The organism is Streptomyces novaecaesareae, from assembly GCF_000716875.1.
Lineage (GTDB): Bacteria > Actinomycetota > Actinomycetes > Streptomycetales > Streptomycetaceae > Kitasatospora > Kitasatospora novaecaesareae.
Genome location: NZ_JNWQ01000055.1, coordinates 1 through 47582 on the forward strand (window position 1 = coordinate 1; position 47582 = coordinate 47582).

The 47582-nt window shown below is 72.6% G+C and carries 45 protein-coding genes, 1 tRNA gene and 1 rRNA gene; 22 read left to right on the forward strand and 25 right to left on the reverse strand.

Annotated features, from left to right (window positions below; genetic code table 11):
* A 5S ribosomal RNA gene (gene rrf / locus OP86_RS39225) occupies window positions 1–71 on the forward strand; the annotation flags it as partial.
* A gap of 83 nt (window positions 72–154) precedes the next feature.
* On the opposite strand, the gene OP86_RS33730 is transcribed toward rrf, so the two are convergent.
* The gene (locus tag OP86_RS33730) at window positions 155–1003 is read right to left on the reverse strand and encodes a phosphotransferase family protein (protein ID WP_483414671.1); all 849 of its coding nucleotides are present in this window, start codon (window positions 1001–1003) and stop codon (window positions 155–157) included.
* On the opposite strand from OP86_RS33730, the gene OP86_RS39335 reads away from it, so the two are divergent.
* Entirely contained in the window at window positions 887–1609 is a 723-nt protein-coding gene (locus OP86_RS39335; protein ID WP_483414672.1) for an NsdA family TPR-like regulatory protein, read from the forward strand. The genes OP86_RS33730 and OP86_RS39335 overlap by 117 nt on opposite strands.
* Window positions 1610–1657: 48 nt before the next feature.
* Complete coding sequence (locus OP86_RS20970; RefSeq protein WP_030060829.1) at window positions 1658–2341, forward strand: RibD family protein; 684 nt, start codon at window positions 1658–1660, stop codon at window positions 2339–2341.
* Window positions 2342–2397: 56 nt separating this feature from the next.
* Here OP86_RS20970 and OP86_RS20975 read toward each other — a convergent pair whose 3' ends face one another.
* Window positions 2398–2598, reverse strand: a complete 201-nt coding sequence (locus tag OP86_RS20975; RefSeq protein ID WP_030060828.1) for a DUF397 domain-containing protein — start codon at window positions 2596–2598, stop codon at window positions 2398–2400.
* A gap of 10 nt (window positions 2599–2608) precedes the next feature.
* Entirely contained in the window at window positions 2609–3493 is an 885-nt protein-coding gene (locus OP86_RS20980) for a helix-turn-helix domain-containing protein (protein ID WP_030060827.1), read from the reverse strand.
* 184 nt (window positions 3494–3677) lie between these two features.
* Between OP86_RS20980 and OP86_RS20985 the strand changes: the two genes are divergently transcribed.
* The 4 genes from OP86_RS20985 to OP86_RS20995 are packed head-to-tail and all read left to right on the forward strand — an operon-like array spanning window position 3678 to window position 4697.
* The gene (locus OP86_RS20985) at window positions 3678–4046 is read left to right on the forward strand and encodes an ATP-binding protein (RefSeq protein ID WP_051830355.1); all 369 of its coding nucleotides are present in this window, start codon (window positions 3678–3680) and stop codon (window positions 4044–4046) included.
* Window positions 4043–4294: a hypothetical protein gene (locus OP86_RS20990; RefSeq protein ID WP_030060825.1), complete on the forward strand. Its 252-nt coding sequence runs from the start codon at window positions 4043–4045 to the stop codon at window positions 4292–4294. Before OP86_RS20985 ends, OP86_RS20990 begins: the two co-directional genes overlap by 4 nt.
* On the forward strand, window positions 4282–4404 hold the full coding sequence (locus tag OP86_RS38850; RefSeq protein WP_267883126.1) for a hypothetical protein: 123 nt from the start codon (window positions 4282–4284) through the stop codon (window positions 4402–4404). The genes OP86_RS20990 and OP86_RS38850 overlap by 13 nt, the downstream gene beginning before the upstream one ends.
* Window positions 4401–4697, forward strand: a complete 297-nt coding sequence (locus OP86_RS20995) for a hypothetical protein (RefSeq protein ID WP_030060824.1) — start codon at window positions 4401–4403, stop codon at window positions 4695–4697. Before OP86_RS38850 ends, OP86_RS20995 begins: the two co-directional genes overlap by 4 nt.
* A gap of 64 nt (window positions 4698–4761) precedes the next feature.
* Here OP86_RS20995 and OP86_RS21000 read toward each other — a convergent pair whose 3' ends face one another.
* Window positions 4762–5763: a hypothetical protein gene (locus tag OP86_RS21000; RefSeq protein ID WP_157849799.1), complete on the reverse strand. Its 1002-nt coding sequence runs from the start codon at window positions 5761–5763 to the stop codon at window positions 4762–4764.
* Window positions 5764–6001: 238 nt separating this feature from the next.
* Window positions 6002–6952, reverse strand: coding sequence for a hypothetical protein (locus tag OP86_RS21005; protein ID WP_157849800.1), 951 nt, complete (start codon window positions 6950–6952; stop codon window positions 6002–6004).
* A gap of 285 nt (window positions 6953–7237) precedes the next feature.
* Here OP86_RS21005 and OP86_RS38240 point away from each other — a divergent pair, with 285 nt between their 5' ends.
* Genes OP86_RS38240 through OP86_RS21020 form a run of 3 tightly spaced genes read left to right on the forward strand, consistent with a single transcriptional unit; the run spans window position 7238 to window position 8983 of the window.
* Window positions 7238–7798 carry a helix-turn-helix transcriptional regulator gene (locus OP86_RS38240; RefSeq protein WP_078589353.1) on the forward strand — a complete coding sequence of 187 codons (561 nt, stop codon included), beginning with the start codon at window positions 7238–7240 and terminating at the stop codon, window positions 7796–7798.
* A 22-nt stretch (window positions 7799–7820) separates the two neighbouring features.
* Window positions 7821–8318 carry a hypothetical protein gene (locus tag OP86_RS21015; RefSeq protein WP_051830356.1) on the forward strand — a complete coding sequence of 166 codons (498 nt, stop codon included), beginning with the start codon at window positions 7821–7823 and terminating at the stop codon, window positions 8316–8318.
* Window positions 8315–8983, forward strand: coding sequence for a hypothetical protein (locus OP86_RS21020; RefSeq protein WP_030060819.1), 669 nt, complete (start codon window positions 8315–8317; stop codon window positions 8981–8983). Before OP86_RS21015 ends, OP86_RS21020 begins: the two co-directional genes overlap by 4 nt.
* A gap of 19 nt (window positions 8984–9002) precedes the next feature.
* Here OP86_RS21020 and OP86_RS36760 read toward each other — a convergent pair whose 3' ends face one another.
* From OP86_RS36760 to OP86_RS21035, 4 genes are all read right to left on the reverse strand, one after another.
* The gene (locus OP86_RS36760) at window positions 9003–9173 is read right to left on the reverse strand and encodes a hypothetical protein (protein WP_157849801.1); all 171 of its coding nucleotides are present in this window, start codon (window positions 9171–9173) and stop codon (window positions 9003–9005) included.
* Window positions 9170–9841 carry a DsbA family oxidoreductase gene (locus tag OP86_RS33000; RefSeq protein WP_051830358.1) on the reverse strand — a complete coding sequence of 224 codons (672 nt, stop codon included), beginning with the start codon at window positions 9839–9841 and terminating at the stop codon, window positions 9170–9172. The genes OP86_RS36760 and OP86_RS33000 overlap by 4 nt, the downstream gene beginning before the upstream one ends.
* A gap of 105 nt (window positions 9842–9946) precedes the next feature.
* Window positions 9947–12664 carry an MXAN_6230/SCO0854 family RING domain-containing protein gene (locus OP86_RS21030; RefSeq protein ID WP_051830359.1) on the reverse strand — a complete coding sequence of 906 codons (2718 nt, stop codon included), beginning with the start codon at window positions 12662–12664 and terminating at the stop codon, window positions 9947–9949.
* Window positions 12665–12906: 242 nt separating this feature from the next.
* A complete protein-coding gene (locus OP86_RS21035; protein ID WP_051830360.1) occupies window positions 12907–13215 on the reverse strand; it encodes a hypothetical protein in 309 nt (102 codons plus the stop codon).
* Between the two features lie 223 nt (window positions 13216–13438).
* Here OP86_RS21035 and OP86_RS21040 point away from each other — a divergent pair, with 223 nt between their 5' ends.
* Window positions 13439–15418: a tetratricopeptide repeat protein gene (locus OP86_RS21040; RefSeq protein WP_051830361.1), complete on the forward strand. Its 1980-nt coding sequence runs from the start codon at window positions 13439–13441 to the stop codon at window positions 15416–15418.
* 8 nt (window positions 15419–15426) lie between these two features.
* Here the strand turns inward: OP86_RS21040 and OP86_RS21045 are convergent, their stop codons facing one another.
* Window positions 15427–15621, reverse strand: coding sequence for a DUF6011 domain-containing protein (locus tag OP86_RS21045; RefSeq protein WP_030060814.1), 195 nt, complete (start codon window positions 15619–15621; stop codon window positions 15427–15429).
* Between the two features lie 74 nt (window positions 15622–15695).
* Between OP86_RS21045 and OP86_RS21050 the strand changes: the two genes are divergently transcribed.
* The gene (locus OP86_RS21050) at window positions 15696–16463 is read left to right on the forward strand and encodes a TetR/AcrR family transcriptional regulator (protein ID WP_030060813.1); all 768 of its coding nucleotides are present in this window, start codon (window positions 15696–15698) and stop codon (window positions 16461–16463) included.
* Here the strand turns inward: OP86_RS21050 and OP86_RS21055 are convergent.
* A complete protein-coding gene (locus OP86_RS21055; protein WP_030060812.1) occupies window positions 16447–16845 on the reverse strand; it encodes a winged helix-turn-helix transcriptional regulator in 399 nt (132 codons plus the stop codon). The genes OP86_RS21050 and OP86_RS21055 overlap by 17 nt on opposite strands.
* A gap of 95 nt (window positions 16846–16940) precedes the next feature.
* Here OP86_RS21055 and OP86_RS21060 point away from each other — a divergent pair, with 95 nt between their 5' ends.
* Both OP86_RS21060 and rarD read left to right on the forward strand, forming a co-directional pair.
* Complete coding sequence (locus OP86_RS21060) at window positions 16941–17795, forward strand: SDR family oxidoreductase (RefSeq protein ID WP_030060811.1); 855 nt, start codon at window positions 16941–16943, stop codon at window positions 17793–17795.
* A gap of 133 nt (window positions 17796–17928) precedes the next feature.
* A complete protein-coding gene (rarD, locus tag OP86_RS21065) occupies window positions 17929–18906 on the forward strand; it encodes an EamA family transporter RarD (protein WP_030260048.1) in 978 nt (325 codons plus the stop codon).
* Between the two features lie 59 nt (window positions 18907–18965).
* Here rarD and OP86_RS21070 read toward each other — a convergent pair whose 3' ends face one another.
* From OP86_RS21070 to OP86_RS21080, 3 genes are read right to left on the reverse strand one after another with little or no spacing between them, the layout of a single operon-like run.
* The gene (locus tag OP86_RS21070) at window positions 18966–19886 is read right to left on the reverse strand and encodes an ABC transporter permease (protein ID WP_030060809.1); all 921 of its coding nucleotides are present in this window, start codon (window positions 19884–19886) and stop codon (window positions 18966–18968) included.
* Entirely contained in the window at window positions 19873–20970 is a 1098-nt protein-coding gene (locus OP86_RS21075; protein WP_078589351.1) for an ABC transporter ATP-binding protein, read from the reverse strand. The genes OP86_RS21070 and OP86_RS21075 overlap by 14 nt, the downstream gene beginning before the upstream one ends.
* 3 nt (window positions 20971–20973) lie before the next feature.
* Complete coding sequence (locus tag OP86_RS21080; RefSeq protein WP_051830362.1) at window positions 20974–22206, reverse strand: LolA family protein; 1233 nt, start codon at window positions 22204–22206, stop codon at window positions 20974–20976.
* Window positions 22207–22402: 196 nt separating this feature from the next.
* Between OP86_RS21080 and OP86_RS21085 the strand changes: the two genes are divergently transcribed.
* Together OP86_RS21085 and OP86_RS21090 are read left to right on the forward strand one after the other, a co-directional pair.
* Entirely contained in the window at window positions 22403–24976 is a 2574-nt protein-coding gene (locus OP86_RS21085; protein ID WP_106973471.1) for a bifunctional FO biosynthesis protein CofGH, read from the forward strand.
* Window positions 24977–25115: 139 nt separating this feature from the next.
* Window positions 25116–26231, forward strand: a complete 1116-nt coding sequence (locus OP86_RS21090) for an ADP-ribosylglycohydrolase family protein (protein ID WP_030060805.1) — start codon at window positions 25116–25118, stop codon at window positions 26229–26231.
* A 101-nt stretch (window positions 26232–26332) separates the two neighbouring features.
* Here OP86_RS21090 and OP86_RS21095 read toward each other — a convergent pair whose 3' ends face one another.
* The 3 genes from OP86_RS21095 to OP86_RS21105 all read right to left on the reverse strand — a co-directional run bounded on the left by OP86_RS21095 (window position 26333) and on the right by OP86_RS21105 (window position 28641).
* Window positions 26333–26542: a DUF397 domain-containing protein gene (locus tag OP86_RS21095; RefSeq protein WP_030060804.1), complete on the reverse strand. Its 210-nt coding sequence runs from the start codon at window positions 26540–26542 to the stop codon at window positions 26333–26335.
* Window positions 26542–27405: a helix-turn-helix domain-containing protein gene (locus tag OP86_RS21100; protein WP_030060803.1), complete on the reverse strand. Its 864-nt coding sequence runs from the start codon at window positions 27403–27405 to the stop codon at window positions 26542–26544. The genes OP86_RS21095 and OP86_RS21100 overlap by 1 nt, the downstream gene beginning before the upstream one ends.
* A 495-nt stretch (window positions 27406–27900) precedes the next feature.
* A complete protein-coding gene (locus OP86_RS21105) occupies window positions 27901–28641 on the reverse strand; it encodes a GOLPH3/VPS74 family protein (protein ID WP_030260041.1) in 741 nt (246 codons plus the stop codon).
* Window positions 28642–30262: 1621 nt separating this feature from the next.
* Here OP86_RS21105 and OP86_RS39230 point away from each other — a divergent pair.
* Window positions 30263–31372, forward strand: coding sequence for a D-alanyl-D-alanine carboxypeptidase family protein (locus tag OP86_RS39230; protein ID WP_425337764.1), 1110 nt, complete (start codon window positions 30263–30265; stop codon window positions 31370–31372).
* Between the two features lie 125 nt (window positions 31373–31497).
* Here OP86_RS39230 and OP86_RS33005 read toward each other — a convergent pair whose 3' ends face one another.
* On the reverse strand, window positions 31498–33033 hold the full coding sequence (locus tag OP86_RS33005; protein WP_078589349.1) for a glycosyltransferase family 39 protein: 1536 nt from the start codon (window positions 33031–33033) through the stop codon (window positions 31498–31500).
* Window positions 33034–33220: 187 nt separating this feature from the next.
* Here OP86_RS33005 and OP86_RS21120 point away from each other — a divergent pair.
* Window positions 33221–33293: transfer RNA gene (locus tag OP86_RS21120), tRNA-Arg, on the forward strand.
* A 312-nt stretch (window positions 33294–33605) separates the two neighbouring features.
* Window positions 33606–36074 carry an FtsX-like permease family protein gene (locus tag OP86_RS21125; RefSeq protein WP_030260034.1) on the forward strand — a complete coding sequence of 823 codons (2469 nt, stop codon included), beginning with the start codon at window positions 33606–33608 and terminating at the stop codon, window positions 36072–36074.
* Window positions 36075–36125: 51 nt separating this feature from the next.
* Here OP86_RS21125 and OP86_RS21130 read toward each other — a convergent pair whose 3' ends face one another.
* Together OP86_RS21130 and OP86_RS21135 are read right to left on the reverse strand one after the other, a co-directional pair.
* Window positions 36126–37013 carry a carbon-nitrogen hydrolase family protein gene (locus tag OP86_RS21130; RefSeq protein ID WP_199815232.1) on the reverse strand — a complete coding sequence of 296 codons (888 nt, stop codon included), beginning with the start codon at window positions 37011–37013 and terminating at the stop codon, window positions 36126–36128.
* A gap of 42 nt (window positions 37014–37055) precedes the next feature.
* On the reverse strand, window positions 37056–37958 hold the full coding sequence (locus tag OP86_RS21135; protein ID WP_078589346.1) for a phosphatase PAP2 family protein: 903 nt from the start codon (window positions 37956–37958) through the stop codon (window positions 37056–37058).
* Window positions 37959–38379: 421 nt separating this feature from the next.
* Between OP86_RS21135 and OP86_RS21140 the strand changes: the two genes are divergently transcribed.
* A complete protein-coding gene (locus OP86_RS21140) occupies window positions 38380–39351 on the forward strand; it encodes a sigma-70 family RNA polymerase sigma factor (protein ID WP_030060793.1) in 972 nt (323 codons plus the stop codon).
* Between the two features lie 130 nt (window positions 39352–39481).
* Complete coding sequence (locus OP86_RS21145) at window positions 39482–39724, forward strand: hypothetical protein (RefSeq protein ID WP_030060792.1); 243 nt, start codon at window positions 39482–39484, stop codon at window positions 39722–39724.
* Between the two features lie 51 nt (window positions 39725–39775).
* Here the strand turns inward: OP86_RS21145 and mscL are convergent, their stop codons facing one another.
* The 5 genes from mscL to OP86_RS21170 form a co-directional block, all read right to left on the reverse strand.
* Entirely contained in the window at window positions 39776–40195 is a 420-nt protein-coding gene (mscL, locus tag OP86_RS21150; RefSeq protein ID WP_030060791.1) for a large conductance mechanosensitive channel protein MscL, read from the reverse strand.
* Between the two features lie 30 nt (window positions 40196–40225).
* A complete protein-coding gene (locus tag OP86_RS21155) occupies window positions 40226–40498 on the reverse strand; it encodes a hypothetical protein (protein ID WP_030260027.1) in 273 nt (90 codons plus the stop codon).
* 310 nt (window positions 40499–40808) lie between these two features.
* Window positions 40809–41105, reverse strand: a complete 297-nt coding sequence (locus OP86_RS21160; RefSeq protein ID WP_030260024.1) for an FmdB family zinc ribbon protein — start codon at window positions 41103–41105, stop codon at window positions 40809–40811.
* A gap of 171 nt (window positions 41106–41276) precedes the next feature.
* Window positions 41277–42680: an MFS transporter gene (locus tag OP86_RS21165; RefSeq protein WP_234435070.1), complete on the reverse strand. Its 1404-nt coding sequence runs from the start codon at window positions 42678–42680 to the stop codon at window positions 41277–41279.
* 303 nt (window positions 42681–42983) lie between these two features.
* Window positions 42984–44468: a potassium/proton antiporter gene (locus OP86_RS21170; RefSeq protein ID WP_030260020.1), complete on the reverse strand. Its 1485-nt coding sequence runs from the start codon at window positions 44466–44468 to the stop codon at window positions 42984–42986.
* Between the two features lie 239 nt (window positions 44469–44707).
* Here OP86_RS21170 and OP86_RS21175 point away from each other — a divergent pair, with 239 nt between their 5' ends.
* Complete coding sequence (locus OP86_RS21175) at window positions 44708–47425, forward strand: penicillin acylase family protein (protein WP_030060788.1); 2718 nt, start codon at window positions 44708–44710, stop codon at window positions 47423–47425.
* The last annotated feature ends 157 nt before the right edge of the window (window positions 47426–47582 follow it).

Below are 47582 nucleotides of genomic sequence, written 5' to 3' on the forward strand. Positions count from 1 at the left end.
CGGAAGCTAAGCCTCACAGCGCCGATGGTACTGCAGGGGGGACCCTGTGGGAGAGTAGGACGCCGCCGAACAATTCTTCTGAAGAACCCCCATCCGGATTCCGGATGGGGGTTCTTCGCATTTCCGGACCTGAACGAACAGCTCAGGCGTTGCGTCAGTGCCAGCCGGTTCGAAATTCGATCCACGTCCGGCCGATGGCGGCCATGGAGGCCTGATAGCCGCGCAGGTACGGCACCCCCGGCGGGGCCGGAAGCCGGGAGTTGCGCTCCCAGTAGCCGGCCTGGGCCACCGCGAACGAGGTGATCGCGTGCGGTGGGGCGGCGGCCCACGAGGCCACGTCCACGATCAGGTCTTCAGCCTGGGCCGGGGTGTGGCCGGCGCGGATCAGCTGCGGAACGAGGAAGGCCGGGTCGATCCAGTCAGCGCCCTGGTGGAGGTAGGCCCAGTCGATGACGAGGGCGTCGTCGCCACGCATGAGCACGTTGTCGGCACGCAGGTCCACGTGGAGGAGACAGACGCCGGCGGATTCGGCGAGCCAGTCGCGCTCGATGGCCGCGAGCTGCTCGATGTGACGCGTGGACCACGGATCGAGCTCGGCCTGCTGGTCGGCGAGAGCACGCCAGCCATGGAAGCCGCCTTCGAGGACGGAAGCGACAGACGGGGCGTCGGGGATCGGTGACGGGCTCACGGTCTTGGGGAGTTGGTCGAGCAGACGGATGACGGCGGGGAGGTCGACCGACCCAGGGCTGAGATCGGGGTGGCCACCGTCGCGGCCGCCGCCGGCGATCTCGGCGTACAGCCGACCGTCGGGGAGTTGCACGTCGACCTCGAAGGAGACGCCGGTGTAGTACTCGTGGGAGCGGACGACGCCGAGGTCGATGACGGTGTGGATGCCGACGTCGAGGAGACTGGTCCGCGGCTGTACCAGGACAGCGGAGACTTCCGAGCGGCCCAGTACTGGGCTGACCGAGCCATCGAGTGGTCGACCGTAGCCGGTGCCCACGACCTGACGATCTACACCATGGCCCGCAAGGCGCAGCTCGCCGGCGACATGCGCGACCCCCTCGACACCGTCGACCTGGCCGAAGCCGCCCAGCGGATAGCACCACCACGAAGCCGTCTCAGCGCGATGGGCGCCGTCTACGGAGCTCATGGCCATGCTCTCCGCGGTGACGAACGAGCCAGCCGGAACGCCTACGACCAGGCGATGGAGGTCGTCACGAGCCCCGACAACGACGGGACCACCCGTGGCCGCTGGTTGGACGCCGCCTACGTGGAGGCACAGCGAGCCCGCTCGTTCCTGGCCCTCGGCAATCACCGGGATGCTGTCGCCGGTTTCGAGCGCGCCATCCGCGTACTGCCCGCGGCATACCGTCGTGACCGCGGGGTCTACCTGGCCCGCGCAGCAGTTGCCCAACTCCACGTCGACGGACCGGAGACTGCTGCTGCCAGCGGCTCGGCGGCACTGGTCATCGCCACGGCGACCGGCTCGGCCCGGATCTTCACCGAGCTCGCTGTGCTCGACGGGAAGTTGCAGCGCTGGGCGTCGGTGACCGAGGTCGCGGAGTTCCGGGCATCCCTCGACAACGTCATGCTCCATGACGTCTGATCGCATCAGGTAGACGTCCCACCGCCCCACCACGAGAAGGAACCCGAGATGGCCGAGCGCCCGTACGTCCTCCTGAGTGTCGCCACCTCTGTGGACGGCCACATCGACGACACGTCACCCCAGCGCCTGTTGCTGTCGAACGCCGAGGACTTCGACCGCGTCGACCAGGTCCGGGCGGAGTCCGACGCCATTCTGATCGGCGGCAACACGCTCCGCAGCGACAACCCAAGGCTCCTCGTCAACAGCGAGAAGCGCCGTGCCGACCGTGTCGCCGTCGGCAAGTCGGAGTACCCGCTCAAGGTGACGATCACTGCCAGTGGCGACCTCGGCCGGGACCTCAAGTTCTGGCACTTCGGAGACCAGAAGGTCGTCTACACGACCGATGGCGCTGTCACGAAGCTTCGTGAGGAACTCGCCGGCCTGGCCGACGTGGTCAGCACCGGCTCGACCGTGGACTTCGAGGCCGTACTGGACGACCTCGGCCGCCGTGGCGTCAAGCGCCTCATGGTCGAGGGCGGCGGACAGATCCACACGCAGTTCCTGTCCCAGAACCTTGCTGACGAGGTGCACCTCGCCATCGCCCCGCTCCTGGTCGGCCAGGCCGGGGCTCCGCGCTTCATCCACCCTGCCGAGTACCCCGGCGGCAGCGCCAGCAGGATGAAGCTGCTCGACGCCACGACCATCGGCGACGTCGTCCTCCTGCGGTACGCGCCCAAGCAGCGCACCGCCTGAACGGGCAACCAGCGAACACCGCCCGCTCGTTGGCGGCCAACGAGCGGGCGGGAGCTTCAGATGAGCTGGTCGAACTCGCCGGCCTGGGCGCCGAGGACGAAGGCACGGAGTCTTGAGGTCGATGTGGTGAGGATGACGGAAGGGTCATCGGATTCACGGAGGTGGCGCACGTCCTCAGCTCCGGCTGCGAGTTCAACGCAGTTGCCGCCCTCGTTCGATCCACTGAACGATGACTTTTGCCAACGGAGTTCGGACATCGGGCGCCTTTCAAGCTTGCAACAAGTAGAGAAGATGTCGAATGAGTCCCCACGAGTCGCGTGAGGAAAGCGTCGTCAAGGACTGATCGATAGCTGGCAAGGCCAGCTCGCTCAGCTGGTTGAAGGTCCTTCGGTAGGTCTCGGTCGAATGCTGGTCGCCAAGATACTCGGTGTGACTTGGGTGATCCACGACGACGGTGGAGAGCCCTGGCGCCCCGGGGTCGAAGAGCACGAACGGGCCGGTGGAAGGCGGCTTCTTTGTCGCAGTGAAGGGCAAGACTTGAATGCTGATGTTCGGCAGCTCTGAGATTTCCAGCAGATGCACGAGCTGTTCCCTCATGACTGCATCACCGGGGAATCGCATTCGCAACGCTGTCTCGTGGATGACGAATCGGAACTCTCGGCGTGGCAAGTCTGTGAGAATGCGCTGTCGTTGCTTCCGGAACTCGATCTCGGCTTCGACGTCCAACTGGCGGTGCTGGCTGGCATCTTCGTAGATCGCCTCGATGTAGGCGGGCACCTGGAGAAGCCCAGGGACGTAGAACGTCTCGAAGTTGTCCATCGAGGCCGCGCTGTGGTCTGCCTCTGCGAGATCAAGTAGCAGGGTCGGAACGCGGTCCGCGAAGTCGGTCCACCAGCCCTTCCCGCTGCTCCGCCCCATCTCGGCGAGCTTCGCACGGAAAACCGGGTCGGTGCAGCCGTACGCGTCGAGCCATGTCTCAAGGCGTTCGGAGTTGAGGGTGATCCGACCGGCCTCGGTGTGGCTCACCGCTGGACCCTTCATCCCCACAAGTGCGCCGGCTTCTGGCGCTGACAACCCTGCTGCTGTACGCAGGCGTTGCAGTTCCTCACCGAAGCGTCGCTGCCGCTGGCTGATCGGCCCCTTGTATGCCACGGGCGGTCCCTCCTTGTCGGTGCAGTGTTGCGCATGGGGCGAGCTGCTCGCCACCGCCGAGCGTATGCATCATTGCTAGTTCGATTGCACGGATGGCATCTCTTCCCCTACCGTCAGTGTTGCACCGATCACACGGTGAAGCCTCGCCTTTGTCGATTCCCCTTCTCTCCCCCTGGGGTCTCTCATGCGTGCCTGCAACCCTCCCGACTGGTCCACCGCTCGGACCGAGCTCTCGGACCTCCTCGCCTCCGCCGGGTGGCCGCCCTCCACCATCTCCGACGCCGAACTCGCCCTCCACGAGCTGTTCGTCAATGCGTGGCGTCACGGGGGCAGTCCCGCGCCCCTGGTGGTGGTCTGTCTCTCCTCCACCCGTCTCCGAGTCTGCGTGTGCGACGACAGCCCGGTGCTGCCCGGCGAGCCCCGCATCCCCTCGGACCCGTTGGCCCTCTCGGGCAGGGGCCTGCACCTCGTCCGTTCCCTCACCCACCGTTTCGGCGCCGACGCCCGCAAGCAGGGCAAGGTCGTCTGGTTCGAGCTGGAGGCCGCCGCATGAAGCGCTACCCGATGAAGCCGGCCGACCCCCGGGCCCAGGCCTGCACCGACGCCCACGTTCGTGCGCTGCTGGCCGAACTCCACGAGCGCGGCAAGGCGTTCGGGCTGGTCTGGCCCTCCGCCACCACGGACAGGACCCTCGACGGCCGCGTCCTCGTCCGGTTCAACACCGCGCCCGTGTCGACCCTCCTGAACCTCATCACGCTCCTCTTCGACGCCGACCGGAGCGACGACCCGTGCGGTTCCTGATCGCCGCCGCCTTCCTGCTCCTCCTCGCCCTGGCGATGGCCACCGTCGTCCTGGGCGTCATCACCGCGCTCAATGTTGCAAAGACCGACGAAGAGGAGCCCTCACGATGACGACCGACGCCGCTCCCGACCCGATCGCCAACGCCGTCGCTGCCGCCCAGTACGCCGTCGCCGCCGCCTTCAACACCTTCTCCGCCGCCCCGGTCACCCCGCCCGTCCCCGACGACTTCGACTGGCCCGATCTCGAAACCTTCATCCACCACCTGGGCTTCGCCGCCGACGACTCCGACACGGCCCTCAACCTCTACCGGCTGCTCTTCGCCGTCCAGCGCATCGCCTACCGCGAGGCCGCCGGCCGTAACTCGCCCTGGCACGCCGCCCGTCTCAACCCCCGCCCCCGGTAGGCAGATGCAACAGAACGCAGCCCCGGGCGGGAAGCCCGGGGCTGCGTTCCGATCGTGCGGGAGCTCAGGAGCAGGTGTAGCTGCTGGGGTAGCCGGCGTCGTTCCCGGTGATCTTCTTCTCGTCGGTGCTGATCGCCGTGATCTGGAAGTACTGCGAGGTCGTGGACAGCGGGTCCGAGACCACGCCGTTGCTCCACAGGACGGACCGGGAGACCGAGTTGACGAAGGCGAGGCCGCCCACGGTGCCGTTGCCGCCGATGGCCCGCGCCTCGATGGCACCGTTGGTGATCGTCCTGACCAGCGCGCCCTGGGCGTCCCATTCGGCCTCGGAGTAGGACGTGTCGCTGTTGATGCTGCCGACGATGCGCCCGTCCCGGATCGCGTTCGGAGAGCCCTTGCCGTTGGTGCCCTGCGCGGCGAGCGTGTGCCACTGGCCGTTGAGGTCGGTGACGAAGCCGCCGGAGTCGGTCTCCCCGACGATTCGGCCCTGCTCGTCGATGTCGGTGACGGTGAGGTTGTTGGTCGCGGGCAGGGGCAGCTCGCGGTACGTTCCCGGTGCGCTCGCCGGCCACACCACCAGGATGTTCTTCGTGCCGATCCCGGCGATCCCGGCGATGTCACCGGCGTTGTTGATCACCTTGGCCGTGGCGCTGTTCCACGTCGAGTGGGACGGCAGCGCAGTGGTCGTCCCGGTGGCGGTCACCTTCACGGCCTTGCCGTTGGTGGTGGTGCCGCCCACCATCAGGCCGGCCGAGTTGACGTCCGACACGTTGGTGCCCGAAGGAAGTCGCAGCACGACCTTCCCGTTGTCCCACAGCGTCCCGAGCCCGTTCTTGATGCCGTACGGGAAGCTGGTGGACATCGTTCCGGTGAGGCCGACTCCGTACCGGCTGCCGTCGGTTCCGTACAGGACACCGTCGTTCGTGCCGGTGGGCAGCTGCCACGCCGTCTTCTGCCACACGCAGGCCGCCTGGGTCGCCGCCTGAGCGGTGCCGACCGGCACGAGGCCGAGAGCCGTCGTGACCGCCGCCACGGCGAGCACGGATGCGTTTCGTCGGTTGAACAAGGGGTCAGCCCTTCTTCGTAAGGAATGAACCTTCTGCCGACCGACCCTGACGGGTGCGTCGTGCCGCGTGAAGAAGTTTGCGTGAGGAGGAAACAACTCAGGTGCAGCAAGCGGAAGTTGGGGTTCACCTTCGGCGGGTGGGGTCCGGGTGCAGGTGCGTGGTGCAGGCCGCGGGGGAGAGCGGCGGAACGCCGCCCCGGGTGGGAAACCCGGGGCGGCGTTCCGATCGTGCGGGAGCTCAGGAGCAGGTGTAGTTCGCTGGCCGACCGAGCTCGTTCCCGATGAGGGTCTTCTCGTCGGTGCTGATCGCCTTGATCTGGAACGAATCCGGGATCGTGGGCAGCGAGTCCACCAGCACGCCGTCGCGCCACAGGACGGTCCGCGCAGTCGTCGACGGTGCGACGAAGGAGTCGCCGGCAACGGTTCCGTTACCGCCGATGGCCTTTGCCTCGATGGCGTGAGGGCTGATGGTGCGGACCAGCGAACCCTGGTCGGTCCACTCGGCCTCGGCGTAGCCCGTGCTGTCGTCGAGGCCGCCGACGACCCGTCCGTCCCGGATCGCGAACGGGGTGCCCTTGCCGCTGGTGCCCGACGTGGCGAGCGTGTGCCCCTGACCGTTGAGGTCGGTGACGAAGCCGAGCGAGGCGGTGTACCCGACGATCCGGCCCTGTTCGTCGATGTCGGTGGGGGTGAGGAGGTCCCCGGAGAGGGGCAGTTCGCGGTACGTCCCCGGTGCGCCGGCCGGCCACACCACCAGGACGTTCTTCGTTCCGACTCCTGCGACTCCGGCGATGTCACCGGCGTTGTTGATCACATAGGCCGAGGAGCTGCTCCAGGCCGGGTTGAACGGCAGCGCGGTCGTCGTCCCGGTGGGGCTCACCTTCACGGCCGTGTACTTGCCGTTGATGCGGGCATCGCCCACGACCAGGCCGGCCGAGTTGACGTCCGACACGCGGGTGCCCGCGGGAAGTCGCAGGACGACCTTCCCGTTGTCCCACAGCGTCCCGAGGCCATTGAGGATGGGGTAGGGCCACCTGGTGGACATCGTTCCGGTGATGCCGATTCCGTACCGGGCGCCGTCGGTTCCGTACAGGAAGCCGTCGTTCGTGCCGGCCGGCAGCTCCCACGCCGTCTTCTTCCACTGGCAGGCCGTCGCCTGGGTCGCCGCCTGGGCGGTGCTCACCGGCACGAGGCCGAGTGTCGTCGTGAGCGCCGCCGCCGCGAGCACGGATGCGTTTCGTCGGTTGAACAAGGGGTCCGCCCTTCGTCGCAAGGAGTGCACCTTCCGTCGACCGACCCTGACAGGGGGTGCCTGCCGGGTGAAGAAGTTTGCATGAGGAGGAAACAACTCAGGTGCAGCAAACGGAAGTTGGGGTTCATCTTCGGCGGGCGGGGCCCGCGTGCGCGGGTGTGGCGCAGGTCACGTGGAAAGGGTGACAGCACGCTGTCGCGGACGGCTGCCAATCTCGTCGGCATGACGATCACCGATGAGGACTGCCTCCCCGAAACCCTCGCGTTCAACGAGCAGTTCGAGCGCGCCGCCGCGAGCCGACCGGCCCGCGGGCGGGCCCTCGACGCGGCCACCCTGGCGTTCCTGCGGCGCAACCGGCTCGCCGGCGACACGCCGCCGCTGCGGCTGCCGCACGGCCGGGACCGCACCGTCGAGGGCGGGGTGAAGGTGCGGGTCTTCGTGCCGGAGCGCGTCGAGGGCGTGTACTCCGCGATCCGTACCGCGGTGGAACGGGCCCTCGCCGACGGCACGGTGCTGCGGCTGTCCTACACCGACGCGGCAGGCCGCGAGAGCGACCGGGCCGTGGAACCGGCCGGACTGCTCACCGCCGACGGCCGCTGGTACCTCATCGCCTGGTGCCGCACCCGCCGGGCCGGCCGGGGCTTCCGGCTGGACCGGATCACGGCAGCGGCCCCGACCGGTGAACGGGCGCAACCCCACGACCTGACCGAACTGCTCCTCGGCTCGGCCGCCGCCGGCGCCGTACCGCCTACGGCCCTGGCCCCGCTCGTACGTTCGCGGTGATCACGGCGCTAGCGTGACCCGCATGGACGCCTTCGAGACCCGCCTGCGCAGCGCCTGGCAGTGGTGGGACGCCGCCATTGAGGACGCGCAGGAGGGCCGGTGGACCCGGACGTCCCTCGAACGCCGGGCGATGGACGACATCGCCGCCGCGACCCCGGCGTACGTGGACCCGTCCGCCGACATCCCCTGGCACGCCCGGCTCGACCGGCTCGCCTCGTGGGCGGGCACGATCCGGCGCGCGGCCCGGTCCGGCGGCTGGCCGCTGGTGGCCGTCGACGGGGTGACCCCGCCCCGGCCGGCGGGCATGGCCGAACTGCTCTCCGCCGTCCACGCGGTCGGCGAGCAGGGGGAGACCTGGCTGCGGCGGCTGCCCGTCGACGGCCCGCCGCCCGTGCGGGAGGTGGTCAGGGTCGAGGCCTTCCTCACCGGGCCGGGCTCGGTCGAGGACCTCGGGCAGTTCTTCTACGACTGGGAATCCGACGGACTGCCGACCCGGGAATCAGGTACGACAGTCCGGTGAGACTGAGAACGAAGATCCACCGGGTGCGCCTCGGGCGGGACGAGTACCGGGTGATCACCCCGGCGCGGCGGACCGCCGGCGTCACGCTGTCCACGGACCCCTACGCCTGGTGGATGGAGCTGCACCTCGACCGCCAGGGCGCCGAGGACCTCGCCACCGCCTGGGCCCTGGCCGCCCGCTCCCGGCGCTCCCTGATCCACCTGCCGCTGCGCGCCAACACCGGCCCGGCCGGCCAGCCCGACGTCCCGCCCGACCAGCGCCTGGACCTCCTGCTCGTCCACCACAGCCTCGGCTTCCCGCCGTCCCGCTGGAAGGAGGTCCGGGCCCGCCTGGGCGCCGGCATCCCGCACACCGTCGACCTCCCGGCCACCGACTTCCCGCCCGATGAGGCCATCGACTACGAGCGCCACCACTTCGCGGGCTGGCGCGACGAACTCCGCTTCGCGGGCGCCGCCCACACCCTCGTGGTCACCGGCAGCCCCACCGCCTTCCGCTGGACGGGATCCTGGCTCCACGGGCTCAGCCGCGAGGCGCCCGGCCTGAGCCCCGGCACCCACCACTGCATCACCCTGCGCCACGAGGGCAGCCGCCGCTCCACCCGCGCGGCCAACGGCGTCCCGAGCAGCCTGCACGTCACCTACGACCACGGCCGGCAGGCCGATTGACCCGCGCCCCCGCGGCCGGTCAGCGCGCCATGAAGGGGGCCGGCGCATCGGCCCGCTCGCGCAGCCGGCTCGCCCGGGCGGCCCCGTCCTCGTGCGCGGCAGTCGTCATGGGGAGGGAGCCGCCCGGGTCCGGCAGGGCCCGGAGCAGGAAGTCGGCCCGGCCGACTTCCTGCTCCGCGGCCTCCCTCACTGCTGGCGCGTGAGCGGCGTCAGCGGCACCGTGACCCGGCTCTCCCAGGCCTGCTCCAGTGCGCGGGTGAACGTTTCCGCAGGCTGCGCGCCCGAGACGCCGAGCCGACGGTCCAGGACGAAGAACGGCACGCCCGTCGCCCCCATCGCGCTCGCCGTGGTCTCGTCCTCGCGCACCGCCTCCGCGTACGCGTCCGGGTCGGCCAGGACGGCGGCCGCCGCCTCGCCGTCCAGCCCGGCCTCGACGGCCAGCTCGACCAGCCGCCCCTCCTCGAACGCCGAGCGCTCCTCGGCGAAGTTCGCCCGGTACAGGGCGTCGAGCAGCTGCCCCTGCCGGCCGTGCTCCTTGGCGAAGTGCAGCAGGCGGTGCATGTCGAAGGAGTTCGCCGCGTCGCGCCCGCCGCTCAGGTACGGCAGGCCCTCCCCGTGCGCGTTCTCGGCGATCCGCGCCTCCGCCGCCTCGGCCTCCGCCAGGCTCATCCGGTACTTGGCGGCGAGCAGCGGTACGACCGGACGGGCCTCGCGCGGTGCGCGCGGGTCCAGCTCGAAGGAGCGGTGGACGACCTCGACCTCCTCGCGGTGCGGGAACGCCTCCAGGGCCCGCTCGAACCGCGCCTTGCCGATGTAGCACCACGGGCAGTTGATGTCACTCCACACTTCGACGCGCACGGTGCTGCTCTCCTTCCGTCGCGCAGGCCCTTCCCGCGTCGACAGCCGGAACAACGCGCTCCGGAACCTGAATATTTCTCGTCATGAAATATTCAGGCTCGGGCCCTACGGCCGAGGCGCCAGCCCCGCCACCAGGTCCCCCGCCGTGAGCCGCTCCAGCTCCTGGCCCCCGGCGTCCACCGGTCCGGGGTAGAGCCGGTACAGCGCCCCGGACAGCCGCTCCGGCGCCGGCACGTCCCCGTCCACCAGCGCGACGAACGCCCGCTGCCCGTCCGGCAGTTCGGCCACCGCGGGGCCGTCCTCCGCCCGCAACGCCCGCAGTCTCGCCGCGAACGCCCCGACGGCCTCCCCGTCCCGCCTGCGCCACCGCCGTACGGCGCCGCCGTCCCGCCCGCGCACGAGCACCTCGTCCGTGCAGGCCGCCGCCCGGGCGCAGGCGACGTCCCACAGGGTGGCCCGGTTCTCCGGGGCGAAGTGGGCGAGCACGTCGCGGCTGAGCGCGCCGACCTCCGCCTGGTGCCGGTACACGCTGTGGAAGCCGCCGTCGGCGCCCGTGTTGAGGTCCGTCCAGGTGTACTGCCGCTCGGCCAGGTCGACGATCATCGGGACGGACACCTTGGCGTCCCCGGCCAGGTCCAGCCGCTGCCGCACCGCCCTCGGGTGGTAGTGCCGACCGCCGGAGGGCGTTCCGCCGAGGTCCATGAAGCCGGCGAAGGCCTCCGTCAACTGCTCGAAGGCGACGTCGTTGTAGCTGAACACGATCACCACGGCGTACCGGGCGCCGCCCGCCGCCAGCCGGGCGAGGTCCAGGTCGACGAACTCCGTCGCCCCGTCCGGCGGCGGCGCGGACACGTAGTCCCCCGAGTGCACGGCCGCCCGGTCGCCCTGCACCAGGTTGGTGTAGTCGCACAGCCCGCTGAACCGCCACTGCCCGTCGTACAGCGCCACCGACAGGTCGAGGTCCACCCGCAGGTGCTCCGGCTGCATCCAGTGCACGAACAGCCGCAGCCGCTCGCCGCGCGGCAGCCGCTGCCGACTGCCGCGCGGCACACAGACCAGGGTCTTGGCGGCGGCCCGGTCGGCGAACGGCGCGACCAGGTCGACCAGCCCCTCGTCGAGCAGCGCGAGGTCGTACCGCTGCCCGTCGGCGCCGCCCCGTCGCAGCAGCTCCGCCTCGATCAACCCGCAGACAGGGGAGCTGAGTTCGACGGGCACCACGGTGCCGTGGTCCTCCCGCGCGTGCGCCAGCGAGACCGTGCCCCGGGGGAAGTACAGCCGCCGCTCGCCCGTCGTACGGGCCCCGCGCAGCCGCCCGTACGCGCCCAGCAGCGGCCCGGGAGCGACCCGTCCGAGCGCGCCCGCGACGGCCTCCAGCAGCTCCGGGGGCAGCGGTGCGCCCGGCGCGGCGGTGGCGTGCACCCGCAGCACGTGGTGCAGCCGGCGGACCAACTCGCCGGGGCGCCCGGCCAGTACGCGCACCGCGCCGACGGCGTCTCCGGCGGCCAGCAGGGTCTCGACCCGCCCGGCGAAACCGGTGAACGCCAGCCGGGTGCGCTCGCCGCCCGGCTCGCCGCCCGGCTCCCCGCCCGGCTCCCTGCCCGGCTTCGCGTCGGTGGCCACCCGCAGCGGCGCCGGCGGCCGGGCGAACTCCCGCCCCACCTCGTGGGTGCGCAGGTCCGTCTCCCGCAGCAGCACGAACGCGGCCGTCACGTTCGGGAAGCGCCGCCGGTGCTCGTACGGGTGCAGCAGCTCGCCCGCGCGCAGCCAGGCCGAGCGGTGGCGGCGCAGGTCCTCGGCCAGCGCGGTGAGGGACAGGCCCTCCAGGACCTCCAGCAGGCCGCGGCGCAGCGGCCGGGGCAGGTTGCGCAGCCGCAGGCGGCGCGCGGTGGCGGGCAGCAGGTCGGGCTCGGCGCCGGACCACGCCCAGAGCAGCCGCAGCACGTCGGTCGCGGTGTCGATCCGCTCGGCCAGGACGGGCAGGGCGGCCGCGCCCCCGCGCCGCAGCAGGGCGGCGAGCACGGCGGCCTTGGTCTCGCGCAGCGGGATCCGCTCGGGCAGCCGCTGTGGCAGGTCCTCCGGCGCGTGGGCGAGCAGCGCGGCGAGGTCGTCGCGGTCCTGCGGGGAGAGCGGGGTGCGGCGGGCCAGCAGCCGGTGGAACTCCGCCATGGCGGCGGTGACCTGGTCGGTGGTGATCAGCCGCAGCGGGCGCAGGGCCTGCTCGCCGCCGAAGTCCTCGGCCGCCTTGCGCCCGGCCGTACTGTCCGCGCCGAGGTAGGTGCCGGTGTCCAGCGAGGTGCCGCACACCGGGCACCGCTCGCCCCGGCCCTGCGCGGCCAGGCCGTCGTGGCAGGGCGAGCAGAGCAGGTGCGCGCAGGGCGCGAGTGCGGCGATGCCGACCTCGGCGCCGCGTCGGCCGCAGTGGGCGCAGGGCTGGTTGGGCTGGTTGAGCAGGAAGGCCCGCACCTGCCGGCTGTAGAAGACGTGCGCGTGGTCGGGCACGGCGTCCGGGAAGCGGCGGAACAGCGGGGTGTGCTCGCGGTCCGCGCCGAGCAGGTGGTCGATCCTGGCGAGCAGCCCGTCGCCGAGCTCGGCGAGCCGGACGGGCGCCAACCGGGCCAGCGCGGTGCGCAGTTGGCTGGTGAGGACGTAGCCGCGTCGGACCAGATCGGCGTCCAGGGCCACCAGGCCCCGGGCGCTCCACGGGTCCGCGGAGGGCAGCAGCTCGCCGGGGGCCACACAGACGGCGCCGCGCCGGCGGAGCAGGAAGGAACCGAGATCGAGATCGACGTCGACGTCGAAGGGAGCCGCGATGGCTCGGGGCATGCGGAGAGATCCCCCCACGGAGGCGGAACGAGGAAGGGGGCGGAGAGGGGGCGCGCTACAGGTGTCGAGGAAGGAGGAGAAGGAAGCGCGTCGCGGAGCCGCCGATGTCGTCACCGTAGCCGAGCGCCGCCGGGCTGCCCACCGATTATTTCCGGCCGCTCCGGAGCAGGGAGTCGGCCCGGCCGACTTCCCGCTCCAGGGGGCGGGTCCGGTTCTTCAGGAGCCGTCCTGTGGGGGTGGCTCTACGGTGCCGGGATCCAGCCGGGGAGGGTGGGCAGGATCGTTTCGGCGAGCCGGTTGAGGGTCGCGTCGTCGAGGGAGTGGCCGTCCTGGTGGAAGACGGCGAACTCGTAGGCCCGGCCGCCGGGCGCCTTGGGGTCCTGCGCGACCACGAGGTTCCGGGTGGCGGGGCCGACCTTCGCGTCGGGGGCGGGGATGAGCGGCATCGCGTTGGACGAGTAGGTCACGGCGGGGTGGCCGAGGACGGTGGCCGGCTTGGCGAAGAACTGCGGCATGCCGATCATGTCGTCGACCGAGGTGTTGCTGTCCATGAGGTTCACCACGGTGTGCTGGAGGCGCCGTGGTGCGCGGACTGCCCGGCCGGACAGCCGTACGGCTGCGAAGCGTCGCACCCCTTCGGAGATCTCAACCACCCGGAAGAGTCGTATCCGGTCCGGAAGTTGGGCGCGACCCGCCGTCGGGGTGATCGCGAGACTCCCGCCCGCACCGGATAGCCTCCTCCGGAGCGGGGGACGCGACCGGGGGAGCGGAGACATGAGCGGCAGTCACACGGACGGGGACGACGAGCGGCTGGCGGCCGAGGGGGAGGTCGCGGTCGCCCGGCTGGCGATCGACTCCGGGGACCTCGCGCACGCCGCCGACCACCTCGCCGACGCGATCCTCAACGACCCGCAACTGCCCGAACTGCACGAGGCCCTGGCCGAGTTGTCCGCCGCGGCCGGCGGCCCCGCGGCCGCGCGCGAACTGTTCCCGCTGGACGGCGAGGTGTACCTCGGCACCGTCGCCTGCCGGGCCCACGTGGAGGCCGCCGCCGGGGACTGGGACACCGCCGTCGGCCTGTTGGCCTCCGCCATCCAGTACGAGCCGGCCCGCCCCTGGGCGCACGCCGCCTGGCTCGCCCGCGAGGACCTGCCCGGCCTGGTCGACCCGGACGCCGTCGCCCAGGCCGTGGCCCGCGCGGCCGGCGCGCTGCCCGACCCGCTCCCCGCCGAACTGGCCGAAGCCGTACGGCCCTTCGACGCCTTCGTGCAGGCCGTGCTGGACCGCCACGGCGACCACGCGCTGCTGCCGGCGATGGCCTCCGGCCTGACCCGCCGCCTCGGCGCCACCGCCCGAGCCGTCGAACTCGCCGAACGGGCCCACCGGTTGGCCCCCGGCTACCTGCCCGCCGTGATGCTCGGCAACGCCCTGCGCTCGGACGGCCGGCCGGAACAGGCGCTCGCCGTCTGGGAGGCCGAGTTGGCGCGGTCCGCGCCCGGCGGCGACAACTCCAGCAGCTACCTCGCCGTCGACGTCGCCGAACTGTACGGCGCCCTCGGCCGCGCCGCCGAGGGCCTGCCCTGGCTGGACCGGGTGCTCGCCACCGAACCCGACCACCCCAAGGCCGCCCCGGCCCGCTACGGGCTGCGCCACGCGCTCGACGGCGACCCGGCCCACCTGCTCGGCCTGGCCGACCACCACCGCGCCCACCCCGACCACGAGTACGCCCAGGACCTCCTGGCCCGGCTGAGCCACCGGGAGCCGTGGCTCGGCATGGTCCCGGGCACCTCCGAAGCCACCGTCAACCTGCTGCACCAGGTGCTCGCGGCGTCCGACACCGACCGCGACACCGAGATCGACTGCACCGTCTCCACCCTCGAACCGCCCAGCTCACAGCTGGCCGTCCACCTCGCGCTGCCGCGCTGCACCGTCGTCTACCAGTCCGTCGGCAGCCCCGACCCCCGGCTGCCGCTGACCGCGACCGGCACCCGGATCTGGACCTGGGACGGCGCCGACCCGAGGCCCGCCGTCGCCCCGCCCGCACCGGAGAGCGCCGAACTCGTCCGCGTCACCACCGGGATCGTCTGGCCGAGCATCCCCGCGGCCTACGACGAGGCCGTCCGCTTCGCCGGGCTGCCGCTCGCCGACCTGCTCGGCGTCCTCGCCCACCCGCCGCTGCCGCGCGAGGACGAGCTCGGCCGGGCCCTGCTCGCCCACCAGCCCGAACTGTGGGTGCGCGCCGTCCAGGCCTTCGCCTGCCTCGGCATCGCCCACCACCGCACCGACCAGCCCTGGCGGGGCTCCGACCGCCGCCGCGTCCTGCGCGACCTGCTGCTCGGGCCCGAGGACTGGGTCGCGGAGGCGGCCGGCTTCGCACTCGTCGCGATCGGCTGGACCCACCCGGAGACCCGCGCCGACATCGCCGCCCAGCTCCGGACGCTGCTGAACCACTGCGTCGACGCCCGGCACACCCGGGTGGTGACGGTCCTGCGCTCGGTCTGCCGCCTGGTGCTCGCCGCGCCCTGGCTGCCGCTCGCCGACCTCGACCTCGCCCGGGCGGCCATCCGCGCCGAGGACGCCGTCGACTCCGAACCGGCCCACGAGCCCGAGCCCGAGCCCGAGGCCGAGGCCGAGCCCGAACCGGCCTCCGCAGCCGAGCCCGAGCCGGAAGCACAGCCGGAAGCCGAGCCGGCACCGGCCCGGGCACCGCAGCGCCCGGGCCTCCTCGGCCGGATCCTCGGCCGCCGCGGCTGATGCCCCCGCTATCCGACGCCCGGCAGCGGCTCCTGGTCGACGTCGAACCGCGCGACCCGCTCCGCCGGGTCGCGGCACTCCGGCCCCAGCCGCAGCATCCGCGACTCCGGGTCGTGCAGCGGCCGGTGGCAGCGCCGGCAGGTCACCCGGGAGCGGAGGGTCCGCTCGGTGTCCGTGCCGGGGAGCGGGTCGGGGCTCGTCATACCGGAGACGGTAACGGCCCGGCGCCGTGAAGGGCCCCGGGTGGTGGCCCGTCGGTGCGTGAAACCATGGCCCCATGGCCACCGACCGCAGCAGCGCAGGAGATCCGGCGCGCACCCTCGCCCTGCTCTGGGGGCTCACCGCCGAGGAGAAGCCCGGTCGGCGCGGGCCCCGGCAGGCGCGTTCGACCGGCGAGATCGCCGCCGCCGCCGTCGCCCTCGCCGACACCGAGGGCGTGGACGCCGTCACCATGCGCCGGGTCGCGCAGGAGCTCGGCGTCTCCGCGATGGCGCTCTACACCTACGTGCCCGGCAAGGCCGAGCTGCTCGACCTGATGCTGGACACCGTCTACGCCACGATGCCCCGCAGCGCCCCCGCCGACGAGGGCTGGCGGGCCCGGGTCACCGCCGTCGCGGACGACAACCGCGCGCTCCACGACGCCCACCCGTGGGTCGCGACCGTCTCCACCAGCCGCCCGCCGCTGGGGCCCGGCCTGATGGCCAAGTACGAGTACGAGCTGCGCGCCTTCGAGGGCACCGGCCTGCCCGACGTCGAACTGGACGCCGCGCTCACCCACCTGCTCGGCTTCGTGCAGACCTGCGCCCGGATGGCCGCCGACGAGCGCGGCGCCCGGCAGGACAGCGCGATGACCGACGAGCAGTGGTGGGCCGCCAACGCCGAACTGCTCGCCCGGGTCTTCGACCCCGAGCGCTACCCGGTGGCCGCCCGCGTCGGCGCCGCGGCCGGCGAGGCGCACGGCGGCGCGTACGACCCGGACCACGCGTACGCCTTCGGCCTGGCCCGCGTCCTGGACGGGCTCGAAGCCCTCATCGGGCGTCGGTAGCCCGTCCGTCGTACTCGTCCCGCGCCCCCATGACCTCGGGCACCCGCCGCTCGGACCAGTGCGCCAGCGCCGCGACCAGCTCGGCCGCCTCCCGCCCGAGCGGGGTGAGGCTGTAGTCGACGCGCGGCGGGATCACCGGGTGCGCCTCGCGCAGCACGAAGCCGTCCCGTTCCAGCGTCTGCAGGGTCTGGGCGAGCATCTTCTCGCTGACCCCCGAGACCTGGCGCCGCAGCTCGCTGAACCGGTAGCCCCGCTCGTGCAGCGCGCCGAGGACGAGGACGCCCCAGCGGCTGGTGACGTGCTCCAGCACGCCCCGGGACGGGCACATCCGGTCGAAGACGTTGGCCGGAGGGAGCTCGCGCAGCTGCTCGCTTACCTTCATATCAGTACCCTACTTTGAAGTGCGTACTTTCGAAAGGTTAGTGCTGTCCCTAGGGTGAGTTCCGAGGTCAGAACCCATCCCAAGGAGCCATCACCATGTACGTCGTCACCGGTGCCACCGGCCAGCTCGGCCGTCTCGTCGTCGAGGGTCTGCTGGCGAAGGTCCCCGCGAGCGAGGTGGCGGTCGCCGTCCGCTCCGCCGAGAAGGCCGCCGACCTGGCCGCGCGCGGCGTGGCCGTCCGCGTGGTCGACTACGACGAGCCGGAGACCCTGGCCGGCGCCTTCGCCGCCGGCGACCGGGTGCTGCTGATCTCGGGCAGCGAGGTCGGCCGCCGGATCCCGCAGCACCGCGCCGTCGTGGACGCCGCGAAGGCCGCCGGGGTGGCGCTGCTCGCGTACACCAGCATCCTGGGCGCGGCGACCTTCCGGCTGGCCGACGAGCACAAGGCGACCGAGGAGCTGATCCTCGCCTCCGGCCTGCCGTACGCGTTCCTGCGCAACGGCTGGTACACCGAGAACTACCTGGGCGACGCGGCCGGCACGGTGGCCCGTGGCGTGGTGCTCGGCAGCGCCGGGGACGGCCGGATCGCCACCGCCCCGCGCGGGGACTACGCCGACGCCGCGGTCGCGGTCCTCACCGGCGAGGGCGCGGGCCACGAGAACGCGGTCTACGAGCTGAGCGGCGACGCCGCCTGGAGCCTGTCCGAGCTGGCCGCCGAGCTGGCCCAGGCCTCCGGCAAGCCGGTCGCGCACCGGGACGTCGCCCCGGCCGAGCACCTGGCCGCGCTGGTCGGCGCGGGCCTGCCGGAGGGCTTCGCCGAGGTCCTGGTCGACGTGGACGCCGGCATCGCGCGCGGCGAGCTGGCCGGCACCCCGGGCGACCTCGCCCGGCTGATCGGCCGCCCGACCGTGCCGCTCGCCGAGTCCGTCCGCACGGCGCTGAGCTCCTGAAACACCCGGGCCGGGCGGCCCGGAGTCCAGCCCTCGGGCACTGTCATGACCAAAATGCGGAAACGGAGATGACAGCTCGCCCTCCCGCCAGCTACGGTCGCTGCACCACACGCGCGCGGGAGGGCACTCGGCCATGCCACAGACAGACCAGCAGGACAACGGCCGAGGCCTCTGGTACGGCTTCGCGGCCTACGGCATCTGGGGGCTCTTCCCCCTGTTCTGGCCGCTGCTGGAGCCCGGCGCCGCCGACGACATCCTGGCCAACCGGATGGTCTGGTCCCTCGTCGCGGTGGTCCTGCTGCTCGTCGCCCAGCGGCACTGGGGCTGGATACGCCCGCTGCTGCGCCAGCCCCGCCGGCTCGCCATGCTGGCCGGCGCGGCCGCCGTCATCTCGGTCAACTGGGGCGTCTACATCTGGGCCGTCAACGCCGGGCACGTCGTCGAGACCAGCCTCGGCTACTTCATCAACCCCCTGGTCACCATCGCCTTCGGCGTCCTGGTGCTCAAGGAGCGGCTGCGCGTCGCGCAGTGGACGGCGGTGGGCGTCGGCGCCCTCGCCGTCGCCGTGCTGACCGTCGCCTACGGGCGGCTGCCGTGGATCGCGCTCACCCTCGCGCTCTCCTTCGCCACCTACGGCCTGCTGAAGAAGAAGGTCGGGCTGAGCGGGCTGGAGAGCCTGGCGGCGGAGAGCGCCTTCATGTTCCCGTTCGCCCTCGGCTACCTGGTCTACCTGGAGGTCAGCGGACGCGGCACCCTCGGGCACACGGTGGCCGGCTCGTACGGCTGGGGGCACTCCGGGCTGCTGATGCTCAGCGGGGTGATCACCGCGATCCCGCTGCTGCTCTTCGGCGCGTCGGCCGTACGGGTGCCGCTGACCGTGCTCGGGCTGCTGCAGTACCTGGCGCCGGTGTTCCAGTTCCTGATCGGCGTCGCCGTCTTCCACGAGTCGATGCCGCCCGCCCGCTGGGCCGGCTTCGGCCTGGTCTGGGCCGCGCTCGCGGTGCTCACCTGGGACGCGCTGCGCCAGGTGCGGGCCGACCGCGCGGCGCGGGCCGCGGCGCTGCCGCAGCCCGCACCGGCGGAGCCGGCCACGGCGGCCGTCACGCGCTGAGGGCCCTCACCGGCCGACGACCCCCCGCGTGCTGAGACCTCGTCACGCGCCGACGACCCTCACGCGCTGATGTCCCGGCTGGTGAAGCGCGCCCAGGCCGCCGAGCCGAACACGGCGACGTAGGCGGCCTGCAGGCCGAGGTCCTTCAGCACGCCGTCCCAGTACATCGGCTCCCGCAGCAGGTCCGAGAAGCTGAGCCAGTAGTGCGTGAACAGGAACGGCCTGATCGCGTCCAGCTGCGGGAAGGCGTCCAGGATCTGGACGGTGATCACCAGCCCGACGGTGGCGGCCATCGCCGCGATCCCGCTGCCGGTGAGGGTGGAGACGAACAGCCCGATCGCCACCAGCCCGGCCAGTGAGACCGCGACCACCCCGGCGACCAGCACCGCGCGCAGCAGCGCGTCGGCGAGGCCGATGGTGTCCCCGGAGAGCAGCGTGACCTCGCCGAGCGGGAAGAGCGCGGCGCCGGTGGCCAGGGCCGCCACCGCGACCGCCGCCGTCGCGGCCAGGCAGAACACCAGCCCGGCGGTGAACTTGGCGGCCAGCAGCCGGGTCCGCCCGGCCGGGGCGACCAGCAGGTAGCGCAGCGTCCCGGTGGCCGCCTCGCCCGCCACCGAGTCCCCGGCGACCACGCCGACCGTCATCGGCAGGAACACCGGCAGCGCGACGGCCAGCGCCGTGAAGACCAGGAACAGCCCGTTCTGGGTGGTCTGCGCGATGAAGCTCGGGCCGCCGCCGCCCTCGTGCGGGCTGTCCGTGTTGAGTTTGACGACCACCCCGATCAGGACCGGCAGCACCGCCAGGATCCCCAGCAGCACCTTGGTGCGCAGCCGGCGGAAGGTCAGGTGCAGCTCGTTGCGGAACAGCGCCAGGAACCCGGCCGCGGTCTGCGGCCGCCGGCCCGTGCGCAGCACCGTCGCCTCGGCCCGCGAGGTCTCGGCCCGCGAGGCCGCAGCGTGCGAGGTCTCAGCCCGCGACATCGAAGCCCTCCCCGGTCAGCGCCACGAAGGCGTCCTCCAACGTGCCCCGCTCCAGCCCGAAGCCGTGCACCCGTACCCCGGCCGCGACCAGCGCCGCGCACAGCTCGGGCAGCGCCTCGTCGCCGGGGCCGCCCAACTCGCCGTCCACCCGCTCCTCACCGGGCACCAGGCCGGTGACCCGGTGGGCCGCCAGCACCTCGGCGGCCCGGGCCACGTCCGGGGTGCGGACCACCAGCCGGCCCTGCGCCCGGGCGGCCAGCTCGGCGACGGTGCCCTGCACCACCAGCCGGCCCCGGGACATCACCGCCGCGTGGGTGCAGACCTGCTCGATCTCGTCCAGCAGGTGCGAGGAGAGGAACACCGTGGTGCCCTCCGCCGCGACCTCCCGGACCAGCGCCCGGATCTCCCGCATGCCCTGCGGGTCCAGCCCGTTGGTCGGCTCGTCCAGCACCAGCAGCTCGCGCGGCTGCAGCAGCGCGGAGGCCAGGCCCAGGCGCTGCTTCATGCCCAGCGAGTACGCGCGGGCCTTCTTGCCCGCCGCCGCGCCCAGGCCGACCCGCTCCAGTGCGGTCTCGACCCGCTGCCGGCGGGTGCGCGGATCGGCGGTCGGGTCGGCGGCGTCGAAGCGGACCAGGTTGTCCCGGCCGGAGAGGAAGCCGTACAGCGCCGGGCCCTCGATCAGCGCGCCCACCCGGGGCAGCACGGTGGCGACGGACTGCGGCATCGACTCGCCGAGGACGGTGGCCGTGCCCGAGGTGGGGGCGATCAGGCCCATCAGCATCCGGATGGTGGTGGTCTTGCCGGAGCCGTTGGGGCCGAGGAAGCCGAAGACGGAGCCGCGCGGCACGGACAGGTCCAGGCCGTCCACGGCGAGCTGGCCGCCCCGGAAGCGCTTGGTCAGGCCGCGGGTCCTGATCACGTCCCCGGAAGCGGAAGCGGAGGCGGAAGCGGAAGCGGAAGCGGAGGGGGGAGAGGTAGGGGAGACGGGAGAGGCGGAGGGAACGGGAACGGGGGCCGGGCGCGGCTCGGCGCCCGGACCCCCGGCCGACTCCGTAACGTCCCCCGTTACGGGAGCCTTGGTCATCCGTCAGTTCACCCCGGCGGCGTGCTGCAGGACCGGCAGGGTCACCGCGCCGGCGAAGACCCGGCCGTCGTCGGTGAGCAGGACGTTGACGACCTTGGTGCCGATCAGGGTGCCGCCGTCGACCGGCTTGCCGAGCGACTTGATCATCCCCTGCGGGTTCACCGAGCCGCGGCCGCCGTGCTTGCCGTCGCCCTTCGGCACCTCGACCTGGCCGCCGGGCAGCTGCGCCGTGACCACGGCCGTCCAGCCCTCGCCGATCACGTTCACGTTCTCGTTCCCGTGCGCCTTGGCGTCATCCGCCGCCGCCGCGCCGTCCTTGGCAGCACTGTCCTTGGCCACCTCGTCCGCCTTCTTCTCCGTCACCTTGGCGCCCTTGGGCACGGTGAAGTCGAAGGTCTTGGCGGCCGGCGCGGCGAAGGAGACGTCGGTGAAGCGGACGTCCAGGACGGTGCTGCCGTCGGTGGACTTCACCGCCACCGCGAGCGGCACGCCGTTGTCGGCGGCCACCGCGATCCGGACCTCGGCGACGGTCGAGCCGGACTGGGTCGGCTTGACGCTCAGCTGGTACGCCTTCTGCCCGGCCACGTTGGCCGTCCCGGCGACGGTGACCGAGGTGGTGCCGGCGCTCGCGGCCAGGAACTGCCGGGCGGCCTCCTGCGGGGTGGTGGGCAGCTCGGACAGCGGCGCCTTCGGGTGCCGGTCACCGGCCGCGCCGGTCAGGTGCACGGCGCTGTTGGTCGAGCTGTCCCAGGCCCAGGACTGGTCGCCGTTGCGGACCACGGTGTAGCCGGCCATGTTCTCCATGATGTCCACCCGCTGGCGCAGCGGGCCGTCCACCGCGACCCGCAGCGTCCGGTCGCCGCCGAGCAGGCCGAGCAGCTTGGTCTGCGGGTCCGCCGAGGAACCGGCGTCCTGCCCGCCGTGCCCGGCCGCCGCGCCGATCCCGCCGGCCGCCCCGCTCAGCAGCTGGGTGGGCAGGCCGAGGTCGGTGGTGACCGAGACCGTTCCGGACAGGGCCTGCGTCTGGGAGCCGAGCGCCTTGGCGACCAGCTGCTCCGCCGTCAGCGACGGCAGGTCGGGCGGGGAGTCGGCGGCCAGCGCGGGCACCAGCCCCACCCCGGCGGCGATCACCGCGGCCACCGCCAGCGGCACCCCGGCGCGCACCAGGACGCGGCGTCGCGGGCGGTACGGCACGCCGCCGTCCAGGCCGTCACCCGTCACCGTCTCATTGGTCATGGCGTCCTCAACTCCTCTGCGAACACGTGCGATTGCTCCTGCACCTCCATTAGAGGCCGCCGTGCCCCCGCCGACATCGCCCTGTGGGGCCAGATCGGGTTGGCCTTCTCGGGTATGTCGACCCTGAGACGGCCTCAGGGTTGCTCCTCCCGAGGTACCACCGCTGGCGTAGGGTCGCGCCATGGACGGAACCGCCATGGACGCAAGCAACCCCCCGACCGCGAACGCGATGCGCCGTGCCCTGCGCCGCGCCCGGGACGGCGTCGCCCTCGACCTGACCGAGGCCGCCGTACTGCTGCAAGCCCGAGGCGAGGACCTGCGCGACCTCTGTTCGAGTGCCGCCCGGCTGCGCGACGCCGGCCTCGAAGCGGCCGGCCGCCCCGGCGTCATCACCTACTCCAAGAGCGTCTTCATCCCGCTCACCCGGCTGTGCCGCGACAAGTGCCACTACTGCACCTTCGCCACCGTCCCCGGCAAGCTGCGCCGCGAGGGCCACGGGCTGTACATGTCCCCGGACGAGGTGCTGGAGGTCGCCCGGCGCGGGGCCGAACTCGGCTGCAAGGAAGCCCTGATCACGCTCGGGGACAAGCCCGAGGACCGCTGGCCCGAGGCCCGCGAGTGGCTGGACGCGCACGGCTACGACGACACCATCGCCTACGTGCGGGCGATGTCGATCCGCATCCTGGAGGAGACCGGCCTGCTGCCGCACCTCAACCCCGGGGTGCTGGGCTGGACGGACTTCCAGCGGCTCAAGCCGGTCTCCGCGTCGATGGGCATGATGCTGGAGACCACCGCCACCCGGCTGTGGAGCGAGCCCGGCGGCCCGCACTTCGGCTCCCCGGACAAGGAACCGGCCGTCCGGCTGCGGGTGTTGGAGGACGCCGGGCGCAGCTCCGTCCCGTTCACCAGCGGCCTGCTGATCGGCATCGGCGAGACGTACCAGGAGCGCGCCGAGTCGCTGTTCGCGCTGCGCAAGGTCTCCCGCGCCTACCACGGCATCCAGGAGCTGATCCTGCAGAACTTCCGCGCCAAGCCGGACACGGCGATGCGCGGCATGCCGGACGCCGAACTGGACGAGCTGGTGGCCACGGTGGCGGTGGCCCGGCACCTCATGGGCCCGACCGCCTGCCTGCAGGCCCCGCCGAACCTGGTGGACGGCGAGTACGAGCGGCTGATCGCGGCCGGCATCGACGACTGGGGCGGGGTCTCCCCGCTCACCCCGGACCACGTCAACCCCGAACGCCCCTGGCCGCAGATCGAGCGGCTGGCCGAGCGTTCGGCGGCGGCCGGCTTCGAGCTGCGCGAGCGGCTCGCCGTCTACCCCGAGTACGTGCGCCACGGCGAGCCCTGGCTGGACCCGCGGGTGCTGCCGCACGTCCGCGCCCTGGCCGACCCGCGGACCGGCCTGGCGAACCCGGACGCGGTGGTCCGCGGACTGCCCTGGCAGGAGCCCGAGGACCTGCCGGAGTCGTACGGGCGCACCGACCTGCACGCCACCATCGACACCGAGGGCCGCACCGGCGACCGCCGGGCCGACTTCGAGGACGTGTACGGCGACTGGGAGGTGCTGCGCGAGCAGGTGCTCGCGAAGGGCGCCCCCGAGCGCCTCGCCGGGGACCTGCGCGGGGCCCTGGCGACGGCCGCCGACGACCCGACGAAGCTGACCGACGACCAGGCGCTGGCCCTGTTCCACGCGGACGGCCCGGCCCTGGACGCGCTCTGCCGGATCGCCGACGAGGTGCGCCGGGACGCCGTCGGGGACGAGGTCACCTACTGCGTCACCCGGAACATCAACTTCACCAACGTCTGCTACACCGGCTGCCGGTTCTGCGCCTTCGCCCAGCGGCGCACCGACGCGGACGCCTACACCCTGTCGCTGGAGCAGGTCGCCGACCGGGCCGCGCAGGCCTGGGAGGTGGGCGCCACCGAGGTCTGCATGCAGGGCGGCATCCACCCGGACCTGCCCGGCACCGCCTACTTCGACATCGCCCGCGCGGTGAAGGAGCGGGTGCCCGGCATCCACGTGCACGCCTTCTCGCCGATGGAGGTGGTCAACGGCGCGACCCGCACCGGGCTCTCGATCCGCGACTGGCTGCAGCGGGCCAAGGAGTCGGGCCTGGACACCATCCCGGGCACGGCCGCCGAGATCCTGGACGACGAGGTCCGCTGGGTGCTCACCAAGGGCAAGCTGCCCGCCGCCACCTGGGTCGAGGTGGTCACCACCGCGCACGAGCTGGGCATCCGCTCCTCGTCCACGATGATGTACGGGCACGTGGACACCCCGCAGCACTGGCTCGGCCACCTGCGGCTGCTCGCCGAGATCCAGCAACGGACGGGCGGCTTCACCGAGTTCGTGACCCTGCCGTTCGTCCACACCAACGCCCCGGTCTACCTGGCCGGCATCGCCCGGCCCGGCCCGACCGCCCGGGACAACCGCGCGGTGGTGGCGATGGCCCGGCTGCTGCTGCACCCGCACATCCCCAACATCCAGACCAGCTGGGTCAAGCTGGGCGCCGAGGGCGCGGCCGAGATGCTCCGCTCCGGTGCCAACGACCTGGGCGGCACGCTGATGGAGGAGACCATCTCGCGGATGGCCGGTTCGGCGTACGGGAGTTACAAGTCGGTGCGCGACCTGCAGGCGATCGCCGGGCTGGCGGGCCGCCCGCACCGCCAGCGCACCACCACCTACGGCGAGGTGCCGCCCGAGCGCCTGGCCGCGGCCCTGGCCTCGGACGGCCACCTGCCGGAGCTGCTGCCCGTGCTGGACTGACCGCGCGGAGGTGTTCGTGGGGGCACTGAAGTTCGAGGGATCACGTTGACGCGTTCACACCTTCGAATACAGTGCGAGGGCGCGCGGCCGGCCGAGGGCCGCGCGGCCCCCCTACCCCGACGAAAGGCGCCCCGTCGTGATGCCACTGTGGTCACGCGCCCAGCAGCAGGACTACCGCAGCCGGGTGCGGGGCTGCCTGCTCGGCGGGGCCATCGGCGACGCGCTCGGCGCCGGCGTCGAGTTCGAGGCGCTGGAGAAGATCCGGGCCCAGCACGGCCCGCAGGGGGTCACCGGCTACGTCCCCGCGTACGGGCGCACCGGCGCCGTCACCGACGACACCCAGCTCAGCCTGTTCACCGTCGACGGGCTCATCCGCGCCCACATCCGGCGCGACACCGGCAGCTGGCACCCGCCCACCGACCTGCACCTGGCCTACCTGCGCTGGGCCGCCACCCAGCGCGACTGGGGCCCGGACGAGCGCCGCCCGGACCTCGGCTGGCTCGGCCGCGAGGAGTGGCTGTACGCCCAGCGCGCCCCCGGCCAGGGCTGCCTGTCCGGCCTCACCGGGCCCGACGCCGACCGGCTCGGCACCGTGGAGCGGCCCAAGAACCCGCACTCCAAGGCCTGCGGCACGGTGGTGCGGTCGGCCCCGTTCGGGCTGCTCACCACCTGGGAGCCGGGCCTGGTGTTCCAGCTCGCGGTGGAGTGCTCGGTGCTCACCCACGGCCACCCCACCGGCTACCTCGCGGCGGGCGCGTTCGCGGTGATCGTCCAGTCCGTCGCCCGCGGCGGCACCCTGGAGGAGGGCGTCCACCTCGCGCTCGCCCTGCTCTCCGAGCGGCAGGCGCACGAGGAGACCACCGCCGCGCTGCGGGCCGCGCTGGACGCCGTCCGGGCCGGCGAGCCGTCCGCGGACCGGGTCGAGGCACTGGGGGAGGGCTGGGTCGCCGAGGAGGCGCTGGCGATCGCGGTCTACTGCGCGCTGGTCGCCCACGACGTCCGCTCGGGCCTGCTGCTCGCCGTCAACCACTCCGGGGACAGCGACTCCACCGGCGCGATCTGCGGCAACCTGCTCGGCGTGCTGCACGGGGACACCGCGCTGCCGCCGGGCCTGGTGGCCGGGGTCGAGGGACGCGCCGCGATCCTCGAACTCGCCGACGACTTCGTGCTGGAGCTGATGCACGGCAGCGAACTGCACGACCGGCGGACCGTGGAGGGCGCCACCTGGGCCACCCGGTACCCGGTGGCCGGCTGAGGCAAGGCCCCGACACGGCAGTTGCCCGTAGCGCCGACCGTCGCCGGGGGGCGACGGGCAACGCTACGGGCAACTGGCCCGAGTACGGGACCCGCTTCGGTTCAGGGGCTGCCGAAGGCGCCCGAGGCGGCGGCGGAGGCGAAGGCGTTCCAGGCCTCGGTCGAGAAGGACAGCTGCGGGCCCCTGGGGTCCTTGGAGTCCCGGACGGCCACCTCCCCCGCGCCGGGGACGGCGACCTCCACACAGGCGCCCTGGCCGCCGCTGTGACTGCTCTTCCGCCAGCGGGTTCCGTACTCGGGTGGGGTGATCATTATTCGTGCAGTTCCTTTTCGATGTCGGCTATCAGCGACCGGCTCTCCGCGACACCGAGTGCGGCCGCTCTCAGGTAGTCGTAGAGACCGGTATAGCGGCGCACATCGGCCTCCTTCTCCAGGTAGAGATCGCTCGTCACACCTTCGAAGTAGACAACCGTAGAATCGGCTGACTCCGGGAACTCCAGCAGGGAGAATGTCCCGGTCATGCCGGGGTGGGCGCCGTGTGAGAACGGGATCACCTGGATGGTGATGTTCGGGCGCAGGCTCAGCTCCAGCATCTGCCGCAGCTGCCGGGACATCACCTCCTTGCTGCCGACCTCACGGCGCAGCACCGCCTCGTCTATGACGGTCCACAGGCTGCCCAGCTGGTTCTCGCCGTGGACGCGCTCCTGGCGCTTCATCCGGACCTGCACCCGGCGTTGCACGGCGACGGCGTCGGTGTCCGGCTGGGTGCCCTCGACCACGGCCTGGGCGTACTGCTCGGTCTGCAGCAGGCCCGGGACGAACGAGGACTCGTACGCGCGGATCGAGGAGGCCTCGGCCTCCAGCCCGATGTAGACGCTGTACGGGGTCGGCATGTCGTTGAAGTCGTGCCACCAGCCGCGCTGGCGCGACTCCTTGGCCATCTCCATCAGGCTGGAGCGCATCTGGTCGTCGGCCACGTTGTACACGTCGCAGAGGTCGCGCACGTCCCGCTGGCTGATGCTGCGGCGGCCGTTCTCCAGCCGGCTGATCTTCGACTGGGAGACCATCAGCCGGCCGGCGACCTCCTCCGCCGTCATGCCGAGGCCCTCGCGGAGTTTGCGGAGCTCGGAGCCGAGGCGTCGGCGACGCACGGTGGGATTGACGTTGGCGGACACTTCGACCTCCGGCCGGACCTCTGGTGTTCGTTGGAACGGCAGCCCTTGGAACACTTCGGACATTGGGACCAACCCCCCTGACTCGGAGCAGCATGTCACCTTGGGCCAGGTCGGCGCCGGGGAATCACAGCAGCGCGGTAGAACAGATCATCGGAAAAGCGCTTCCGCGAGACAGCGAAAGCCCCCAGGTGGTAATGCAGCTCGGTGACTCGGACTGACAGTGCGACAGGTGCCCCCGGGAGTACCGCGCAGGTGCCCCCGGCACGTGCGGGGACGGGCTGCTGCGGGCTTCCGGGGACGGCAGAGGGGCGGTCGCCGGGCGACTTGCGTCGCGGGGCGACCGCCCCTCGGTGCTACGGGTGGTGCGGGTGGTGCGGGTGCTACGGGTGGTGCCGTTTCTTCCGGTGGTGCGTCGGGTCGCTCAGCGCCTCCGGGAGGCGCGGGCGAGACGGAGTGCGCCGGTCATCGGCCCGGCCTTTCGTCGGCCCGGTCCGGTCATCGGACGCCGACCCGGGAGGCGGGGACCCGCCCGCCCGAACCACGCCCCGCCGTACGGCTGCCGGAGCGGCCGGTGGCCGTCCCGGAGCCCTGGGCGGAACGGTTCTGCTGCGCCGGAAGGCCGTTCTGCACGTCCATCACGGCGTGCGCGACCATCCCGCCGAGCGGGTCGTACCGGATCAGGTCGCGCAGCCGGGACCGCGAGGACCGGCCCTCGTTGCCCGGGTACAGGTGCTTGCCCAGCCCCACCGAGTGCGCGAGCGCAGCGAGTGCGGCCGTCCGCGGGTCCGGCGGCACACCGGTGCGGATCGCGGTGTCCAGCCGTTGCTTGATCGCGGCGTTGGTGCAGTCGTCGGACGCCTGGTACCGGATCGTCGGCAGCACCCCGCACACCTGGCCCGGCACGGCCGTGACCATGCCGCAGCGCTCCAGGTGCGCCAGGTACGTCTGCCGCAGCCCCAGCCGGGGCCCGCCGATCCAGTGCGCCGCGCGGACCGGGCTGCCGCGTCGGCGCAGCAGTTCCAGTGCGTGGTCAAGGGTCGGGTCACCGGTCGGTCGTGCGAGTACGACGGCGATCCGGTCTCCCTCCGGTACGATCCGTCCGGCCAGGGACAGCTCGACGAGCTGCGCCCCGGCAAGTCCGAGGTCGAGGGTCTGCGGCTGCGCCGTGGTACCCGTGGTCGGGTCCAAGGCGAGCAGCAAGAGTTCCTCGGGAACAGTTCTGCGGCTCTTGCCCATCCAAGCCTCCCCGCGTGGATGAGAGACAGGGTGACGCCTCTCACACGGGCTTGTCGAGTACGCCTCCGAATCGTGACCTTGCGCTGAAGGCGCGGAACCGGCGGCTGCAGGCCCGGCGTCTGACCGGTGAACAGGCCGCAGTACGTCCGTGCGATGGCAATACCCGCCGGTCGGGCGGGGTGTGCGCGGTCGGATCGGCCGTCGGTGGCGGAGACTGTACGGATACACGGGGCGGGGCGTCGGCTTCCCGAAATCGGGTTCGCCGATGCCCCGCCGGGCGTTGAGGAGGTTGGGATACGTGGGCGAGTCCCCCGACAGGGTGCTGAGGGACGGCGAGCGGGAGCAGGACCGGGAACGCGAACGGACCGACACGGCGGCTGCGGCCGAGTCGGACACGTCGGCCGAGTCGGACACATCGGTCAGGTCCGCCGGGGCGACGGCAGGAACCTCTCCGGACACCGCTGCCGAGACCTCCCCGGACGACTCCGCGGAGACCAGCGGCGAGAAGCCCGCGAAGGCGTCCGCCGACGCCCCGGCGGCGGGGGCCAAGGGCGGCTCGACCGTACAGCTACGCGTCCGGGATGTGGACAGCAAGACGACGATGCTGCGGCTGCCGGTGGACAACAGGACCACCGCGCTGCGGCTGCCCGAGGGGCTCGTGAAGCCTGCCGCTGGCGGGAGTTCGGGTGGTGAGGGCAAGAAGGAGGAGACTCCGTCGGCGACCGGCGGGGCGAAGGAGTCCACCGAGCGCCGCCCGTCCGGCGCCGACCCGCGTCTCACCATGCGGACGGCCGCGGCGGTGGCGGGGGAGGCCGTGGCGAAGACGGCCGGGAAGGCGCCCGGGAAGGCGCCCGGGGACTCCGGCTCCGAGGCTGCCGAGCCCGAGGGCGCGGTGGCCGAGAAGGTCGAGAAGGCCGACAAGGTCGAGAAGGCCGACAAGGTCGAGAAGGCCGACAAGGTCGAGAAGGCCGAGAAGGCCGAACGCGCTGAGAAGACCGAGACGGTCGAGCAGGCCGGAGACGGCGCGGACAAGAGGGATAAGAAGAACAAGAAGGACAGCGAGGCCGACTCCGCCGAGGACTCTTCCGCCGAGGATGCCGAGGCCGCCACGCTGACCACGACCGGTCAGCCTGGCCGGAAGTCGGGCCAGGCCGAGAAGCCGGAGAAGCCGGAGAAGCCGGAGAAGTCGAAGGCGCCCGAGCCGCCGCGCGTGCCCGCCGCCCCGGCGGCCGACACCGTGCCCGAGCCCCCGGAGCCGCGCCCGCTGCCCGAGCCGGACCCCGTCCCGAACCCCGAGCCCGAGCCCGAGCCGCGACCGAAGCCCCGGCCCGTTCCCGAGCCGACGCCCGGTCCGAAGCCGCTGCCCGAGCCGGACCCACGGCCGATGCCGCCGGTCCCGCCGCTGCCCCGGCCCGAGCCGATGCCGGCTCCGGAGCCACTGCCCTCGCCGGAGAACACCGCCGAGGCGATGGAGGTCCTGGCCGCCCTCAACGCCCGCCCGGTCTCGCCGCTGCGCCGCGCCCTCAAGCGGGCGACCATCTGGACGGTCTTCCTCGCCGTGGTGCTCGGTGCGGTCGTGGTGGCCCAGCTGCTGCGCCCGCTGCCGGACGCCACGGTGAAGATGACCGCCGCGGGCAGCTACAGCTTCAGCGGCGACCAGCTCGACCTCGCCTGGCCGGCCAAGGGCCAGTCCGCCGCCGAGGTGGTCGGCGTCGGCAGCCTCGGCGGCTCGGGCCAGGAGACGCCGGCCTCGATCGCCAGCGTCACCAAGGTGATGAACGCCTACCTGATCCTGCAGAAGTACCCGCTGAAGAAGGGGGAGAGCGGCCCGAAGATCACCGTCGACAAGCAGGCCGCGCAGGAGTCCGGCAACCTCGACGAGTCCCGGGTGACGCTCACCGAGAACCAGGTCATCACCGAGTACCAGGCGCTGGAACTGCTGATGCTGCCCTCGGCCAACAACGTGGCCCGGCTGCTCGCCCGGTTCCACTCCGGCTCCGAGGACGCGTTCGTCAAGGAGATGAACGACACCGCGGCCAAGTTCGGCATGGCCAACACCATCTACGCCGACCCGGCGGGCTACAACGCGGACACCAAGTCCACCGCCAAGGACCAGCTGAAGCTGGCCGAGCAGGTCATGCAGGACGAGATCTTCCGGCAGATCGTCTCCAGCCCGGAGACCAACTTCAACAACGTGAAGATCTCCAACACCAACACCCTGATCAACCCGAAGAGCGGGGTCATCGGCGTCAAGACCGGTTCCAGCACCCCGGCCGGCGGCTGCCTGATGTGGGCCGCGTACAAGGAGATCGACGGGGTGCGGCGGCTGATCCTCGGCGTCACCCTGGGTCAGCCGGCCACGGGGCCCAACAAGGGCGAGGACATCCTGTCGACCGTGCTGAAGGTCAGCGGCAAGCAGATCCAGGCCGCGCAGAACGGCCTCACCGGCCAGACCGTGGTCAAGAAGGGCGACGTCGTCGGCTCGGTGGACGACGGGCTCGGCGGCAAGGTCGCACTCGTCGCGACCAAGGACCTGGTGGTGGCCGGCTTCCCCGGCATCTCCGGCACGATCAGCCTGGACGCGGCGAAGATCGGCCACGACGAGCAGGCCGGCAAGGAGGTCGGCGTGCTGCGCGTCGGCGCGGGGGAGAACAAGGCGGAGGTCAAGGTGGCCCTCCAGTCCGACCTCAAGCCGGCGTCCATCCAGTCCCGGCTGCTGCGCGTGCTGTGAACCGCCGAGCTGCTGAGCCGCTGAACTGCTGAGCTGCTGAACGTCGAAGGGGAGCCGGTCCGCACCGGCTCCCCTTCGACGTTTCGGCCCTGTCCGCGGGCCCGCGCGCCGGCCCGCCCGCGTGCCTACGTGTCGCGGTCGAGCAGCGCGAGCGTGAACCCGCCGAGCGGCGTCACCTGGTCCGGGTCGCCGTACTGGGTGCGGAGCACCTCCGCCTCGTCCGACGGCATGGCGGCCAGCGGGTCGGCGGTGTCACCGAGGACCAGCAGCCAGATCCGCGACACCGAGCCCACACAGGCCTCCGGCTGCGGGCAGGGCGTCGGCGACAGGTCCTCCGCGTCGTCGGCGCTCTGCGCGACGAACACCGGGTACGGGTGGACGCCCGACGGCAGGTAGTGGCTGACGCCCGGCCAGACCATCGCCCAGGACTGGTCGCCCAGCGGCGCCGCCAGACCGTCCCCGGAGCGGTACCCGGACGCTATCGTCCGGGCCGCCGCCTTGAACGGCTCCTCCGAGCCGTTGTGCGAGCCCACGTACCGCACCGCGGGCTGCTTCGGCAGCGCGGCCACGGCCGGTGCGGCGAGCAGGCCCACCGCCAGCAGCCCGGCCACCGCGCCGGCCCGGCGGGGCGCCAGGCCGCGTCCCGCGAGGGCCGCGACCGCGCCGTACACCGCACCGACCCCGGCCCCGGCCAGCACCGCCCAGGCGGGCACCGTGAACAGCAGGTACCGGTCGATGAAGTACGAGGTGTCGCTCAGCCGCGACACCAGCCAGACGCTCACCACCGGCACCTCGGCGAGCAGCAGCACCTGCCAGGCCTGCAGCCGCCGGCCGGGCAGCGCCAGGGCCGGGAGCGCCAGCAGGACGAAGGCGTAGAACACCCATTCCGAACCGAGCAGGTGCTCGCCGAACCAGACCAGGCCGCGGAAGGACGGGGTGGGGATCCAGCCCAGCTGCCGGTCCGACTGCCGGCTGCCGAGCAGCACCACCGGGAGCACCGGCAGGGCCGCCACCGTGACCGCCAGCGGGTACTGCCACAGCAGCCGCCGGTCCGCCGCCGACCGGGTGCGCCACAGGTGCAGCGCCACCAGGGCGGCCTGCCCGGCCACCGTGCTGAACGAGATCAGGTGCCCCGCGCCCGCCAGCGTCATCGCCACGCAGTACGGCGCCCAGCGGCGCCAGGTCGGCCGCTCCAGCGCCCGCAGCAGGAAGTACGCGGCGGCCGCGATCGCGCAGGTGACCAGCGCGTACGAGCGCGCCTCCTGGGCGTACCGGGAGACCTCCGGCGGCACCGCGAACAGCAGGCCCGCACCGACCGCCGCCACCCGGCTGTCGAACAGCCGCCGGGCGGTGAGCGCCACGAACGCGGCCGCCCCCGCCATGGCCAGCACGGACGGTATTCGCAGGGCCACCGTCGAGTCGCCGAACACCGCGGTCCAGCCGTGCATCAGCAGGTAGTACGCGCCGTTGCTGGCGTCGATGTGCTGGAGCAGCCGCAGCAGGTCGCCCAGCGAACGGGTGGCCACCGTCGAGGTCGCTATCTCGTCCCGCCACAGGTCCGGCGTCCCCAGCCGGTACCCGCCCACGGCCAGCATCACCACCGCGGGCCACCACCACACCTGCCCCAACAGCCGGACGACCGGGCGTACCGCAGGTCTCATCGGGTCCTTCGTCTCCTTCACGCGGAATGCCAGGGTGGTCCGGAGTGGGCCAGGGCGGGTCGAAACGCTTCCGGGCAGGCTACTTGACCCGTGCTGACACCCCGTCGGCACCCGCACCCCCGTCCGCCAGCCCCCTCCCCACGCCCGATCCGGTACGCTGTGAACGGCCTCGGCACAGCCCGGCCACGCCTCAGTAGCTCAGGGGATAGAGCACGGCTCTCCTAAAGCCGGTGTCGCAGGTTCGATTCCTGTCTGGGGCACGAGAACACGCAGGTCGCAGGCCCCCGCCCAATCCGGGCGGGGGCCTGCTGCCGTTTCCGGGGCGGCCGTCCGCGCCCTGTCGGGGTGGCCGCCCGCGCGCTTCCGGGCTGCCGCCCCGGGCGCTCCCCGGGGCGGGCCCGTCTCAGGGGCGGCGTACCCCTCCGGGAGGAGGCGGCGGGGGCGGTGGTCCGTCCACGGAGTGATCATGGAAGCGACCTCGTGTTGACGGTTGCGACGGCCGGGGTTCCTAGGCTCGGAGCAGTCCCTGCCAGTGCGTCGTGCCCGGTCAGGGCGGACGAGCCGGGGAAACGATGACGACGTACCGATACACCGTGGCCGAGCTGCGCGGCCAACTGCGCCAACTGCTCCTGAGCGGCGCCGCGATCGCTCTGGGGGTGGCCTTCCTGATCGCCTCCGTCAGCGGCAGCGGGGCGCTGGTGGACTCCTTCAGCCAGACCGCGGCGGCCGAGGTCGGCCCCGGCGACATCCAGGTGACCGGCACGGCCGCGGGCGGCGGGCCGGACGCGGCCGCCGTCGAGCGGGCCCGCGGGACCGCCGGGGTGGCGGCGGTGGCGCCGCGGCTGACCGGCACCGGCGGGGTCCTGTCCGCCGACGGGCGCCCGCTCGACCGGACGGCCGTGGTCAGCGCCGTCGCCGAGGACCCGGCGCTGCGCTGGCAGCTGCTGCGGGACGGCCGGTGGCCGGCCGGCCCCGGCGAGGTGCTGCTGGACACCGACACCGCGCACCGGCTCGACGCCGCCCCCGGCGCCGAGGTGCGCCTGGCCCGGGCCGACGGCACCGCCGCCACCGCCCGTCTGGTCGGCACCCTGGACGGGCGGGGCGCGCCGAGGTTCGCCGGACGCCCGGTCATCGGCGTCCCGGCGGGCGCGGTCGCGCAGTACGCCACCGGCGTCACCGTCGCCCGGCTCGACGTCCGGGTCGGCCCGGACGCCTCCCGCACCGGCACCGTCGAGGCCCTGCGGGCCGCGCTCGGCACCGGCGTCGAGGTGCACACCCGCGAGGCCTCGGTCCGCGAGGCGACCCGGCAGAGCGGCACCCTCTACGGGGTCGTGCTGATCGCCTCGCTCTCCTTCGTCCTGATCGCGCTCGCCGTGGCGCGGATGGTCGTCGGCAACACCTTCTCCGTGATGCTGGCCCAGCGCACCCGCCAACTCGCCCTGCTGCGCTGCGTGGGCGCCGACCGGCAGCAGCTGCGACGACTGATCCGCCGCCAGGGCCTCCTGCTCGGAGCCGGTGCCTCGGCGGCGGGCGTGCTGCTGGGCGTCCTCCTCGGCGCGGTCGGGACGGCGGTGGCCGGCACGCTCGACCTCGGGCCGGTGCACCTGTCCCTGATGCCGTCCCCGCTCACCTGCGCCCTGGCCGGACTGTTCGGCGTCCTGCTCACCCTGCTGGCCGTCCGCGGCCCGGCGAAGGCCGCGGCGGCCGTGCCGCCGGTCGCCGCGCTCGGCGGCACGCCCGCGCCGGCCGACGGGGCGGCCACGGTGCGGGCCGCGGTGTGGATCTCGGGGCTGCTGCTCGCCGGGACGGCGCTGCTGGTGGCCGGTGCGGTGGCGCCGCCGCCGCTCTCGCTGCTCGCGGTCACGCTCGGGGCGATCGCCAGCTTCTTCGGCGTGCTGCGGCTCGCCGACCGGGTGCTGCCCGCGGTCGTCGGCCTGCTGGGCCGGCCCGCCCGGCGGCTCGGCGGCACGGCCGCACGGCTCGCCACCCAGCAGCTGCGGCTCAACCCGGGCCGCACCGGGGCGACCGGCTCGGCGCTGCTGCTCGGCGTCACCGTCATGGTCGGCGCGGTCACCGCGCTGGAGGTCACCTCCGGCTCGCTCGTCCCGGTGGTGTCCGCGCGTCAGCCCGGGGTCTTCTCGGCGACCACCACCGGCGGCGGCGAACTGCCCGCCGGGGCGCTCGGCTCGCTCGGGGCCGAACCCGGCCTGACCGTCACCCCGGTCCGGTCGGCCACCGTCGACCTGGACGGTCGGCCCACCCTGGTCGCGGCCGCCGACCCCACCCGGCTCAACCCCTCGACGGACGGCGTGGACCGGGCCCGGGCGCTCGCCGACGGCGCCGCGCTGAGCGGACTCGGCGAGAACGGGGCACGCCGGGCCGGCGGCATCGAGCTGCGGCTCGAACCCGGCCGCAGCAGCCTGCCGTTCACCCTGCAGAGCGGCGCGACCCTGCTGGTGACCCCGGCGACCCTGGACCGCCTCGCCCCCGGCGCGCCCGTCACCACGGTGTGGATCACCCCGGCCGCCGGCGAGGACCGCCCGACCGCCCGCCGGGCCCTGGACCGCGCCCTCGCCGACCACCCCCAGGTGACCGTCACCGACACCGCCGCACAGGCGGACAGCCTGCGCTCCCTGCTGGACCGGCTGACCACCGTCAGCATGGCCCTGCTGTCCTTCTCCGTCGCCATCGCCGGCCTCGGCGTCGCGGCCACCCTGATGCTCAGCATCAGCGAACGCTCCCGCGAGATCGGCATGCTGCGCGCCATCGGGATGTCACGCCGCCAGCTGCGCCGGATGCTCACCCTGGAGGCCGTCCTGCTCTCCCTGGCCGCCGCCCTGGTCGGCACCACCCTCGGCATCGGCTACGGCTGGGCCGCCGCCCGCTCGGTCACCTCGACGGTCGGAACGGTGGGCGGCCCGCCGGTCCTGCTGGTGCTCGCGGCCTTGGCCCTGACGGTGCTGACCGGCCTGGCCGCCGCCGTCCTCCCCGCCCGCCGGGTCGGCCGGATGACCGCGGTGGCGGCCATGCGGGCCACCTGATGCGCGGTACGGCCGGTTCAGCCCAGCTTGAACTTCAGCCCAGCTTGACGTTCAGCCCAGCTTGAAGAGGGCGCGCGGCTCGGTCGGGCGTGCGGCGGCGAGGGCGAGGTCGGCGAGCAGGGTCTCGGTCTCGCGGGTGGTGCGCAGGACGGCCGGGTCGAGGTCGACGACGACGACCTCGCGCCGGTCCTCGCTCGCCTCGGCGATCAGGCGGCCGTCCGGGCCCCAGACCGCGCTGCCGCCGCAGGTGTGCCAACCGCCGGTGTGGCCGATGTGGTTGGCGAGCACCGTGTAGAGGGTGTTGTCGAGCGCGCGGGCGGGGAACCAGGTGCGGGACTCGTGGTGGCCGTGGCCCATGCTGAACAGGGCGCCGACCAGGTAGGCGTGGCAGCCGTCGAGGGCGGCGGCGCGGGCGTGCTCGGGGAAGCCGGAGTCGTAGCAGACGCCGATTCCGAGTCGCCAGCCGTCCAGTTCCACGGTGCAACCGGCCGTACCGGGGCGGTAGTAGTCGCGTTCGCTCTTGAAGAGGTGCTGCTTGTCGTAGCGGGTGACGAAGCCGCCGTCCGGGCCGAGGACGAGCGCGGAGACCCGCAGGTCGGCACCGTCCTGGACGGCGGCGCCGACGACGGCGGCGGTGCCGGTCTCGCGGCAGGCGTCGGCGATCGGGGCGAGGCGCGGATCGCCGGGCTGGACGGCGTACTTGAGCGGGTCGGTGCGGATCAGCTCGGGCTCGTAGCCGGAGAGGAACTTCTCGGTGAAGAGCACCAGGCGGGCGCCGGCCGCGGCGGCCTCGCGGATCAACTCGGCGGCCTGGGCGGCGTTGGCGGGTATGTCGCCGGCCACGGCCTGGGCCTGGACGGTGGCGATCCGCAGTGGACGCTCGGGGTATCGCTCGGGGTATTCGGCAGGGGCGGCGGCGAGAACAGGGTCAGTGGACACGGCCGTCACGCTAGCGGACGGCCCCGATCCGGTGACCGGGCGTCAGCGGACGGTCTCGTCGGGCCGGTCGGCGGCCGCGTCCAGTGCGGCCTCGTCGAGGTCGGCCGCGTCCAGGTCGGCCGCGCGCAGGGCGGCCTCGTCGAAGGCGGCCTCGTCGAAGGCGTCGTCGCCCAGCGGCTCGGCGGCGGTGGCGGGCGGTCGCACGGAGGGCACGATGACCCGCTGGACCCTCGGCCTGGTGCGCCAGTTGACCCGCCGTACGTCGCGGGCCAGTGCGCCGGGGCGCCAGAGCTCGATCACGGCGGTGACGGCGCCCAGCACGATTCCGGCGGCCAACCAGCCGGCCAGCACGTCGGTGGGCCAGTGCACGCCGAGGGCGACTCTGGTCCAGCCGATGGTCAGTACCGTCGCCGCCGCCACCGCGCAGGCGGTGGTCCGGCCGCGCCGGTGGACCCGGTACCAGAGCAGGCCGACCAGGACGGCGCAGGTGATCGCCGAGGCCATGGCGTGCCCGGAGGGGAAGGCCGGGCCGCCGGCGTGCGAGACCCGGTCGGTGAAGGCGGGCCGCTGGCGGTCGAAGGCCAGCTTCAGGGCCCACAGGGCGCCCCAGCCGACCAGGGTCTGGGCGGCCACCCAGCCGGCCAGCACCCGCGCGCCGATCAACCAGAGCCAGACGGCCGCGATGCCGAGGAGAGTACGCATCGTGACGGTGCCGCCGATGTCGGAGAACGTCTGCACGGCGGCCGTCCACGCCCGGTGCCCCCGGGCGTAGGTGTGCAGTTCGCCGATCCACCCCTGGTCGAAGCGGTCCAGCGGCCGCCAGTGGCTCGTCACCAGAGCCGACAGGAGGCCGAACAGCGCGGCACAGCCCAACGCGAGCGTTGCGTCCCGAAGGAGACTGCGGTTACGCGCAGTGACGAAGGTCGTGCTGTTGGTCAGGTGCATGGCTGACACCTTCCCAGTGTCCTGCACCGATCAGGACGTGGGTCGATAGCGATTTGGCATCTTTTGTGGGGAGGTCCTGCGTGCGCCGGAGCGTGGGCGCGGGCGCAAAGGCGGGGTGCGCGGGAACGCGGGCGGCCGTTCACGGGTTCAACGGGTGGGCGGCGTCCGCGTGTGGGTCGAGTGAAGAATTCGCTCCCCGAGCGGTCGCCCCAGGGTGCGGAACGTGCCGGAGTGGTCACCGAGCGTCCAAAGTCGGTGTGAAAACCGGCCGGATACTGCATCACGGGGAAGAATCGGAGTGACTTGGGAATGTTGTCCGGATTCTGTTCGTTGGATCGTTACGTGTGAGCCCCATGGGCCCGCATTTCTTGCCCTCATGGCAGGCAGGCAGACCTCGGCAACACCAGCAAAGGGAGCAAGCATGGCCACCCGTGCCGTCGTTCGCGACAGGGCCGACCGGACTCGCGCGGCCCGCCCGACCAACTATGAGGCCGACCGCGACCTGGTCGGCATGTACCTCGACGAGATCGCCAGGACGCCCCTGCTCGATGCCGCCGAGGAGGTCGAGCTCTCGCTGCGGATCGAGGCCGGCGTGTACGCCCAGCATCTGCTGGACGAGGGCGAACTCCCCGACGGCAGCTCGCGCGAGGAGTTGGAGGCGATAGCCGCCGACGCCGATCGCGCCAAGGACGTCTTCATCCGTTCCAACCTCCGCCTCGTCGTCGCGGTCGCCCGCCGCTACCCGCGCAGCGGCCTCCCGCTGCTGGACCTCATCCAGGAGGGCAACGCGGGCCTGGTGCGCGCCGTCGAGAAGTTCGACTACGCGAAGGGCTTCAAGTTCTCCACGTACGCGACGTGGTGGATCCGGCAGGCGATCACCCGGTCCATCGCCGACCAGTCCCGCACCATCCGGCTGCCCGTGCACCTGGTGGAGGAGCTGGGGCGGATCCGGCGGGTGCAGCGGGAGAAGTCCAAGGAGCTGGGCCGCGAGCCCGAGCCGGCCGAGATCGCGGCCGAGTTGGACACCACCGAGGCCCGGATCAAGGACGTGCTGGACTGGGCGCGGGATCCGGTCAGCCTCAACATGTCGGTGGATGACGAGGGCGAGACGCAGTTCGGCGACCTGGTCGAGGACACCGGCGCGACGTCCCCCGAGGACGCCGTGATGGTGATGCTTCGCCGCGAGGAACTGGACGACCTGATCGGGCGGTTGGACGACCGCACGGCCTCGATCATCCGCTCCCGCTACGGGATGGAGGACGGCCGCGAGCGCACCCTCACCGAGGTGGGCAAGCAGCACGGCCTCACCCGCGAGCGGATCCGCCAGATCGAGAAGCACGCGCTGGCCGAGCTGAAGAAGATCGCCGACCACGCGGGCTTCGAAGCCGCCTGACGGTCGGCCGACGGTTTGCCGAGCCCCACCCGGGCCCTGATGCGGAGCGCTCCGCACCAGGGCCCGGGGCGTGCCACGGGGCTCTTAGGCTGGAGGGACAGGACGAGGCGGAGTGGACGGAGTGGACAGGGTGAGCGAGCAGGAACAGAACGAGCAGGAACAGAACGAGCAGGGACCGGGCGAGCAGGGACCGGAGCAGGACCGGGCCCCGCAGGAGAAGCCCGGAGCCAAGGCCCGGCTGGTCTTCCGGGACCCGCTGGACCAGCAGTCCCGGGACGACACCGACGCCGGCTGGGGCGACGGCCCCGGGGCGGGCAGTGGGCGGGGGCTGGACTGGTACCTGAGCCAGCGCCCGCCGCACCACGGGGGTTGAGCCAGAGCCGGGAGCGAGCGGCGAACGGGGGCGGGACGTGAGCGGGGACGGTCAGCGCAGCGGCACGACCAGCGCGTCGCGGATCTCGGTGGGCAGTTGGACCTCCGTGGCCTCGGCCTCCGCCGCCACCTCGGCGACGGACTTGCGGCGGGCCGCCAACCTGTTCATGGGCACGATCAGAACGAAGTAGACGACCCCCGCGGTGATCAGGAACTGCAGGGCGGCGCTGAGCACCGACCCCCACAGGATGAGGATGCCGGACGTGGCCTCACCGGTCGGGCCGACCTCGCAGGGCCCCTTGAGGCAGGAACTGTAGGAGGCCAGGTCCTTCGATCCGAAGACGCCGACGATCGGATTGATCACGCCCTTGACGAAGGCGTTGACGATGTTGGTGAATGCCGCGCCGATGACCACGGCGACGGCGAGTTCGACGACATTTCCACGCAGCAGGAATTCCTTGAAGCCCTTCATGCCGCCTCGAACGACGAAGTCGTTCCGGGGTTACGGGTGATCTTCCGCAGCCTCGGACTGACAACCCGTCCGGCCCATCGCGCCCCCGGCGGGCGGCGGCAGCCCGGCTCGCGCGGGCCCGAACGCGAGCGCCGCCGCCACCGCGAGCAGGACCAGCACGGGCACCCCGGCCCGCCGCCGGACCGCGCTGCGCCAGCGGTGCCACCCGCCGCAGCCGCGCCGGATCGGCGGGAAGCTGGGCACCTCCTGCCGGGGCGGCACGGTGGGCGCGGGCAGCGGGACGGAGAAGCTCACGGTCGTCATCGACGCACCTCCGGATCGGTCGGGCGGCCGGCCCCGGTGGACCGGCTGACCCACACCTTGCGCGGTCCGGCCGACGTCGGAAAGCCCCTTTCCCCAGCCTGTGGATAACCCCGCCCCTGTGGACAAATTCGTACACTCACGCGAGTGGGTCGGCTCTACCCAAGTTGACGAAAGCAGGGCAGGACGGGGGCCGGAGCGGGGCCGGAGCGCCACCACCACGGAAAGCGAAAAGGCCCGCCGCCCCGCGTGAAGCGGGGCCGACGGGCCTTTCCGAGGTCTGCTGGGCGTCCGGTCGAATCCGGCGCCCGGATCAGCTCGCGGCCGGAGCCGGGCTGGACGGCGCCGAGGAGCCGCTGCCGGACGCGGCGGGCGGGGTGGACGGCGTCGAGGTGGTCGACGACGATCCGGAGCCCACCGAGCTGCTGGAGGAGGAGCGGCTGTCGGTCCGGTAGAAACCGGAACCCTTGAACACGACACCCACGGCCGAGAAGACCTTGCGAAGCCGTCCCTGGCAGTCGGGGCACGTGGTCAGCGCCTCGTCGGTGAACTTCTGCACCGCCTCCAGGCCGTTGCCGCACTCGGTGCACTGGTACTGGTACGTGGGCACTTGTCTTCCTCCTGGCACTCTCGCCTGATGAGTGCTAACGATGGTCAATGATGCGGCATTCCGCGGGATCAGTCCAGCGACTCCGATGTGACATCGGCCCCGGTTCGGCCTCGGTTCGCCCCCGGGCCGGCCCCGGTTCGCCCCGGGCCCGGCCGTCGGACCGCCGCCCGCTCAGCCCTTGGCCGCCCCCACCAGCTCGCGCTCCGCGAAGCCGGCCGAGCCCGAGCCCGAGCCCGAGCCAGTGCCCGAGCCCGAACCAGTGCCAGCACCAGTAGCCGAGTCCGAGCCGGTGCCCGAGCCGGCCCCCGGCGCCACCAGCAGGTGCCGCAGCGAGGCCAGCACGACCAGCCCCAGGCCGGCGCCGATCACCGGCACCAGGAACCCGGTGGACGGCCCGTGCCCGTCGATCAGCTTCCCCGCGGCCATCGAGCCGACCGCCAGCCCCAGCCCGATGGCGCCGGTCAGCCAGGTGAAGGCCTCCGTCTTGGCGCCGTCCGCGACCAGCGTCTCGACCAGGGTGTAGCCGCTGATCAGGGTCGGCGCGATGGCCAGACCGCAGACCAGCCCGGCGACGGTGAGCGCGACCAGGTTCGGCATCGCCCACAGCGTCGAGCAGCCCAGCACCAGCAGCGTGTAGCTCATCAGCATCCGCTGCTGCACGGGCCGCCGCCAGGCGATCACGCCGTACAGCACGCCGGCCAGCATCGAGCCGCCCGCGAAGATCCCGTACACGGTGCCGCCGGCGTCGTGCTGACCGACCGAGTCGGCGAAGGCGTTCACCGAGACCTGCATGCCGCCGAAGACCGCGCCGACGCCGAGGAAGGTCCCGGCCAGCAGCCGCACGCCCGGGGAGGCGAGCGCCGAGGCGCGCTTGGTGCCGGGCTGCGGCACGATCCGGGCGGGGGCGGTGCGCCGCTGGGCGGCGAAGGCCAGGCCGCCGACGAGGGTCAGCGCGGCCTCGGCGACCAGGGCGGTCGCCGGGTTGGCGAGGGCGGCGATGCCGGAGGCCAGGATCGGGCCGATCACGAAGGTGAACTCGTCCGTCACGGACTCGAAGGCGAAGGCGGTGCTCACCCGGGCCGCGGAGGTCTCGGACGGGCCGTCCGCGGTGAACCGGCCCACCCAGCGGGCCCGGACCATCGCGCCGATCTGGGGCACGCTCGCACCGGCCGGGACGGCGGCCAGGAACAGGCTCCAGGCCGGCGCGTGGCCGAGCGCCAGCGCGATCAGCGCGGCGACCGAGGCCGCGTGCACCAGGACGGTCGGGACGAGCACCGCGGCCTGCCCGTAGCGGTCGGCGAGCCGCCCGGTCTGCGGCCCGATCAGGGCCTGGGCGACGGCGGCGACGGCGGTGACCGTACCGGCGGTTCCGTACGAGCCGTGGGTCTGGGTGACGAGCAGCAGGATGCCCATGCTGAGCATCGCGTACGGCAGTCGGGCGACGAGGGCGGGGGACAGGAAGGTCCAGGCCCCGGGGGTGCGCAGCAGCTCGCCGTACCCGACGCGGGCGGGGGTCTGGGCTGCGGTGGTGTCCGCGGTGTCCGCGGAGGTATCGACCGTTCGGCGGGCCGTCACGGTCGGTCCTTCCTGCTGCCTGGTAGCGCGGCAGGGCATGGGGTGGCCCCGACGCGCCGAGAGTCGTCCTCTCGCGCGTCGACCGGGGTAGATACCGGGTCGGCCAGGCGTGGTTGCCGGGGTCCGTACCGCGGCCGCCGAGCGGTCGCGCCAACTCTGCGTCAGGCAGATGCTGGGGGTGTTCTAGCGGTGGTTATACGGCGTGGTCGAACCAGCATACAGTTACGCGCGTAGATTCCGCCAGTCCACCCCATTTCGCAGGGCTACGGGCTCACCGCTCCGCCATTTCGCAGGCCTCCGGGCTCACCGCCCGTCGAGCCACCCCGCGAGCTTGCCGCCCCTGTCCACGGCCCGCAGCCGCCGTTCCGCCGCCTCGCCGACCTCGTCCGTGGTGACCACCAGCAGCTCGTCCCCGGCCCGCAGCACCGTCGCCTTGTCCGGCACGAAGGAGCTGCCCTCGCGCACGACCAGGGTGACGGCCGCGCCCTTGGGCAGCCGCAGCTCGCCGATCTCCACGCCGGACATCCTGGAGGTGGGGGAGAGCGCGACCGACAGCAGGTGTCCGTGCAGCTTCTCCAGCGGGGCGGACTCGATGCCGAGGTCCTGGCCCATCGCGCCCTCGCCGATCCGCAGCCACTTGGCCACCCACGGCAGGGTCGGCCCCTGGAGCAGGGTGAAGACGACGACCAGGATGAAGACGATGTTGAAGACGTCCGCGGCCTTGTGGGCGCCGGACACCACCGGGATGGTGGCCAGCACGATGGGCACCGCCCCGCGCAGTCCGGCCCAGCTCAGCAGGGCCTGCTCGCGGGCCGGCACCTTGAACGGGGTCAGCGAGACCACCACCGACAGCGGCCGGGCCAGGAACACCAGCACGCCGCCGATCACCAGCGCCGGCACCACCGAGGAGCCCATGGTCGCGGGCGTGCAGAGCAGGCCGAGCAGGACGAACATGCCGATCTGGCCGATCCACGCCAGCCCGTCGGCGAAGCCGCGGACGGCGGGCCCGTGCGGCAGCTTGGAGTTCCCGAGGATCACCGCGCTGATGTAGACGGCGAGGAAGCCCGAGCCGTGCAGCAGCGCGCCGCCCGCGTAGGCGAGCACGGTGAGCGCCATCACGGCGATCGGGTACAGGCCCGAGGAGGGCAGCGCGACGTGCTTGATCCCGAAGGCGCCGAGCTTGCCGACGGCGAAGCCGACCGCGGCGCCGATCGCCAGCTCGGCGAGGATCGTGCCGATCATGACGTACCAGGGGTCCAGCTCCCCGGCGGTGGCGAAGGCGACGACGAGGATGACCACGGGCGCGTCGTTGAAGCCGGACTCGGCCTCCAGCAGGCCGGTGAGCCGGTGCGGCAGCGGGACCATCCGCAGCACCGAGAAGACGGCGGCCGCGTCGGTCGAGGAAACTATCGCGCCGAGCAGCAGCGAGGTCCGCCAGTCCAGGCCGACCAGCCAGTGCGCGCCGGCCGCGGTGGCGAAGACGCTGACGCCGACGCCGACGGTGGCGAGCACGGTGGCCGCCGGCATCACCGGCTTGATCTCGCGCCAACTGGTCTTGAGGCCGCCCTCGGCCAGGATCACCACCAGTGCCGCGTACCCGATCACCTGGGTCAGCTCGGCGTTGTTGAAGGTGACGCCGATCCCGTTCTGGCCCAGCGCCACGCCGATCCCCAGATAGATCAGCAGGCTGGGCAGCCCTGATCGGGTGGAGATCCGTACGGCGACCACCGCGAAGAGCAGGATCACGGAGGCTTCGAGGAGGAGCTGGTTCAGGTGGGAGACGTTCACGCAGGGGCACCTCGGGCAGGCAAAGACGGACGGGGTGTCTGGTGGTGCTGTGGGCCGACCCGTTAAGAAGGCGTCAATGCTCCTCTTGCGGATCGTTACTCAGTCTAACATTTTGCCATATCTTTAGCTTGGTCCCCCGTTCACAGTGCCCGGCGGACTCGGCCTAATGTGGTGCCCTGTCACGGCCCCAGGCCCTGGACACGCCCGCCCGCCCCGAAGTCAGGACCGCAAGGACCCAGATGCCCCGCTCGAAGAAGTTCCGGCGCGCCCGTCTGTTCGTGATCGTGCTGGTCGTGCTGCTGGTGGCCGGCGTCGGCTACGGCGGCTACCGCGGGGTCACCGCGGTCCGCGCCTCCTTTCCGGAGGTGGACGGCAGCGTCAAGGTGGCGGGCCTGAGCGCGCCGGTCGACGTGAAGCGGGACGCCAACGGCATCCCGCAGCTGTACGCCGACACCCCCGAGGACCTGTTCCGCGCCCAGGGCTACGTCCAGGCGCAGGACCGCTTCTGGGAGATGGACGTCCGACGGCACATCACCGCCGGCCGGCTCTCCGAGATGTTCGGCGACGGCCAGGTCGACACCGACACCTTCATCCGGACCATGGGCTGGCGGCAGGTGGCGCAGAAGGAGTACGACACCAAGCTGTCGCCGGAGACCAAGAAGTACCTGCAGGCCTACTCGGACGGCGTGAACGCCTGGCTCTCCGAGCACCCCGGCGGCGAGAAGGCCTCGCTGGAGTACGCCCTGCTCGGCGCCGTCAACAGCGGCTACCAGCCCGAGCAGTGGAGCCCGGTCGACTCGGTGGCCTGGCTCAAGGCGATGGCCTGGAACCTCTCCGGGAACCTCCAGGAGGAGATCGACCGCTCGCTGCTGACCCAGGACTTCGGCCCGGACAAGATCGCCGAGCTGTACCCGGACTACCCGTACTCCCGCAACGGCACCATCGTGAAGACCGGCACCGTCAACGGTGACGCCTACCGTCCCGCCGACGGCTCCCCGCAGCCCGGCGCGGGCAACGGCACCGCCACCGCCCAGGGCGCGGCCACCACCAAGGCGCTGCTGCAGGGCCTCACCGACCGGATCGACGGGATGCCGCAGCTGCTCGGCCGCCCCGGCCAGGGCATCGGCTCCAACTCCTGGGTGGTCGCCGGGAACCACACCACCACCGGCAAGCCGCTGCTGGCCAACGACCCGCACCTCGGCCCCGGCCTGCCCTCGGTCTGGTACCAGATGGGCCTGCACTGCCGGACGGCCTCCCCGGCCTGCCAGTTCGACGTCTCCGGCTTCACCTTCGCGGGCATGCCCGGCGTGGTGATCGGCCACAACAAGGACGTCGCCTGGGGCTTCACCAACCTCGGCGCCGACGTCACCGACCTCTTCCTGGAGAAGGTCACCGGCCCGGACAGCTACCAGGTCGACGGCAAGGACGTGAAGTTCGACCTCCGCAAGGAGACCATCAAGGTCGCCGGCGGGGACGACCACACCATCACCGTCCGCACCACCCAGACCGGCGCCCCGCTCATCTCCGACCAGAGCAACGAGCAGCAGAACGTCGGCAAGTACGCCCCCAACGGCACCTCCGCCCCCGACCGCGGCACCGGCGGCTACGGCGTCGCCCTGCAGTGGACGGCGCTCAACCCCGGCAAGACCATGGACGCCGTCTTCGAGCTGGACAAGGCCAAGAACTGGGACGAGTTCCGCGCCGCCGCCAAGGACTTCGCCGTCCCCGCGCAGAACCTGATCTACGCCGACGCCAAGAACATCGGCTACCAGGCCCCGGGCGACATCCCGGTCCGCGGCAAGGGCGACGGCACCTACCCGGCCCTCGGCTGGGACTCCGCCTACCAGTGGAAGAGCTCGATCCCCTTCACCGCGCTGCCGTGGAGCCTCAACCCGGCCTCCGGCTACATCGTCACCGCCAACCAGGCCGTGGTCGACCCGAGCTACAAGTACAGCCTGACCAAGGACTGGGAGTACGGCACCCGCGCCAAGGAGATCACCGACCAGATCGAGGGCCTGCTCAAGAACAACGGCAAGATCTCGCCGGACGACATGCAGACCCTGCAGCTGGACAACACCAACGTGATGGCCAAGACGCTCGTCCCGCTGCTGCTCAAGCAGCAGATCGACGACCCGTACGTGCGCCAGGCGCAGGACCTGCTGAAGGACTGGAACTACCACCAGGACGCCGACTCGGCCGCCGCCGCCTACTACAACGGCGTCTGGCGCCAGCTGCTCACCCTCGCCTTCGGCCAGAAGTTCCCGGCCGACCTCCGGGCCAAGGACAACTGCCTGCTGGTCCGCCAGCAGGACGACCCGACCAAGCCGGACAGCACCACCAAGATCGTCACCGAGTGCGGCACCCGCGACCCGGGCAAGGCCCAGCCGGACGGCGGCGACCGCTGGACCGAGGTGGTGCGCGCACAGCTGGACAAGCCCGACAGCTCGTGGTGGACGTACATCGACTCCCAGCACACCGTGCAGAAGGGCCTGGACAACCTCCTCAAGGAGGCGATGAAGAACGCCCGCCAGGAGCTGACCTCGCTGCTCAGCAAGGACATCTCCACCTGGAGCTGGGGCCGGCTGCACAAGCTGGAGCTGCGTGAGCAGACCCTCGGCACCGACGACTCCTCGATCGCCTCCCCCGTGCTCCACAAGCTGCTCAACCGCGGCCCATACCGGCTCTCCGGCGGCTCGGCGGCCGTCGACGCGGCCGGCTGGAACGCGGCGGCCGGCTACCAGGTGGACTGGATCCCGTCGATGCGGATGGTGGTCGACCTGAACGACCTGGACTCCTCGCGCTGGATCAACGTCGGCGGCGCCTCCGGCCACGCCTTCCACGCCAACTACAACGACCAGACCGACCTCTGGCTCAAGGGCAAGCTGCTGACCTGGGCGTACGGCCCGGACGCGGTCGAGAAGGCGACCAAGCACAAGCTGGTGCTGACCACCGGCTGACGTTCGTAGGTTCACCCACGGCGGCCCCGTTCCCCCCAAGGAACGGGGCCGCACTGTTACTCGCCCGCTCGCCTCCGGGGCGCTCTGACCCGGTGCCGACGGTCGGCGCTCCGGCGCTCGTGCCTCGCTGGTCGCTTCTCCCTTTCGGCACCGGCGC

Excerpts from the sequence above, each read along its gene's own strand:
- OP86_RS21125 (WP_030260034.1), top strand. The coding sequence starts at position 33,606 with ATGACGACGTACCGATACACCGTGGCCGAGCTGCGCGGCCAACTGCGC.
- OP86_RS21060 (WP_030060811.1), top strand. The coding sequence starts at position 16,941 with ATGTACGTCGTCACCGGTGCCACCGGCCAGCTCGGCCGTCTCGTCGTC.
- OP86_RS20970 (WP_030060829.1), top strand. The coding sequence starts at position 1,658 with ATGGCCGAGCGCCCGTACGTCCTCCTGAGTGTCGCCACCTCTGTGGAC.
- OP86_RS21095 (WP_030060804.1), bottom strand. The coding sequence starts at position 26,542 with ATGATCACCCCACCCGAGTACGGAACCCGCTGGCGGAAGAGCAGTCAC.
- OP86_RS21035 (WP_051830360.1), bottom strand. The coding sequence starts at position 13,215 with ATGGACAGCAACACCTCGGTCGACGACATGATCGGCATGCCGCAGTTC.
- OP86_RS21070 (WP_030060809.1), bottom strand. The coding sequence starts at position 19,886 with ATGTCGCGGGCTGAGACCTCGCACGCTGCGGCCTCGCGGGCCGAGACC.
- OP86_RS21045 (WP_030060814.1), bottom strand. The coding sequence starts at position 15,621 with ATGACGAGCCCCGACCCGCTCCCCGGCACGGACACCGAGCGGACCCTC.
- OP86_RS39230 (WP_425337764.1), top strand. The coding sequence starts at position 30,263 with ATGACCGCCGCGGGCAGCTACAGCTTCAGCGGCGACCAGCTCGACCTC.
- OP86_RS33005 (WP_078589349.1), bottom strand. The coding sequence starts at position 33,033 with ATGAGACCTGCGGTACGCCCGGTCGTCCGGCTGTTGGGGCAGGTGTGG.
- OP86_RS21050 (WP_030060813.1), top strand. The coding sequence starts at position 15,696 with ATGGCCACCGACCGCAGCAGCGCAGGAGATCCGGCGCGCACCCTCGCC.
- OP86_RS21085 (WP_106973471.1), top strand. The coding sequence starts at position 22,403 with ATGGACGCAAGCAACCCCCCGACCGCGAACGCGATGCGCCGTGCCCTG.
- OP86_RS20975 (WP_030060828.1), bottom strand. The coding sequence starts at position 2,598 with ATGTCCGAACTCCGTTGGCAAAAGTCATCGTTCAGTGGATCGAACGAG.
- OP86_RS21105 (WP_030260041.1), bottom strand. The coding sequence starts at position 28,641 with ATGGGCAAGAGCCGCAGAACTGTTCCCGAGGAACTCTTGCTGCTCGCC.
- OP86_RS20995 (WP_030060824.1), top strand. The coding sequence starts at position 4,401 with ATGACGACCGACGCCGCTCCCGACCCGATCGCCAACGCCGTCGCTGCC.
- OP86_RS38240 (WP_078589353.1), top strand. The coding sequence starts at position 7,238 with ATGACGATCACCGATGAGGACTGCCTCCCCGAAACCCTCGCGTTCAAC.
- OP86_RS21030 (WP_051830359.1), bottom strand. The coding sequence starts at position 12,664 with ATGCCCCGAGCCATCGCGGCTCCCTTCGACGTCGACGTCGATCTCGAT.
- OP86_RS20985 (WP_051830355.1), top strand. The coding sequence starts at position 3,678 with ATGCGTGCCTGCAACCCTCCCGACTGGTCCACCGCTCGGACCGAGCTC.
- OP86_RS20990 (WP_030060825.1), top strand. The coding sequence starts at position 4,043 with ATGAAGCGCTACCCGATGAAGCCGGCCGACCCCCGGGCCCAGGCCTGC.
- OP86_RS21135 (WP_078589346.1), bottom strand. The coding sequence starts at position 37,958 with ATGCACCTGACCAACAGCACGACCTTCGTCACTGCGCGTAACCGCAGT.
- OP86_RS21080 (WP_051830362.1), bottom strand. The coding sequence starts at position 22,206 with ATGACCAATGAGACGGTGACGGGTGACGGCCTGGACGGCGGCGTGCCG.
- OP86_RS21075 (WP_078589351.1), bottom strand. The coding sequence starts at position 20,970 with ATGACCAAGGCTCCCGTAACGGGGGACGTTACGGAGTCGGCCGGGGGT.
- OP86_RS21055 (WP_030060812.1), bottom strand. The coding sequence starts at position 16,845 with ATGAAGGTAAGCGAGCAGCTGCGCGAGCTCCCTCCGGCCAACGTCTTC.
- OP86_RS21090 (WP_030060805.1), top strand. The coding sequence starts at position 25,116 with ATGCCACTGTGGTCACGCGCCCAGCAGCAGGACTACCGCAGCCGGGTG.
- OP86_RS21040 (WP_051830361.1), top strand. The coding sequence starts at position 13,439 with ATGAGCGGCAGTCACACGGACGGGGACGACGAGCGGCTGGCGGCCGAG.
- OP86_RS21015 (WP_051830356.1), top strand. The coding sequence starts at position 7,821 with ATGGACGCCTTCGAGACCCGCCTGCGCAGCGCCTGGCAGTGGTGGGAC.
- rarD (WP_030260048.1), top strand. The coding sequence starts at position 17,929 with ATGCCACAGACAGACCAGCAGGACAACGGCCGAGGCCTCTGGTACGGC.
- mscL (WP_030060791.1), bottom strand. The coding sequence starts at position 40,195 with ATGAAGGGCTTCAAGGAATTCCTGCTGCGTGGAAATGTCGTCGAACTC.
- OP86_RS21175 (WP_030060788.1), top strand. The coding sequence starts at position 44,708 with ATGCCCCGCTCGAAGAAGTTCCGGCGCGCCCGTCTGTTCGTGATCGTG.
- OP86_RS21140 (WP_030060793.1), top strand. The coding sequence starts at position 38,380 with ATGGCCACCCGTGCCGTCGTTCGCGACAGGGCCGACCGGACTCGCGCG.
- OP86_RS21155 (WP_030260027.1), bottom strand. The coding sequence starts at position 40,498 with ATGACGACCGTGAGCTTCTCCGTCCCGCTGCCCGCGCCCACCGTGCCG.